Consider the following 57,671-nt stretch of genomic DNA (forward strand, 5'->3'; position numbering starts at 1 on the left):
AATTGCTTGGATTTGGCTACTATAAGGATTCCAAGGGTATCGAGTTGCGTATTAGCAAGAATAGTCTGCGCAGATTTCGTGGGAAGCTACGTGGTTTCACCCGCCGCTTCACTCGTGAATCAGTCATAGATCGTACCGTAAACATCAGCTCTCTTTCAAGAGGCTGGTTATGGTACTTTGCTTTGGCTAAGGGTCGTGGTCATATGCAATCCTTGGATAAGTGGCTACGTCGTCGTCTTCGTCAAGCAATCTGGTGTCACTGGAAGCAAGTCCGAGTCCGAATCCGAAGTCTTGAACGTCTAGGAGCATCCACTGATTTAGCTTACCAATGGGGTAATAGTCGTAGAGGAAGCTGGACTATTAGTAAAAGCCCAGTATTACATCGTACCATCACTAATAAAAGACTAGAGAAACGTGGATATGAATCTCTCTTAGAGATGTATAACTCCATACACGAAAACTTATCGAACCGCCGTGATACGCGAACCGTATGTCCGGTGGTGTGAGAGGGATAAAGTAGGGTAGAATGATTTCCTACTTTACCCTACTCGATATTTGACATAAATTTAAAAATCATATCTGAATGCCTAAAAGCGTGACATCGTCCCTTTGAGGCGTACCTTGTTGATACTCTTTGAGTTGAGCTTGCATAAACTCTCTGTGTTGGAGCATACTAAATTGGGTGCCTTTTTGTAGCAAACTTTCAAATTTGCGTAACCCTAAACTTTTACGTTGAGGGTTGGCTATATCTTTGAATCCATCGGTAGATAAAAACAACTTATCCCCTGGCGAAAGTACAATACTTTGACTCGTAAATGGTTGATTTTGGTTTTCGCCTCCCACTCTTCTTCTATCACCGTCTAATTTATGCAATAGTCCATCTTGTAGATAATACAAAGGGCGTTTAGCGCCAGTATAAGTTACCATTGTTTTGTCAGAAGCACAAGCTTCAATCTTACAAAGACAAATATCCATCCCATCTTTATTTTGCCCCTGAGATTGTTTTAACCTTGAACGCACGCCTACATGCATCATTTTGAGTATTTGAGCTGGATCAGTTAAGCCTTTTCTGTTCACTATTTCATTAAGCAATGTATTGCCTATAATGCTCATAAATGCCCCTGGCACACCGTGTCCAGTACAATCTACTACTGCGGCAAACGTTATTTTTTTTGCCTTTGCCTGCTGAGCCCCCCGATGTATAACTTGAGTTAACCAGTAAAAATCACCCGAAACAATGTCTTTTGGCTGGTAAATCAGGAAGTGATCTGAAAACACTTTCTCAAAACTGGAAGCATTAGGCAAAATAGCCGATTGTATATTACTGGCATAATTAATACTTTCGGTAAGGTGGGTGTGTAGTTTGCGGAATTCTTCGGAGTCATCGAGTTGCTTATTTAAAGCATCATTTTTTTCCTGTATCTGTGCGTTTGCCAATAAGCACAAGTTGGTACCCATGTTAGAGGCTATACGCTGTAAAAACTCAAGACGTTGGGCTTTTATGGGTTGATAAAACAGTATTTCTAATACCCCCTGAATATTGTTTTGGTGTGTAATAGGAAAAGTAAGGATACTTTGTATAGGTATAGTCTGAGTAGCGCTTACTCCTGTAAAATTATCTTTTAATGTAGGGTTTACGATATGATTCATCTGCATTGTTTTAGCCACTAACCCTACAGTATTTTGTCCTATCTTTATTTGTGGAGCCACTTCATTAAAGTTGATGGCGTAACTGCCAATTAATTCAAGCGTTTCAGGGCAAGTTTTCATGTACAAAGTTGCCTGAAACCCCTTGACAAAAGGAATCAAGTGTTTTAGAAGGTTGTCTGCCCATTTTTGACAGTTTTGCCCAGGCTGAACCTGCATAATATCAGTGAAATTTGCCCAGTTTTTATAAAAAGACAGTTCATCTTCCTGAGATGAGGTAGGTTTCTGGGGAGTTTCTTGGTTAGAAGACATTGGGTATGTCTTGTATAAAGTAGTATTAGGAGGGACTTTCTTTATTGAAAACCTTTTCTTGTTGCTTATATTTTTAGGGAACATGTGTGCTTAATTTATTGATATTTTTAGTTCGTAAATGGTGTTTGCATAGAATAATTTATGGTTTGTACTTCAAGTGATAAGTTATCACTGCTGGTCGAACCAATATTGGCAGTTAACCTTTTTCTGAGAAGTGTTTTTTTTGTTGCTTGATCAAGTCTAAAGCTATTTCTTGTTCTTTGTTAAGCTTTTCAATAAGAGTTTTGACTTTTTTTGAGCTGTAAGAAGGTGAGGGGGCTTTTTCTAATATGTTTGATCCACTTCTTGCTTCTTTACCTTTAGATTTCACTTTCATTCCATTTAAGTTTTAAAATTGAATAACTGTTTGCACAAAAATGGTTGACATGTGTTTTGAAATAAGTATATTTTTTTGGCTGAGTATAAGTAGTAATACCTATATAACCTGGCTTCTGGTGTAAAAGTTTCATAAATACTGGATTATTAGTTGTGTTTTTCGATAAATGGAGGGTATTATGGGGGGAGAATACCTGAGTATAAATACCTGCTTTGTGAAAGAAGTGAAATACAGTGTTTGTAATAAGTTAAAAGTTATCTCATACGATTTAATTATGATAAAACTATATGAGATTACCAAAAACAAAAGGATTTTATATCTTAAGTAAATATACTTAGATATACAATATTCCAGAAATAACCTCTACACTTTATAAAAATGCCTTTAATTTGTAATTTGGAAGCAGGCAATGATTGATTAATTACCTGGCTTGTAAATCAACAAACTATATCTAAAAACAATAATGAAACAAAACTATTACTTGGCATTATTTGCCTTTTGCTTATTGATAGGCTTGCAGGCATGTGGGGGAGAAGATAAGGGTAGCAACACCCAACAAGGTACAGATACTACCACTGCAAAAAACGCTAAAGATTCTGCCCAAACTAAGGCAGTCACTAAGAAAACCACTAGTGTAAATCCTCAATTAACCGCCCATGCTTATTTGTTTGCAGGACTTACCCCTGAAAATAAAGGAGGAATGGATCAGGTTTTTGGGCAACAAGGAGCAAAACAACACCTGAAATTGTTTGGACAACAGTGGCAAAAACTGGAAAACACCCGGCTCAGGAACATGCGTAAATGGCGTGACACTGAATTAGCAAAAATAAACGGAGAAACACATAACTTATTTTACCCGTTTAGTGGACCCGATTTTATCAATGCTTATGAGTTTTTTCCCAATTGTGACAACTACCTGATGTTTGGTTTAGAAAAAGTAGGTAATCTTCCTGATTTTTCTAAAGAAAGTGCAGCTTTTGTCAGTGGCTACCTAAGCAATGTACGCAATGCTTTGGGCGAAATTTTTCAACGAAATTACTTTATTACCACATTCATGGGAAGCGAACTTAATACCAATGTACAAGGAGTTGCCCCCATACTGTTTACTTTTTTGGCACGTACCAATAACCAAATTGTAAAAGTGGAAAAAATTCAATTACAAAAAGATGGAACTCCCAAAGCGTTTCCTCTGGATGAAAAACTTGATCCTAAAAAAAGTGTGGTAGGTTTGATGATAGAGTTTTTAGGCAAAGGTAAAGCTAAACCACAACGCATCTATTATTTTGGCACCGATGTACGAGATGCGCAAATGCCTAAAAAGATGGAGTTGTCCAAGTTTATTAAGAGCTTTCCTCATAAAATATCATTTGTGAAATCTTGCCAGTACACACTGCATGAATCTCAGTTTAAAGTAATGCGTAACCTTATCTTAAACGATACCGAAGCTGTATTGCAGGATGATACTGGAGTACGTTATGAAGTACTCAAAGAAAATGGGTGGAAAGTGAAACTATATGGTAAATATGCCTGGCCTATTGCTGACTTTGGTAAATATACCTACCAACCCAAACTTAAGCAGGCTTTTGCCAAAGATTCAAGCGTAAAGCCTCTCAATTTTACTTATGGTTATCATTGGAACACTGACAATACCAGTGTAATTTTAGCATTTAAAAAATAACAGTTATTAATTGATTATTATTTAATGAAACTACTCAATAAATACATCACCTTGGCTTTGCTGATAAGCTTGCTAGGGTTGGGTGCTTGTGGTGGCAAAGGCGAAAACAAAGAAAATAATAATGCCACTGATACCTCTAAAACCGTTAAAAAAGATTCTGCGAAAACAGACACAAAACAACCTGAAGTAACTACCAACGTAAAGCCTGATGCAGCGCTTACGGCTAAGGCTCACTTGATGGCAGGCATAGAGCTAGACAATAAGGGGGGAATGGACGAATTATTTGCCACTGCAGAAGCGCAGGAACACTTCAAACTGCTCAACAAAAGCTGGCAACAGTTAGAAGACAATCGTTTGAGTAAAATACGCCCCTGGAGAGACAAAGAAATAGGGCATATCAATAAAGAAAAACATAACTTGTTTTATCCTTTCAGTGGGCCAGATTTTTTAAATGCCTTCTTGTATTTTCCCAACTGCGACAATTACATCATGTTTGGGTTAGAGCCTATTGGCGAGTTGCCTAAATTTGATATAAAAGATAAAAAATTCCTGAAAAACTACTTATACCGATCAAGAGAAGCATTGGCAGAGCTTTTAAAAAGGAATTATTTCATTACTAGTTTTATGAGTGGAGACTTAAACACTGCCACAATGAAAGGGGTGTTGCCACTCATGGCTATTTTCTTGTCACGCACCGGAAGCAAAATAGTGAAGATAGAGCGCATTGTTTTTGATACTAATGGCAACCGCAAAATAGTGCCTGTTACAGTGCCTACCGATAAAAACCGCACTTTACTTCATATAGAGTTTTTGGCCAAAGGCAAAGCTAACTCTCAGCATATTTACTATTTTGGGTCAGATATTCAAGAAAAGTATGTAAAACAGAAAAAACACTTCATTGATTTTATCAAAAGTTTCGATAATAAAGTTGCACTAACCAAGTCAGCTTCTTACTTACCTCATTACGAGATTTTTACTACTATTCGCAACATTATTCTTGACGAATGCTCGGCAGTATTGCAAGATGATACAGGAGTGCCTTATCGTTATTATAAAGAGCGTGGCTGGAATGTACAATTGTATGGCAAGTATGCCCGTCCTGTAGCCGATTTTAAGAGTGGTTATCAGCCTGCTTTACGCGATGCTTTTAAGACAGATAGTACAGTAAAAAAACTTGATTTTACTTATGGCTATCACTGGAAAACTGACAACACCAGTTTGTTGTTTTGCCAAAAGTCTAAGAAATAGAAATAAACCTATAATAAAAAACAAACCCCTAATGACTTAACAGTCATTAGGGGTTTGTTTTTTATCACCTTATGGTACAATCAAAGCCCCAATTTATTCAGTAAATCCCGAACATCTATAATTACTTTATCATTGGCATAACCCACTACATAAGGTTGATATTTTTCGCCTTCCCGGTTCATTATTTTAGCAAGATACTTTTGAAAATACAATGCTTCCCAGTAACTGGTAAAGTACCCCAAGCAGTAGCGATAGTAAGTTTTATTGTCTTTAGGGTTTTCGTAAGGGGTAATGACAAAACTTTTGTGCTTGTTGGCAAACTCGCTGAAGTTTTTGGTAGTATACGAACCAATAATTACTTTAAAGGTAGTATCAGAGGAGCTTACTGTAGTGCGTTGTGGTGTAGCGTTTACCTCTTTTTGGGTTTTATTCAGTGCTTTGATCTCATCGTGTAACGCTTGAACGGCAATTTTTTTGTCACGCAATTCCTTTTGTTTTTTATCTATCTCTGCTCGTTTGTTTGTGATTTCAACTGTCTTTTCCTTAATTTTTTTGTCCAGCTCGCCCTCTTGCAACAACATTTTGCGAAAACCTTCCAAATTGCGGTTAAGCCCTTTAATTTCTTTGCTGATTGCCCGTTTTTCGGCCTTAGAGAGTTCTTGAGCGTATGTAGCCACCCCAGTACTAAACAAAACAATTGCTGCCAGTACCAAAGAGCGGAATTTGTAAAGTGTCATAGTTTTTAAGTTTAAATTAGAGAAATAGAAGTACAGGTTAGTCAACCCTTTGACCATTTGTATAAGTGACTACTTTAGCCTCTTTTACAAAAAGTTCACTCAGTATTTTGACAAACTTATCTGCTTCTGCTTTGTCTTGAAAATAGCCCAAGGTATATTTTTTTAGGCCATCACTGTCCATATCGCCAGTAAAAACAGGCTTCTTTTCCCCTTTGACAAACTCTTTGTATAAATCTTCGTCAGTAATTTCTACTTGTACTTTATATACTGTTCCTTGAGCGTTTGTTTCTTTTTTTATAACAGTAGTTGTTTCTTTTTTTTCATTCTTGAGACGCTCTATTTCTGCCTTTAACTTTTGCTCTTCCTGGGTTTTTGCCGCAATCTCTTTCTCAATAGCCTCAGTATTTACTGGAGCTTGCAATTGTTTTTCTATATCTGCAAGGTTGCTCTTTTTTTCCTCAATATTTTGTTTAAACTTTTTATATGTTTCAGGATTTTTGTAAAAACTTTTAAGCTTTTTCCTTAATTCTCTCTTCGACATTTGAGCGGGGTCTTTTTGAGCTATCCCGTCGATAGATACCCCTGCCGAGAAAGCAAATAAGAGAAGTATTGATAATAGATGTTTCATTGGTATCAATTGTTTAAATAATGATCAATGCTTTCTATACCACAAATTGATGGTATAGAAAGACTTGTGATACAGTTACATAGTGGAAAATATTGAGGTAGGTTTACAGATTTTATTTACCCCCTCCGTTATTGTCATCTTTTACCGGAGTAGTGCCTCCAAGTGCCTCTTGTACACTAATTCTGTTACCATCTTTAAATGCCACTACCCAAGCGCCTTTAATGCCTAGTTGTGTCAAGTGCTCAGCAAACGATTTAGCGGCTTGATATTGACTAAAAGTACCTAGTACATGTTTGTTGTAACCATCCGCATTCTCTTTGGTGTAGTCTGTATTATTATTATGGTCAAAGTTTCTGTTTTTATAAGCTCCTACTTGTACTCTAAACACAATTCCCTTGGTAGAAGCTACCCCACTGATAGTAGTAGGATTAGTAGAGGTTACGGGCTTATTATTTTCGAGTTCTTTGATACGATCTTGCGCTCTTTTAAGGCGAGCACTTAAGCTATCAATTGTGCTAAGCATGACCGATTCACGCTGTTCAAAGTCGTGTTGGGTGGCTTTTAGCTTCAATATCTCTGTTTTGGTAGTGGCAAGTGCTTCATCGGCTTCCTTCTTACCATCTTTGAGTGCTTTTAGCTTAGTCACATCTTTATACATTGCCTTGGCTTCCTTCTTCAAAGCCCTTTTTTCAGTTTTGGTTAATTCCTGTGCCTGACTGCTGACTACTGTCAATCCTATCAAAACACCCATTACTATGCCTTTTATGATAAACTTCATGATGTTAATGCATTAGTTGTTTAAAATGTAAAAAATAATGCCTCTACAAAACGAGAAAGCATTAGATCAGCAATAAATAGCGAGGGAACTAAGCCCTCGCTTATAATGAGACAACGTTAAAAAAGTAATCAAATTTGGTTTGAACAGTGACACCGTCGTTTTTATCAAGGCTAATAAAAGTTGAACACTGCCAGTATCAAACTATTTTTTTATACTGCCAATCATATTTTGAGGTACTACCCACTCGTCAAACTGTTCGCTGGTGAGTAAACCAAGTGCTATAGCGGCTTCACGTAAAGTACTATTTTCATTGTATGCTTTTTTGGCAATCTTAGCCGCATTTTCGTAGCCTATGTGGGTATTAAGCGCCGTCACCAACATGAGAGAGTTTTCAAGGTTTTCTTTGATCATTTGGTGATTTGGCTCAATGCCTACAGCACAATTTCTGTCAAACGAGTCACAAGCATCGCCTAAAATACGTGCAGAGTGTAACAAGTTAAAAATCATCATAGGTTTGAAAACATTCAACTCAAACTGACCAGTAGCGCCACCTACCGACACTGCCACATCATTGCCCATTACCTGAGCACACACCATAGTCAAAGCCTCACACTGAGTAGGATTTACTTTGCCAGGCATAATAGATGAACCAGGCTCGTTTGCTGGAATAATGATTTCACCAATGCCACAACGAGGTCCAGAGCTAAGCATACGAATGTCATTACCTATCTTCATCAAACTTACTGCCAACTGCTTCAGTGCGCCAGAAGTCTCCACCATAGCGTCGTGTGCTGCTAAAGCCTCAAATTTATTAGGAGCAGTTTGAAAAGGCAGGTTAGTAAGTGCGGCAATTTTTTGAGCTACTTTTTCGGCATAACCTTCAGGAGTGTTCAAACCTGTACCTACTGCAGTACCACCCAAAGCCAGGTAGCTCATGTGGTCTAAGGTGTTTTTAATTGCCTTGATTGCAAAGTCAAGTTGAGCTACATACCCCGAAAACTCTTGCCCTAAGGTAAGTGGGGTAGCATCCATAAAGTGAGTACGGCCAATTTTCACCACATCTTTAAAAGCATTGGCTTTTTGTTGAAGGGTATTACGCAACTGCTGAATTTTAGGTAAAGTATGACGTTCTACCATCTTGTAAGCAGCAATGTGCATGGCTGTAGGAAAGGTATCATTAGATGACTGTGATTTGTTTACATCATCATTGGGATGAATAAACTTGTCGTTGTCACTAAGTTTCCCTCCTTTGAGCACGTGAGCGCGGTTTGCTACTACCTCGTTTACGTTCATGTTCGACTGGGTTCCAGAGCCAGTTTGCCATACAACCAATGGAAACTGGTCATCTAAATCTCCATTAGAAATTTCGTCACAAACTTTGGCTATGTATTGAGCTTTTTCTTCTGGCAATACTCCCAGCTCGGCATTAGTCAAAGCTGCCGCTTTTTTTAATACAGCAAAAGCCCTGATCACTTCCAAAGGCATTTGGTTGTCGCCAATGGCAAAGTTTTCACGAGAACGTTGGGTTTGAGCACCCCAGTATTTATCGGCAGGTACTTTTACCTCGCCCATTGTATCTTTTTCTATGCGATATTCCATGAACAAAAACTGTGTTGTAGTTTCTTTATCAATAATTTATTTTCTTGAACAAAATTAAAATATTTTAGAGTATAAGCATTGAAGGTAAAGGGGAAAGTTGTCGAAAGTTTGAAAAGAGCAGTACTTCTAGATTGATCAAGCCAAAAAATGGAGTTGATTGATTAATAATAACCAAGTGTAGGAGAGTAATAGTGGGGAAGAGGTAATAAAAAAAGGTTGGCTTGATAGCCAACCTTCGAATTTATATCTATGTCAAAACAGACACTATTTAAGTGTACGCTTGATTTCACGTTGTTCAAAGCTTTCAATAATATCTCCTACAAGAATATCATTAAAGTTTTTAACGCTCAAACCACACTCGTAGCCTGCTCTTACTTCTTGAACATCGTCTTTGAATCGTTTCAGAGAACCTAACTCACCTTCATATTTCACTATTTGGTCGCGAATCAGGCGAATCTTGTTATTTCTCTTCACATACCCATCCAATACATAACAACCAGCAATGGTACCCACTTTTGAGATTTTGAATGTTTCGCGTATTTCTACGTTACCTACAATCACTTCTTCAAACTTAGGTGCCAACATACCTACCATCGCGTCTTTTACATCATTGATGGCATTGTATATAATAGAGTAAAGTTTTATCTGAACTCCTTCTTGCTCAGCCAATCGTTTGGCAGTATTAAATGGTCTTACCTGGAATCCAATGATAATTGCCTCAGAAGCAATGGCAAGTTGTACATCTGCCTCTGAAATACCCCCTACTGCTTTGTGAATCACCCTTACAGCAATTTCTTCAGTAGATAGCTTCAACAATGAATCTGACAAGGCTTCTACCGAACCATCCACATCACCTTTTACAATGATCTTCAACTCCTGGAAGTTTCCAAGAGCAATTTCTCGTCCGATATCTTCCAGTGTTTTTCCACGAGTAGCCCTTACTTTTTGAGCACGTTGAATTTGCTCACGTTTGTTGGCTATTTCACGTGCTTCCCGCTCATTTTCCATTACTTTGAGCAAGTCACCCGACTGTGGTGCTCCATTTAATCCTAACACCTGTACAGGTGTAGAGGGACCTACTTTTTGTAGACGTCGTCCTAGATGATCCGTCATTGCTTTTACTCTACCGTGGTGAGATCCAGCCAAGATAACATCTCCAACTTCCATTGTTCCCGCTTGTACAAGTACCGTGGTCACATATCCTTTCCCTTTATCCAGAGAAGCTTCCACTACAGTACCAGAAGCATTCTTATCTGGGTTAGCCGTTAGTTCAAGTAGTTCAGCTTCCAGCAACACTTTTTCAAGTAATTCAGGAATGCCTGCACCTGTTTTTGCTGATATTTCCTGATCTTGGAATTTACCACCCCAAGATTCAACCAATACCCCTTGTGAAGACAATTCTTCACGAATTTTATCAGGGTTAGCTGTTTCTTTATCTACCTTGTTAATGGCAATTACAATAGGTACATCAGCGTTTTTGGCGTGATTGATTGCTTCCTTAGTTTGAGGCATCACCCGATCATCCGCTGCTACTACCAATATAACTACATCAGTCAGTTTGGCTCCCCTTGCTCTCATCGCTGTAAAAGCTTCGTGACCAGGAGTATCAAGGAAGGCAATGCGTTTGCCACCGTCAGTTACTACATCGTAAGCACCAATGTGTTGAGTAATACCTCCCGACTCAGAGTCGGTTACGTTACTGCTTCTGATATAGTCAAGCAAAGAGGTTTTACCGTGGTCTACGTGTCCCATAATGGTCACAATAGGTGCTCTTTCTGTGAGGTCTTCAACACGGTCAGGAGTTTCCTCCTCTTCCATCTTCACATCTTCCTCAGTACTGATGAAGTCTACATCATCATAATCAAACTCAAGAGCTATAAATTTAATAGCCTCTGCATCAAGACGTTGGTTAATAGATACAAACATCCCCAGATTCAAACAAGTAGAAATTACCTCATTTACAGATACATCCATCAAAGATGCCATATCATTGGCTGAGATAAACTCTGTTACCTTTAAGATTTTTGTTGTCTCTTCTTCTTGTCCTTCTGCTTCTTTACGTTTGGCTCGTTTTTGAGCTTTTATCTTACTTCGTGTACTACCACTTGATCCTGTACCAGACCCTTGCACTTGCGCCATTGTCGCTTTTAAGCGATCGCGTATTTGTTTTGCAGAAATTTCTGTTTTTTGAGGGTCATTGTTTCCTTTACCCTTATTTCTTCTGTCTTTTCTATTTCGGGACTGATTGTTCGAGTTTCGGTTACCACCACCTTGGTTGCGGTTTTGGTTTTGGTTGCCACCACCTTGGTTACGGTTTTGGTTATTACCACCCTGACGATTGCCACCACCTTGATTACGGTTTTGGTTATTGCCACCCTGACGATTACCACCACCTTGGTTGTTGTTTGTGCCTCCTTGTTTGTTACCGTCAGAAGAGTTTTGCCCAACCTTTCGGTTTCTGACAAGTTTTTTCTTTTTCTTCTTTCTTTTCTCGTCAGAAGATGCAACAGGCTTACCTTTTTTCTTTGGTTTTTCTACCGGAAGCTCAATCTTACCTTTAATAGTAAGTCCCGAAAGTTGTTCAGCTTTTGCTTTAATTACCTCAACTTCAGGTTTCTTTTCTGTATCAGCTTTACCACTGGTGGTTGCCGATGACTCTTTTGCCTGGGTATTTTTTGCCGCAGGCTTTTCAACTTTTTCTTTGCTCTTATCCTTGTTTTTGTCCACAGGAGTTTTTTGAACGTTTGTAGAGGGTCTTTCCACTGCTTTTTCAGTTTGTGCCCTTGGTTTTTCTTCCTTGGGTTTGATGGGGTCTTTGGATTTCTGAATATTAGATGACACTGTTTTTTCTTCTGGGGCAGGTTTACCATCATTAGTAGCTTTTGCCTTATCAGAAGTATTTTTCTTATTAACTTCTTTGTTCGAAGTACCAGAGTTTTTTGGTTTATTTTTCTGGTTTGCTTTTCCTTTCTGCTGAGCGTTACTTTCTAAGTCTATTTTTCCTTTTACAGTAAGTCCTGGAAGTTTAGACGGTGACTGTTTGTTGTCAGCGGTATTCGAGTTTTTTGTTTCTACAGTTTTTGGCGGAGTATTGGTTTTAGTTTTCCCTTCGTTGGGATTTGTTTCAACTTTTGTTTTCTTGTTTTCAGCACTAGCAGCGGTATCCGGGTTTTTAACTTTTTCCTTTTTGTTTTCTTGCTTGGCAGCTACATTTTCTTTTTTGCTAGATGTAGGTTTTTCCTCTATCAGGTTGTTGAGAGGCACATTAAACTCATTGGCCAAAATTTTCAATGCATCTACTGAAATTTTTGTACTTGGTTTAGGTTTAGTCTCTACCTTGACTCCTTTCGATATAAGAACCTCGGCAATGGTAGAAATGCCTACATTGAGTTTTTTTGCCGCCTGGCTTAGTTTTATGGTGTTTTTATCTGCCATCTAATACTTTTTTGTGTCTAATGCGTCTGTCTGTGTTAAACTTGGACCCTTCTGATAAATATTTACTCTTGTTCTTCTTCTTCTTCAAACTCTCGTTTTAGAAGAGCAAGCAAATAATCTACAGTTTCTTCTTCTAGTTCGCTTCTGTTAATCAGGAGTTCTCTACCAACATTTAGGACACTTTTGGCGGTTTCCATACCCAAACGACGAAGTTCATCTCTTATCCAAGGTTCTATTTCTTCATCGTCAAATTCAGAAAGCTCTATGTCTTCCTCAATTTCATACTCGTCCATATCACGGTATACATCAATCTCCATTCCTACCAGTTTACTGGCAAGTTTGATGTTATGCCCTCCTTTTCCAATGGCAAGTGATACTTGGTCTGGTTTTAAAAACACAGATACTCTGCCATCATCTTCCATTTTAATGCTAGTGATTTTTGCGGGACTCAACGCACGAGTGATGTACAAATCTAAATTGTCGGTATAGTTTATTACATCAATGTTTTCGTTGTTTAGTTCACGAACAATACTATGGATTCGCGAACCTTTCATTCCAACACAAGCACCTACAGGATCTATGCGATCATCATAAGACTCTACTGCAACTTTTGCTCTTTCACCTGGTTGTCTTACTACTTTTTTAATAGTAATCAAGCCATCATACACTTCTGGTATTTCGCTTTCAAAAAGCCTTTCCAGGAAAATTGGAGATGTACGGGATAGGATAATCTTTGGGTTACCATTGATCATATCTACCCTATGTACTACAGCTTTTGACATTTCGCCCTTACGGTATCTGTCTTTAGGTATCAGCTCGTTCTTAGGAAGCGAAAGCTCATTACCCTCAGAGTCAAGCAGTAATAATTCTCTGCTCAAAATCTGATGTACCTCAGTTACCACAATCTCATCCGTCATGTCTTTATATTTCAGATATAGATTCTCTTTTTCTACATCTTTGATTTTCTGAATGAGCGTTTGCCTTGCTGTCAAAATTGCGCGTCGGCCAAAATCGCTTAGATAAACCGTCTGAGGAAATTCATCCCCAATGTCTTCTTCCGCAATTTCAGGGTCTATTTTTTTTGCTTCTGACAGGGTTACTTTGTCTAGTTCGTGGGCTTCTGGAGAATCATCTTCTACAATAATTCGGTTTCGATACATTTCCAAATCACCATCTTCTATGTTAACTATCACATCGAAGTTTTCATCAGAGGTGTATTTTTTCCGAATCATTGTTCTGAACACTTCTTCCAGAACTTGTTCCATCAAGACCTTGTCAATGTTTTTTGCCCGAGCGAATTCTGCAAACGAACTAATGATTTCTTGCTTGTCCAATTTGTATATCTTTTAATAAAAGTCTAATCTGTAAAATAAACTCAATCAATCAACCAAACGAAATCATCACTTTGGTTTTCACTATCTGATCAAAAGGAATTTCTTCCTTTTCAGGAATTATTTTACCCTTTTTTTCAGGTTGTATTACAATGAGTTTGTCTTCAACTTTTTCTAAAACTCCTGTTTTATTGCCACTTTCATTTAGCGATACTTTCACTTTTCGCCCAATGTTTTTTATATATTGCCTTTGGTTTTTTAGAGGCAAGTCTACTCCTGGAGATGAAACCTCCAGTGTATATGCACCTTCTATCAGGTTTTCTTCTTCTATGTATTTACCAAGCCATCGGCTTAGTGTGGCACACCTGTCTATAGAAACGCCTTGATCACCATCAATCAATACTGTGAGTTTGGCTTTGGGCTTTTGATTTTTTAATATCACATCAATTAAAAAATACTCAGGCTCAAGGTGTTCTTTAATAAGTGTTGTTAGTTTTTCTTCTTGATTCATTTAGTTATTGTGAACTCAAAAACTTTGAAAACCCTTAAAATGAAAAAAAGGGCATGAAGCCCTTTTTTTATATTTTGAGTAAGATTGCAAACCTAAAAGTTAAAAACTTTATTTGCAAACTTTGTTATGTACAAAATAATATATTACAAGGACTTCTTCATAATATCACTTCAGTAATTGAGAGTATAAGCTTTTAAAAACTTTTCTTTGAGTCACAAAAATAGAGTATTTTAGGTTGCCATACAAATTTAATTTTTACTTTATTTAAATTAAGTCTTGAATTAGAGCCCATTAAACTATTTTGTAGCCCCAAAAGCAAGATGCCTGTTTGCTATGACCATAGACAAAAGGGCAATGATGAAGGTCTGATTATTATTTACTTTGATGACTTTTGGAATAACTTTTTATTAACATTGCAAAAATTGAATTATTTCTAAATTTGTTGCCCAATGTTTTATTCACAAATCAAAAAATATCATTGGGTTTTGAGTCACAAAAAAGGTGTCAAAATAATTAGTCAAATCATAACATTGTATATAACACTATTGGTATGAGTAGAGATAACCAGAAACAAGCATTTATTCCACCATTAAAAATTCAGAATACACTTACTAACACCAAAGAGGTTTTCGAGCCTTTAAATCCTCCCTTTGTAGGAATGTATGTTTGTGGTCCTACTGTATATAATAATCCACACATAGGCAACGCCCGCCCCGCAGTGTTTTTTGATGTGTTATCCCGTTATCTTACGTATCTTGGCTATAAAGTGCGTTATGTACGCAACATTACTGATGTAGGGCATTTGACAGGTAGCGAAAACGATGGAGAAGATAGAATCTCAAAGCAAGCCAAGCTTGAGCAGCTTGAGCCTATGGAGATAGTAAACATATATACCAACAAATACCTGGAGTTGATGGATGCCCTTAATGTAAAGCGCCCTAGTATTTCTCCAACAGCTACCGGACATATTGTAGAACAAATAGATACTGTGCAAAAAATACTGGATGCAGGGCTGGCTTATGAGTCTGAGGGTTCAGTATATTTTGATGTGAAAAAATACAATGAGCATCATAATTATGGAGAACTTTCGGGCAGGGTAATAGATGAGTTGTTGGTAAATACGAGAGAAAACCTAGAGGGGCAAAGTGAGAAAAAGAACCCAATGGATTTTGCTATCTGGAAAAAAGCTTCTCCTGAACATTTGATGCGTTGGAACTCGCCTTGGGGCGAAGGTTTTCCTGGGTGGCATCTAGAGTGCAGTGTAATGAGCACAAAGTATCTGGGCGAACAGTTTGACATTCATGGGGGAGGAATGGATTTGATGTTTCCTCATCATGAATGTGAAATAGCTCAGGCAAAAGCCGCTAATGGTGGCAAAACTCCTGTAAAGTACTGGATGCATAATAATATGTTAACTATTGATGGAGTAAAAATGAGTAAGTCGCCCAGAGTGAAGTGGAGCGAAGAAGCATTGACTAACTTAAAGACTGGGGGGCTTCCTGATGATTTAGTAGCCAAGATAAAGGACTTGAACCAACCTCAAAAAGATGAGTTTGATGAAAAACCTGAGAAGTATTTAGGGAAGGAGGCAAAATCGCATTTTAGACAAATACAAGAGCAGGCGCAAGAGTTTGTAAACTTCATTACAATAGAAGAGGTCTTTACTGGAGAGCACGAAATTTTGGCTCAGGCGTATTCTCCGATGACTATTCGCTTATTTATTTTACAGGCGCACTACCGTAGTACCATTGACTTTTCGAACAAAGCCTTGTTGGATGCTCAAAAAGCCTATAAGAAGTTAATGAATAGTTTGCGAGTTCTTAAGTTGATGGAGTATCCTACAGAAGCAGGAACTCTTAATACAAAACTGGATCAGCAAATCAACGGATTTTGTGACAATGTATTGCGTAGTATGAATGACGACATGAACACTGCAAAAGCATTGGCTCAAATATTTAATATCAATAAAAAAATCAACCATTTTTATACTAACCCACAAGACATAGCCACTATAGAGAAAGTAACATTTGACCGAATGAAGTCTTTCTTTATTACTTTTATTGTAGATGTGTTTGGGTTGTTAGAAGAGAAAACGAATAAACAAGAAGTGTTAATTCAGGGAATGCTGGACTTGTATAAAGATGCTAAAGAAAATAAAGACTATGATAAAGTAGATCAGATTAGGGCCACCTTCAAAGAAAGTGGCTTGCTGATCAAAGACCTCAAAACTGGGGTGGATTGGGCTTATGAGGAATAAATATTGAATCAGCATTTTTTGCTACTCATTTCTTTTAAAATACAAACATCAAAAAAAGTCAGGTGCATCCACCTGACTTTTTTTGTGGGTAAATCTCCTTTATTGTAGGTGTTGTATCATTTCAAAGCCTCTTACGTTACACTTACAGAGTATCGTTTACCTCTTTGTGATTTTAAGTATAAAACAATAAGATGTTTAAGAATTTATTACTGCTATTTATTACTACTTTATTTTTTAATAAAACGTATAGTCAAAGTTCCGCCAGTAGTGCAGGCGGTGTTACTGCTCCCAAGTTTAGCAATGAGTTTATGAATATAGGAGTAGGCGCACGTGCACTGGGTATGGCAAATACTCAGGTGTCTATTGTCCAAGATGTAACCGCAGGTTATTGGAATCCAGCAGGTTTGCTGGATATAAAAAGTGATTATGATGTGGCGCTAATGCACTCTGAGTATTTTGGAGGCATTATTCAATATGATTACGCAGGTTTTGCGGTTCCGATAGACTCTATGAGCCATCTAGGTATCTCTGTTATAAGACTAGGCGCAGACGATATTCCTGATACCCGGTTTTTATACGATGCTGATGGACGCCTAAATTATGACAATATCCGGTTTTTTGGAGTGGCAGATTATGGTTTTCTAGTATCCTATGCTCGCCACTTGCCCTGGATCAAAGGGCTGAAGGGGGGCGCCAATTTTAAAATTATCTATAGAAACGTAGGTAATTTTGCCAACGCCTGGGGTTTTGGTTTAGATGCTGGCTTAAAACTAGACCTTAAGAATGGTTGGCACTTTGGCGCAATGGCAAGAGACATTACAGGAACCTTTAATGCCTGGGCACACAATACTGCTTTAGTAGCAGAAGTTTTTGCCCAAACTGGCAATGCTATTCCAAGAAACTCTATAGAAATCACCTTGCCTCGCTTGATATTGAGTGCTTCTAAAGAGTTTGTGATTCATAAAAAGTTTGGGGCACTCATTGCGGTTGATCTGAATACTACTTTTGATGGACGTAGAAATGTGCCCATTCAAACCGAAAGAGTTTCTATTGATCCTGGAATGGGAGTGGAACTTAACTACTTGAAAAAAGTGTTTTTAAGAGGTGGAGTACACAATATTCAGCAAATTAAAGATACTAAAGGGGGAACGTTTACCTCTTTTCAACCCACTTTTGGTGTAGGTATAAATATCAGTCGTTTTACTATCGACTATGCTTTTACTGATGTAGGCAATCAGTCTGAGGCATTATACTCCAATGTTTTTTCATTGAAAGTAGCCATCAATAAATAAAACATCCCTGCTAAAAGCTCAGTTTACGATAAAATCAATTCTCTCATGAAATTTAATCATACAAAATACTACTACTTGTTCTTGCTTGCCCTGATGATCTTAGGGGTGGGAAATGTCCAAGCTCAAACTTATGGCAATGAATGGATTAACTATAGCCAACAATACTACAAAATTCCTGTGGTAAAGAAAGGAGTGTATAAGATAAGTTATGCACAACTTCAGAGTGCAGGCATTCCAATAGCATCAGTAAAACCCAAAAACCTACAAATATTTCATCGAGGCAAAGAACAAGCAATTGTAGTAAATAGTGCAAGTAATGAGGTGTTTTCTAGCAGTGACTATGTCTTGTTTTATGGAGAAAAGAATGATGGAACTCAAGATGCTTTGATGTATAAAGATCCTACTTGGTTGGTAAACAAATACTATAATTTATACTCAGATACTACCGCTTATTTTCTTACCTGGACAGTAGATGGTTCTTTAGGGAAACGAATGATTGAAACCAATGAGTCTAATATTGGCGGCCTTACAGCAGAGAGTTATCATTGGAAAGAGGAGCTGTTAGTTTTTAATAATCAATATGCCCTGGGACGAAAATACCCCATAGGCACTACAAATAATATATATATCAGCGATTTTGATATTGCTGAGGGGTGGGTAGGTTCACCTATAGGAGCGGCTGGAGCCAATTTTAATTTCAATGTTAACAATATTAACAGTGGGAGTGGAGTAAAACCAAAGATTGAGATAAGGTATATAGGACGAAATCCCGTAAAGGTAAACAACACTAAAATATATGTAGGCAATTCTACAGGAAGCCTTCGTTTGTTAGATGATGTGCAAACTGTTTTTCAAGTAAATTATACTTATACTAAAGAAATAGAGTTGAGTGACATTTCGGGCACTGGTCAGGTAGTTGTCCGGTTAGAAGAACCAACGGGTAGTGTAAGTGTAGCTTATGTCAAACTTACCTATCCACAAACAGTGGACATGCAGTCTCAGGCAAGTTACGACTTTAGGTTGAGAGCAAACGGGGGAGGTAAGTCTTACCTGGAAATAAGTAACCCAGTAGCAAATGCTCAGGTGTTTGATATTACAGATAAAGATAACGTAGGGAAGGTAATCACTGGCACTAATGCTGGCAACCTTACTGCCATTGTAAATAGCACTACAATTGAGCGCCAATTGTATGTGAGGAATAATACATTGTTTGACAATGTGATTGGAATTGAGAAGACTCCCTTTATAAATATAGATGCTACCAAACATAATTATTTAATTGTTACCCATGCATCTTTACGGCAACCTACAGGAGGGGTAAGTGACCCTGTACAGGCTTATGCGGCTTACCGGGCATCTACCGAAGGGGGAGGCTTTGACACCTTGACAGTCAATGTAAAACTACTCTACAATCAGTTCAATTATGGCGAATATAGCCCGCTTGCGATTAAAAACTTCGCCCATTACATATATGATAAAGGGAATCCAAAATTTTTGTTTTTAATAGGTAAAGGATTGTCAATTGACCAGTCTGCAACAAGCTTAAATCCGAGAATTATCCCTGCTCACCGCGGACAAGATTTAATCCCTCCTTTTGGTTATCCTCCTTCTGATGTCATGTATACTGCTGGGTTTAACCCTGCAAGCCCTCAAACCCCCATGATACCTACTGGTCGACTTAGTACCCGTTTTCCGAGCCATGTACTCAATTATTTAAACAAAGTCAAAGAACACGAAGTACTCAAAGGCGAAGCCATTTGGATGAAGAATTTTATTCATTTAAGCGGAGGAAATAATGCCAGTGAGCAAAAACTATTAAGGGCTTATGTAGATTTTTATGCACAATTAGCCTCTGGAGGACTACTTACACCCGTTTTTACGACCTTGTCTAAAAATACTTCTCAACTTGTAGAAGTAATTAATGTGTCAGAGTTGGTAAACCAGGGAGTAGGGGTCATGACCTTCTTTGGACACTCTGCCGTAGGTGTTACTGACTTAGAAATAGGTTTTGTGACAGATGATATAGAGGGGTACAGAAACAAGGGAAAGTATCCGATGATTATAGCCAATGGTTGCCAATTGGCTAGTATATTCAATGGTGATTTTCGCTCACTTTCAGAAGACTGGATCAATACAGCAGACCGGGGCTCTATAGGGTTTCTGGCTCATACTTATATAGGATATACAGTACCACTGTGGCGTTATTCGCAAAGGTTTTATGCAGTAGCTTTCAATAGTACCCAGTTTGTGGGTAGGCCAGTAGGCGAAATCATTCAAGAAGTAATAAGAACTCAGCCAAGAACCAATGAACAAGCAGAAGTAACGGTTGATCAGCAAATGTTATTACAAGGAGACCCTGCCATACGTCTAAGCAGAGGTAATAAGCCAGACTATTACACTTCCAGTGAGTTTATCACGCTTAAATCTTTTGATGGTAATCCTTTGTCGGCAGTTTCAGATTCGTTTCAGGTAAATGTAGTAGTCGCAAATGTAGGCATTAAAGATAATCAACCTTTTAGAATGTCGGTAGAGCGAACTTATGCCGATGGAACAAGCACCATTTATACCAATAATGTAGACTACTCTCCTATCAACCTGCAAGATACTGTGTCGTTTACAGTCAAACGTGATCCAGCTAAAAACGGGAGTGGGTTGAACAAAATAAAAGTACACATTGACTACTTGAATAATATTGATGAAGTAAGTGAAACTAATAATATTGCCGAAATAGAATATCTGTTTCAGGCTCAGGGAGCTGTTCCTTTGAGCCCGTATGATTTTAGTATAGCTAACAAAAGCCCCATTGATTTTACTGCTTTTTCAGGGTCACTTACGAACGAAAACAGACAGTTTGTATGTGAAATAGATACGCTTAGCTCTTTTGATAGTCCAGGCAAAAAAACAGTTTTTATACAGCCAAGCTTATTGCTCAACTGGAGCTCTGAGATATTTGCGGGTGATACAGGGCAAGATAGTACTGTGTATTACTGGCGGATCAATTATGCTGATCAGATAGGTAACCCTAATCCTACTTCTTTGTGGGCAGACCGTTCTTTTACTTATATTCCTGGAAGCCCAGAGGGATGGTCACAAAGCGAGTTCTCCCAATTTGAAAAAGACATCATTACAGGAAACCTGCAGCTAGACAAAGCAAGTAATCAGTGGAAGTTTAAAAGTGTTGATACAAAACTGGCAGTGAATACTTCCGGCTCTAATGCACCCAGTCCACTTACCCAAGTAATGTATAACGGCATCCCTTTGATTACTCAATCAGATTGTGCGGGTGACCAAGTCATAGTGATGGCGTTTAAAAAAGAAACTTTTCAGCCTTACTTATTATTTACTCCTTCTACTACAAACCCTACCTGTGGGCGCAACGGCAACAGTAGTGGCAATGGTTTGTCTGCCAATGTTTATAGCAATGCTATGACTACTAATTTGAAAAACTACCTGGATGCAATACCTAGTGGCGACTATGTCTTATTATTAAGTAAAGGGAATGTAACATTTAGTAGTTGGGATGCTACTATCAAAACTGCTTTACAAAATGTAGGGGCAAGTTCAGGAGCTTTGAACACCTTGCAAAACGGACATCCATATATATTATTGGGGCAAAAAGGGGGCAGTGCTTTACAAGAGGTGATTTCTACCAGTTTATCAGGGCAAACCTCAGAAAGTATTGTCATGAACTACAATTATACCGAAAGCTTTTCTTCTGGTGAGGTCACAACATTACCTATAGGACCTGCCAAAGAATGGGGTAAACTCTATGGTAAAATGGTTACAAATGCCAATGATGTAATAACCTATCAGATCATAGGTATTAACACTCAAGGTCAAGAGTCGGTAGTATTTTCTCAGCAGGCAGCTTTGCCCTCAGAGTTTGATCTGAAGAATATACTAAATGCTGGAACCTATCCATTTATTAGGCTAAAATTAGTATTAAAAGATGAGGTCGATTTTACTCCAGCTCAGCTTAAGCGCTGGATGGTCACCTATGAAGCTTTGCCAATACCAGAAGGGCTGATAGATATAGAGACTATTGGTAAAGAGAAGTATGTAATTGCAGACAAACAAGAAGGGGAAAGTGTGAATGTTGAATTTGCTTTTAGAAATATTACTGATGTAGCGTTTTCATCCGATTCGCTATGGGTACGTTATGTGCTCACTACCAACAATAAAGAGGTGCTGAGAGATTCAGTGAAAATACTTGCCCCTCAACCCAAAAGTGTGGTGAGGTTTAGTCGACAAATAGAAACTTTGGGTAGGGTAGGAGCCAACGTGCTCACTGTATATGTAAACCCACGGATAGCGGCAGAGTTGTATTATGATAATAATTTGTATCAGGTGAATTTTAATGTGCTTAAAGATAATGCCAACCCTATACTGGAGGTCTCGTTTGATGGAAGGCAAATTATGGACGGTGAAATTGTCTCACCCAGCCCAGTCATTAATATTCGTTTGAGGGACGAAAATTCATTTAAAGTGTTGACTGACACCAGCAACTTAAATGTTTTATTGAGAAAATGTGAAACTTGTGATTTTGAAACAATCGTATTCAGCGATCCTAACGTGAAATGGACAAGTGGTCCTAGTTTGACTGAGGTAGAGTTTCATCCTAAAAACCTGGAAAATGGTAAATATGCCCTAAAGGTGCAAGGGCGTGATGCTTCGGATAATAAAGCTGGGGTAAACCCTTATACTATTAATTTTGAGGTAGTGAACGAGTCTACTGTAACTCATGTGTTTCCTTATCCTAACCCCTTTTCTACCAAAACTCAATTTGTTTTTACGCTTACTGGGGGAGCAATACCTGATGAGATGAAAATTCAGATAATGACTGTTACCGGAAAAGTGGTGCGGGAGATTACCAAGGAAGAACTTGGTCCAATAGTAATAGGGAATAATCGGTCTCAGTATGCTTGGGATGGCAGAGATGAGTACGGCGATTTGCTTGCCAATGGATTGTACCTTTATCGTGTGGTGATGAAGATAAACGGACAACCAATAGAACAGCGAAAAACCAGTGCTGACAAAGCATTTAAAAATGGTTTTGGTAAACTATACATCTTGAGGTAGTGGTATTTAGTATAATCTTTGAGAAGAGAAATCTCTTTTAATGATTGAAACTTTACATAACACTTAATAAGCAAATGCAAAGTTTCAGTTATTATTAATTAAGTAGTCAGGGTTGTGAATGTTCAAATGGTGATGGGGTGCTACATAACAAAAAATGTGACCAAACAACAATTGAATGATGCAGCAATGGTGAATACTTATTCTGTTACTTACTTAAATTAATCGTAGTTTATTACCTAATAGAAAGCCATTATGTCATATAAAAGCCAAGTTGAAGAAATGATTCAAGAGTATGTTGAGTCGGTTGGTTTGACCAAAAAAGACACTTATAATTCTGAGACTGATTCGTGGAATTGGAAGAGAGGGTCAGCATCTATAGAAGTATTTATTGCAGATGGAAAAAACAATAGAGAGTACTTGTGTATTTACTCTCCTTTGATGAAGGTTCCAGCAAAAGAAGAATTTAGCTTTTACCGCCATTTGTTGGAACTCAACTACTCAAAACTGGGTTTAAAATTAGCTATCCGTTCTAGTAGTGAGTTTGTATACGCAGTGTCAGAACGAGATATTAATGGGATGGATTACAACGAGTTAAGTGTGTGTATCAAAGACCTAGAGTGGTGGGCTGACAAGTTAGATGACGAGTTACAAGAACTTTTCCCTCATTGATAATTCAATATGAGACCAAAATAAAAGCGGAGATTGTACAACAGTCTCCGCTTTTATTTTTTAAAGCCTATCATACGGTCATTCTTACCAAAAAACTCGTTAGTGCACAGTTCTCTTAGCTCGGCTATGTTAGGTAAGTTGTCTTTAAGTATATTCTCAAGAGTATATTTTCTTACCACATTGGCTATTTGCCCACCAGTAAGTAAAAAATCCCTCGCTAGTTTTTTTGCATCTTTGTCGCTTATATCAGCAATTTTTGATTGCCATATTAATTGGCGGGTTTTGGTATCAGGCTTGTGAAACTTTACTTTATACAAAAAACGTCTTTCAAAGGCGTTGTCCAGGTTCATGTTCATGTTAGAGGTAGCAATCAAAATGCCTTCAAAATCTTCTAGCTCTTGTAGTAAGATATTTTGCATGCTGTTATTCATCTGATCTACACTTGATGAAACTTCATAGCGTTTACTTATCAGGGCATCCGATTCGTTGAAAAACAAAATAGGGCATTGATCATAATAATCTTTAGCTTGTTTATAGGTTTTAAACACCTGCTTTATTCTCTTTTCTGACTCTCCTACATACTTATCACGAATAGATGAAATATCTACCAATAACAACGGTCGGTTGGTGGTATGTGCCAAGTTATAGGCTATTTGGGTTTTTCCGGTGCCAGGGTCTCCATAAAGCAAAAAAGTAAGCCCAGATGCATACCCCATTTTTTCAAACTTGGTAATGGTTTTCTTAAAATTATTCTCTTCCAGCAATTCAAAAAACAAATCAAGTTGTTTCTTTTCTTCTTGGTTGAAAAAAAGCGATACTGGTTTTATCTTTTCTGGAGCAATGAATATGCAATGTTTAGGGTTAAAGGGTTTGCTTTTTTCCAAAGCCCCCAAATCTTCAGAAAATAATAAATCTATAGCTTTGTCAGTAAGAGCCAGCTCTTTACCTCCATAAAAACTATCATCAACAAAGCAGGCAAGGTCTTGTTCAATCAACTGCGATTGCCCTGAAAACAGATTTTTCTTTGCCCTGATTTTACTTCCCATAGAGTCGTATACATAATATATATAACGTTCTATGTCTGCCTCGTTTGAGTCGTTGGCAAAGGCATGGCAAAGGTGTACCAGCAACAGCGTATCATCTTCATAAAGATTGAAGTCCAAGATGCTTTGTACAAGTTTAAAACGTTTGGCCTCACGCTTTAACAAATCCAGCCCCTCAGTAAAAAGTTCGTCGGTAGGAATGTTGTTTTTCTCCCGTTCGCAAATCATTTCATTGACTCGCTCTATTACTTCATACACATCTTCAAAATGATCGTTTTTTGGAATAGATTTATTAAGGGAAATAGCATTGAACACATAGTTTGATACGTGAAAACGGGTAGCAATGACTTTCATATCATACCCAGTATTTTTGATGAGCAAACGTTTACTTACCAAGCTTTCTAACACAGGAGAAAGGCTTACAATAAAGAAGGGGTTGCAAGACAGGTATTGAGTAAGACTATCCAAATCGGTATCTTTTCCGCTAATACTCATTGCAAACATTACAGAGAAGAGCCAAGCTTCGTCATCGCTGCAGTGAAGAAAATCTTTTACAACTTTGGTTTCTTCACGCAAAGAGTGCAAAATTTTGGTTTTGTTTTGATCGGTTAGTTCAGATTCTTTAAAAGCCATTGATAGCTTTTCTATGCTTTTAAGAACTAAATTAGGCTCAATGTTTTGAATATTTTTCATGGAGATTGTATAATATATACTATACCTTGGGATTGTAAGATACCATCTTTAAAAATAACGAATAATGTAGATGAATGTTAGTAGTTAGGGGTAATGAAACTATCAGAAACATTACAATGTCTAAAAAAACAAAATAAAAATCACTTCAAGTTTCTATATAAGTAATGTAATAGGATATTGCTATTTTGAGAAAAAATAAAAAAATAAGGCAGTTAATATATACTTTACGTAAAAACTACATTAACTGCCTGTTTGTTTTAAGTAAGCATTCCGCCATCCACCTGTAGTACTTGTCCAGTCATATAACTTGACATGTCAGAACCTAAGAATGCCACACAATCGGCCACCTCATTGGTCGCTCCTGCTCTTTTCAATGGTATACCTTGTTTCCATTCATCAACTACTTTTTGGTCAAGCTCGCCTGTCATTTCAGTTTCTATAAAACCGGGAGCCACGGCATTAGAGCGCACATTTCTTGAGCCTAGTTCTAATGCTACCGACTTGGTAAAACCAATGATTCCCGCTTTTGACGCAGAATAATTGGCTTGCCCAGCATTACCTCTTATGCCTACTACCGAAGTAATATTCACAATAGACCCACTTTTTTGCTTCATCATTTGACGCATACTGGCCTTGGTCAGGTTAAAAACTGACTTAAGGTTTACTTCTATTACACGATCCCACTGCTCTTCAGACATCCGCATGAGCAACCCATCTTTTGTAATACCTGCATTATTTACCAAAACATCTAACCTGCCAAAATCTTGGATAACATTATTTACAAGCTCTATAGCTGCCTCATGGTTTGACGCATCAGAACGATACCCCTTTACTTTACCACCCGCCTGCTGCAACTCTTGCTCAAGTGCTTGGCCTTTCTCTACACTAGACAAATAAGTAAAAGCTACCTGGGCGCCTTGTTCAGCGTATTTCTGTGCAATGGCTTTTCCGATTCCTTTTGAAGCACCAGTAATCAGGGCTACTTTTCCTTCTAATAATTTCATTAGTAATGGGTTTAACGATATAAAAATGAACGCTATCAATAAGCAAAAACCTTATGATCTTTATCAAATCATAAGGTTTTAATATTTAAGGGTGTAAAAAACGAAAATTATTCAAATAAAAACAAAAAAGAGGTTTTAAGCAGGAGTTGATTGTAGCTCTACTTGCCCCAATTGTTTCAATGTTTTTAGATGAGATTTTATTGCGCTACGAAATGTAGGCATTTCATTGTAAGGTAGGTTAAACTGTTGTGCAGTGTTTTTTACAATGTCAGAAATAGCTTTATAGTGCACATGGCAAATGTTAGGGAACAAGTGGTGCTCTATTTGAAAGTTAAGCCCTCCTACATACCATGACAATAACCTGTTGTTACGGGCAAAATCAGCAGTGGTGTGTAGTTGGTGGGCTGCCCAGGTATTTTCCAGGTTATCTTCATTATCCAATACTTGGTGGTGTTCAGTATTTTCTACTACGTGAGCCAGTTGAAAAACTACACTCAGAATAATACCCGTAGTAAAATGCGCTACACAAAATCCAATGGCAAGTTGCCATACAGTAATGTCAAGCAATAGATAAGGCAACAAGAGTACACAGCCTAAATAGGCAAGCTTAGTAAGTATAAGAATGGTTACCTCTTTGAATTGGGTAGTTTTTGCCTTGAACTGAAAGTTTTTGCTGGTATAGCTTATTACCTGAGTAAAGTCCTTGACTAAAACAGCCAGGGTAAGAAAGCAATAGAGAGGCAAAGCATAAATGTGTTGGTATTTATGAAACTTTTTTAGCTCAGCGTAAGGCGACAAACGAATGATAAATTTACTGTCAATATCTTCGTCCATATCGTAGATATTGGTATAAGTATGGTGCAGTACATTGTGCTGTATTTTCCAGGCAAAGGTGCTGGCTCCTAGCAGGTACATGGTATTGCCCAAAATTTTGTTGATGGTTTTGGAAGGGTAAGCTGAACCGTGGTTCGCATCATGCATCACACACATTCCGATACCAGCTTTGCCAATACCAATAAGAAATGTGAAAAATAACATTACCCAGATTGAAAAATATCCAGTCAAAATCAGTACAAATGGTATAATGTACAAACCAAGCATTGCTGCTGTTTTAATGGCAAAATGATGATTGCCATATTTAGAAATTTCGTTTTCTTTAAAATAATTATCTACATTTTTTCGCAGTGTAGAAAAAAAGTCAGCCTTGCTTGTTGGGTAAAATCGCAACTTGGCGGCTTGGGGGTCGTTTTTGCGACTCATAATGAATAATAGTATTTTAAGATTGTGTGTGATTGATTGACTAGCCCTCAACATTCCTAAAACCAAAGTATGATACTTTATATAAACGGTATTATAAAGAAGAATTAAAAGCTATATATTGTACCCTATGATAGTATGGGTATAATTGTCACTTAAACTTTAAGTAAAACATCAGCACTTTATCTCTCAGACAAAGTGCTGATGTTTTTTGCAGGCAACACAGTTTTAGGCATGGGTAGGCTGTAACTCATTGCTTCCCAAAGCCTTCAAGGTTTTTAGGTGAGAAACTATAGCACTGCGAAACGTAGGCATTTCATTGTAAGGCAGGTTAAATTCTAGTGCAGTGTTTTTCACAATGTCAGAAAGAGCTTTGTAATGCACATGGCATATATGAGGGAATAAGTGGTGCTCTATTTGGAAGTTAAGCCCTCCTATGTACCACGATAATAGCTTATTATTTCGGGCAAAGTCGGCAGTAGTGTGTAGCTGGTGTACAGCCCAGGTGTTTTCCAGGTTTTGTCCGTTTTCTGGTACATGATGATGCTCCGTATCTTCTACTACGTGTGCCATCTGAAAAATTACACTCAAAATAAACCCAGTAGTGAAGTGAGCTACACAGAAGCCAATAAGCAATTGCCACCAGGTAATGTCAACCAATAGTAGAGGCAAACCAATAGCTACCAACAGATAAAGGATTTTGGTAGAAAAAAGAATAAGAACTTCTTTTGCCTGGTTGGTATTTTTCTTTTTAAACTGAGAGTTTTTACTGGTATAGCGAAACACCTTGACAAAGTCTTTAAAAAGCATTGAGAAGGTCATCAGACTGTAGAGAGCAAATGCATAAATGTGTTGGTATTTATGTATTTTCTTTAGTTCAGCATAAGGCGATAAACGGATGATGAATTTTGTTTCTATATCTTCGTCTACTTCAAATACATTGGTGTAGGTATGGTGCAACACATTGTGTTGAATACGCCAGTTAAATGCACTGGCACCTAGCAGGTACATAGTACTTCCCAGTAGTTTATTGACTGTTTTCGATGGAGAAGTTGCTCCGTGGTTAGCATCGTGCATGATACACATACCTATACCAGCTTTGCCTACTCCAATCAAGAATGCGAAAAACAGCATTGCCCAGGCCGAAAAAAAGTTGGTAAGAATCAATACAAATGGTATTACATATAGACTTAGCATTGCAATAGTTTTGAATGCAAAGTGATTGTTAGCATACTTTGAAATTTGATTTTCTTTGAAATAATTGTCTACATTCTTACGAAGTGTAGAAAAGAAGTCTGCCTTGCTTGTTGGAGAGAAGCGTAAATTGGCAGTTTGAGTAGCATTTTTATGACTCATAATGAATACTAAGTGAAATTAAAATTTTATTGTTATTTTGTACATTCAAGTCCGAGTTGTGGAAAGGTTCTGTAACAGGAGAGAAGTTTAGGGAAAACTGAGTTGTTTAATTAAGAATGATTTTAAATTACGTTTTCAAATATAAACTTACACCTGTTTTAATCAAAAAATGATAAACTTATACAAAAATGTATCTATTAAGGTTTACGATAAGTCTATAATATATGTCAATAATATAGTATAAAGCCGTGTGATGCAATGTTTTGTTTGAAAATATCAAAAATAAAAGATTTTATTTAGGGTAAAACGCTGATAGTGAAGATATTATTTTTTGACCACCTTGCCTATACCAGTGCCCTCTACCTGAATGTTTTCAGGTTCATTGTAGTAAAATACATTTCCCTTGTTTTGCGAGTTAAAAGTTACATTTAGTGATTTAATAGGAAATACATGCATGTTGTTAAGATTTTCATGCAGTACATCTAGTTTCTCCACGCGAAGTTTTTCTGCAAATATTTCTCCCATTCCATTGGTATGTAAAAATGCAGTATTGGAGCTCCCTTCAAGGTGGATATAAGACGTACTGGAGGTAAACAGGTTGATGCTGTTTGCCTGAATTTTTAGGTCAATATCACCTGAGTTTTTACAAAGAATACTCAAGTCGTTTACTTCAAGTGTTTCTGTAGTATGTAACTTACTAAAACCAAAATGTTCGATGTTTTGGACAAATTTAGCACCTATACTCACTTTTACAGGAGTGTTATAACTTCTTGCCCAATTGCAGGTATTTTCATTGGTTACTTTCAGAATGCTGCCTTCTACTTCTGTTTTGACAGACGACATAAGGTTTTTACCTGCTTCTATAGTAATTGTTCTAATCGTATCGTTACGTAATATCACTTCTATATTGTCACTAATCAAAATAGAAGTAAAGTCGCTTACTGCCCGTTCTTCTTTAACAATTTCGCCTGTACGCTTCAAACACTCTGCAGGATTACAAGCAGGGTTCATTAACAAAACAAATAAGCTCAATGTATATAAAAAAATCTTTTTCATTGTCATTCAAATATGTTGAGAAATGTGGCCAAGGGTTGAGTATTTATCTTTAGAAATAATAACCTAAAGACCATTCTATGGCTTCGGCTACCCCCAAATAAGTTTTAAAAGTATACTGCCCAAAAAAGTGTTTATGAAAGTAATATTTCATCCCATAGCGTTGATAAATAGGCATATCCACCGGGGTATTATCAGGTTCTTTGTTAAAAGGGCGATACACATAGTAACCCAGTTGTGTAACAAGTGCCAAACGACCAGCCAATAGCTCATGACCGGCTACAATGGCTACTCTACGAAAATCTGGTACAGGTTGTTGGGCATTGGTGTATAATCGTTGTGCATATTTTTCCAATGCAGTGTTATGTGAATACTCTACACCAAAATTCAAGGCGCTTTTACGGCTTACCCGTTTGCTTGCCAATGCTGTAACGCCTACTACATGGTTTTTACGAGCTTGATTGGCGTCTAACTCTATAATACTGCCTGAAACTAGAGCATGAAAACTCCATTTTTTTTCATAATTGGCTAAAGAGTCTTTAAGAACCACGTGTTCGGTGTGTGGGGTATAGGTGACTCCTAAACTTAAAGAAGGAATATTAATACTGGCATTGGGTAGGCTGTAGGCAGCGTTGGAGTAATGGCTCAAGTCAAGCCCTGTATGTAACTTTATACGTGAATTGATCCGATAATTATACTCTAGCCCCATGTACATTACGTTATTGAATGTGCTGCTGAACATCAGATTTTTGGGGTTAGAGTGTATAGTCCAAGGGTTATTGGTATAGACGATTCCCGGACCAAGTTTAAACTCCAGCCTGGAGCGACGATTTTCACTTAGACGCCATTTCATGAATGGCACCAATGCCCAAGCCTCACCTAAAATGGGGTTTCTGAAATCAAAGTAAAAAAGAGAAAGTCCTATCTGAGGGAAACCATAGGCCGCTTCCCAGCCGTGTTTTCCGGTAGTAAGCCAGGAAGCGGTGACTTCGAACCCTGCTGGGTGTGAGCTTGACAAGTGACTTACGAGCTCTCCGTTGTTAATAATAGAGCCATAGTGAGCAGAAACACTAAACTCCTTGGGTACAAAACGGGAAGATTTGTTGGTTTTTGTGAGTGGCTGAGCCTGTAGGTATGTAATTGAAAACAACCCTAATAAAAGTATTGATAAAAGTAAGTTTTTCATTATAACTTGGGGTATCAAATAAAAGAGTTTTAACTTAGTAATGGTTGAAAATAAAGTATCCATTTGGAGATAGAGATTTGCTACTGAGGCGAGGCATTTTTTGCGCTCGTAGTAACGCTACGGGCAATAAAAATAACGAAGCATCAGGAGTAAAGGTCATTTCCTAAATCGAAAGGTTATTTTTTGTCCATTACTTAGGTTATTAAAAATCGATACAATGCAAAGATATATATTTCTTGGATTATGCCTTCTAATAACAGCAAGTAAACTCAAGGCGCAAGAAGCAAAAGCAATCGTTTTTTTGCAAAAAGCAAAGAAAGCTTATCAGAATAAAAAGCTGGGAGAAACCCAAAAGTATCTGGATAGTGCTTTGCAGACAGATAACACTTATGCAAAGGCGTATGCCAGGAGAGGTTTGTTGAAGTATGAATTGTCTGAGATGGACCATGCTTTGAACGATTATGGCAAAGCCATTGCCCTGGTTGAGCGCCAAGCGCGTAAAGATTACTTATTTTTGGCAAAACTATATTACAGAAGAGGGGCTACTTATCACCAAAAATTATTGAATAAAAAAGCCTTGAAAGATTTTAATAAAGCCCTTAAGTTTAATCCTCGATATACCCAGGCTTATGTGGCAAGAGGTGTTTTGAGGGAAAATAAAAATAACCTGAAGGGTGCCCTCAAAGATTATAGTAAGGCAATTAGTATCGATACTTCCTTTGCTATGGCGTATTACAACCGTGGATTGGCCTATTACAACCTAGATAAAACAACTAAAGCATTGAGAGATTGGACCAAGGCGTTGAGCATCAATAAAAAATATGTAGATGTATACCTTGCCCGTGCTTTTGCCTATCAAGCCAGAGAAGATTATACCATGGCACTACAAGATTATGAACAAGCAATTAAACACAATATTTATAGTGCAGAGGCTTACTTGAACCGAGGGATAGTGTATCAACAACTGGGGAAGAAAAACGAAGCCTGTGCTGACTGGAAACAATCGATAAAAGTAGGAGGAGTAGAGGCACAAAAATACCTTGACAAATACTGTAAGTAAGAGCTTGTTTAAACTTTTGTGTATAGAGTAGTTTCCGATGAGTTTTAAACAAGCCCTAATATGAGTGAGTTCCTCAAAAATAAATGTTAGACTCTTTCTAAAACCGTCTCAATCATTCGTTCTATTACTTTTTGAGGATTAGCCGAAAACTGATGGTTGATACGACTGGCAATAATAGCATTGATTGAAAGTATTTTGTGTCCTAGAAGCTTGGCCATTGCATAGTATCCAGAAGTTTCCATTTCAAAGTTGGTAAGTTTGAAGTTGTTATGGTTAAAGTTTACAAGTTTCTCTATGTATTCACTGTTTTTAGGCGAAAGCCGTAACTTGCGCCCTTGTGGGGCATAAAACCCTGGACAAGTCAATGTATTGCCTGGCAGCATGTCAAAAGCAAATTGGTTTTTGAGGTTGGTATCACAAGCTACTGCATAAGGAGTAAAAGGAAGCTCAAGGTTTTGTTGTAATTTTTGTCCAATGGCTGCTTCATTTTCTGTTTGAGGCAAGTTATAAAAACACATCAATGTATCGAGCCCTATGCCGTATTCAGAGACCAGTAGACTGTCTAGGGGAATATCTTGCTGTAAAGCCCCTGAGGTTCCCAATCTGATAATAGACAAAGAGCGAGTGCTGGGTTTAGGGGTTCGGGTTTTTAAATCTATATTGACTAAAGCATCCAACTCTGTCATTAAAATCTCAATATTATCTGTACCCATCCCTGAAGATATAACAGTTACCCTTTTACCGTTTAGTAAGCCCGTATGAGTGACAAATTCACGCTTTTGGATACGCAATTCTATTTTGTCAAAATAGCGGGACACCATTTCTACCCGATTAGGATCACCTACGGTCAAAATTGTGTCAGCAATTTGTTCAGGCAACAAATGTAAATGATAAATACTACCATTGGGACTTAAAATGAGTTCAGAAGATGGTATAGGCTGCATATTAGTATGATAGTTAAAACCTTTGAAAATAATTTTAAATCAATCTGCCAATTACTACAAAAAATGCGAAAAACGCCTACATTTGATATTAAATTTTATATTTGTGTGTCAAGTAATTCTGTTTCCTAAAACTTTCATTACTTTTAAACATACAAACACCATTTACTAACTGATCTAACTCCCCATGTTTAAATTACATTTCGTGGATAAGCTCAGGTCATTGTGGAAAAGCATATACGCTAATTTGGATATTCTGCATGACTCTGCTCCTTTAGCAACAGTAAGAGAAATCGATGCCAATATTGAGATCAAAGGATACAATATCTGGATATTGGTTTGCTCGGCCTTGCTGGCGTCTATAGGCTTAGATACGAATTCTACTGCAGTGATTATTGGTGCGATGCTTATATCGCCTCTGATGTCGCCAATATTGGGGGTGGGGCTAGGCTTTGGCATCAACAACCGCCAAATGCTGGAGCGTTCAGGTAGAAACCTGTTAATTGCTACGATTGCCAGTTTGCTGGCAAGTTGGTTGTATTTTGCATTTACGCCTTTGGGCGAGATTACCCCAGAGATTTCGGGTAGAACTAAACCTACTTTGCTTGATGTATTGGTGGCTTTTTTTGGTGGAGTAGCAGGAGTAGTTTCGGGTTCACGCAAAGAAAAAACCAACGCCATTCCGGGGGTGGCCATTGCTACTGCTTTGATGCCTCCGCTGTGTTCGGCAGGCTTTGGGTTGGCAAAAATGGAGTGGACCGTATTTTTGGGAGCTTTTTACTTGTTTTTTATCAACGCCGTATTCATTAGCCTTTCTACATATTTAATAGTACGATACCTTAAGTTTAATGAAATAATTAAAGCTGAGCGCAAAGCCAGGGTCAAGGTATTGAGCGAAAAAGCTGAAACCAAAAAAGGGTTAAGTGTTGATGAGCAGTCAGAGTTGGCGCAGGTAAAAATGGAACAGGCACAAGAGCTAAAAGACCATCAAAAAAGGTTTTTTGCCCGATTAATCCCTTATTTCTTAGTAGCTGTAATAGCTCCAAGTATCTACTTTTTATTAACCTTTATTCAGGAACAACGCACCAAAAACCGAATAGAAGAAGTAGTAAATGAGCAGTTGAAGCGAAAAGCAGGCTTTGATATTATTCGTTCGGAGGTAATTGATAAAAGCGATAAAAAAGAGATTAAACTGTATATATCGGCTCAAAAAGAAATTACGCAGGTAGAAAAAAGAAATCTGAACGATGAATTGAACCGAAATGGTTTGGGAGATTATACAATGAATATTTCCAGAATTAACATTACCAAAGATGAAATAGATGAACTTAACTCGAAGATTGTCGCCAACTTCTTTGACCTGAAGAATAACTTTACTACGCTCGAAACTAAGTTCGACTCTTTGCAAAGAGCACAACTAAAAATTCAACAACAGCGAACCAATGTTGACTTTATGGTGCATATATCTAATGAGTTAAAAATATTTTATCCTTTAATAGATAGTGTTACAGTGAAACCCTTGCCTAATTTTTTGGTCATTGATAACTCCAAAAATATGTCTAATCGTAGCACTCGTAGTTCAGTGGAAATAAGAGACCTTAAACACTTTAAACTAGATTGGGACGGAGTGTTTCCCGATATTACCCGATTAGACTCGGTAGAGTTGCTGAACTTACGTAAGGGAGTCCAAAAAAACAAACACCCACATTTTAAACTTTCCTGGACGTCATTTTTTCCTAAAATAGAACAGATAAAGAAAGAAAAAGTAGCGACAAACCAAAAGACGAATCAAAAAGATAAAAACAAGGAGCAAAAGAAATCTAACGCTTTGAGTATAAGTAAAGAACAACGGAGTATTACCACGGTTACCTTGTTTTGGCAACAAGACTCTAGCAGAAGTCTGCCAATTAATGTTCCAATGGAACAGGAAAGGATTGAACGTTACTTTATGACTAACCTGAAACTTGACAGTGCAAAAAGTGAGTTGAAGATTCAGCATTTTGTTATGCAGACACCCCAAGACAAAGACGAAACCCAAGAGAATGAACCACCAAATAAGTAATTAAAAAACTGGTGTTGACTGAACTAAAATGAAAGTAATACAAATAGATACTGCTACCCCCAACCCTCCTGAACAGGCAATTTTAATTATTTATACTGGAGGAACCATAGGAATGGTAAAAGATCCAAAAATAGGAGGGGGGTTTGTGCCTTTTGATTTTGAACAAATTTTGGAGAAAATTCCTGAGCTGCATCATTTCGACATGCAGCTTACGTTGTATTCGCTTGAGCCTTTGATAGACTCTTCAGATATTACTCCTGAGTATTGGTTGCGTATATCACAAGTAATACAAGAAAACTATGCCCAATATGATGGCTTTGTAATACTACATGGTACAGACACTATGGCGTATAGTGCTTCTGCGCTTAGTTTTTTGCTAGAAGGACTCAACAAGCCAGTCATTCTCACCGGAGCTCAATTGCCCATAGGTACAGTACGCAACGATGCCCGCACTAATTTATTGACCTCAATAGAAATAGCGGCTGCCAAAAAAGATGGGAAGCCACTTGTGCCAGAGGTTTGTATTTGTTTTCATGACCTGTTGTTGAGGGGCAACCGTGCCAAAAAGCTTGAAAGTGCCCACTTTGATGCTTTTCAATCCGAAAATTATCCTGCATTGGCCACTATAGGCACCCATATCGAGTACAACTTTTCGGCAATATTACCTTACGAATCAGCCCGTCAATTACAGCTACAGCCTGTTATGGAGTCTAATGTGGCAATATTGAAGATGTTTCCGGGGATTTCGGCAAAGGTGGTAAAAAACCTGTTAAGTACCGAAGGTTTAAAAGGAGTAGTCCTTGAAACCTATGGTTCGGGCAATGCCCCCACTGTACCTTGGTTTATCGAACTTTTAAAAGAAGCCATTCAGAAAGGTATCCATATTTTGAACATATCGCAGTGTATAGGTGGGCAGGTAAGGCAAGGAAGGTATGCCACAAGTTCTTTACTTTTAGACGTAGGGGTTTTGGGCGGCAGTGATCTCACACTAGAGGCTGGCATCACAAAAATGATGTACTTACTAGGTAAAAAAACACCTGCCTCAGCATTCAAAAAACGCCTTGTAGAGCCTCTATGCGGGGAACTTACACCCATATAAAAAGATGAAAACAAAGCTTGTATAATTAAAACTAATATTTAACTTTGCGTCGTACAGTACATTATTCGTTGATTTTCAGGAATTCCGTACTTTACAAAAAGAGAGGTGACCGAGCGGTCGAAGGTGCTCGCCTGGAAAGCGTGTATGCCCCAAAAGGGCATCGAGGGTTCGAATCCCTTCCTCTCTGCAGTTTTATCTTCAAACTACATCTTATATAAAACCCAAATACAAAACTTTAAAATTAGAACTTGTAAAAATTAGACTATGAAAAAGTTATTCGCTTTATTGATGGTTGTGGGAGCTTTAATGTTCGGGCTATCTTCTTCGGCTATATCTCAAAGTAAAGAAGATTCTCTTAAAGCAGCCAAAGCTACTGCTGATTCTTTAGAAAAAGTAAAAGCTCAACAAGAGCAAGAAAAAATACCTGCTGAGGAGAAAAAAGTAGAAAAAGAAAAACAACCTTTTCACCAAGTGGTTAAAACTAAATTTATTGAAGGTGGATGGGACTTTATGAGTACTGTTCTTATCTGTTTAATTCTTGGTTTGGCTGTAGCTCTTGAAAAAATAATTAGCTTAAGCTTGGCTACTACTAACACCAAAAAACTGGTTAAAAAAGTGGAAGACGCTTTGAACAGTGGTGGCGTAGAAAAAGCTAAAGAAGTAACCCGCAATACCCGTGGTCCTGTAGCTTCTATCTTTACCCAAGGTTTGATGCGTATCAGTGAAGGCATCGACATGGTAGAAAAATCTGTCATCTCTTATGGATCTGTTGAAATGGGTAAATTAGAAAAAGGGATCAGCTGGATCTCTCTATTTATCGCGTTGGCTCCTATGTTAGGGTTTATGGGAACTGTAATTGGTATGATTGATGCCTTTGACCAAATTCAGGCAGCGGGTGATGTATCTCCTCAAATTGTGGCTGGTGGTATCAAAGTAGCATTGATTACTACTGTATCTGGTTTGATTGTGGCGATTATTCTCCAAATCTTCTATAACTACATCGTTAGTAAAGTGGATTCAATTGTGAACCAAATGGAAGAAGCTTCTATTGCTCTGATTGACGTATTGGTTCAGCACAAAGTAAGAAGCGAACAATAATCAATCAAACTTTAAAAGACTTTATTACATGAATTCTTCAGTAACAAAAATATTATCATATGGTATCATCGCAATTGTAGTTGTGGTGATGCTGGTTGGTTTGATTAATAGAAATCTGGACTTACTGTTTTACATGGTATACGGATTAGCTATTTTAGGTGTGGCAGGGGTGATTTTTGGATTTGTTTTCAATTCAATCACTAACCCTCAGTCATTGATTAAGTCAGGAGGGTCTATACTAGTATTAGGAGTCTTGTTTGCTATTGCATATTATGGAATGGCCACCAATGAAACTTATGCAAAACCATTTCCTGTAGTTGGAGCAAGTTTATCTCAGTTTATCGGAGGTATGCTATTCTTAACCTTTTTGTTATTTATTGCCGCTTTCTTGTCAATAATAGCAGCTTGGATAATAAGACTTATTCGTTAATAATTTTTATTCCAATTAAAAAGATAGCGATATGGCAAAACGAGGAGTACCAGAGGTAAACGCAGGCTCAATGGCTGATATTGCTTTCTTGTTGCTAATCTTCTTCCTTGTAACGACGAAGATTCCTAACGAGAAGGGCTTGCCTATTATATTGCCTCCTAAAAAAGACGAAAACTCATTGCAAAAAATTGAATTGCATGATAGAAACGTACTCACTGTATTGGTAAACTCAAGAAACCAACTATTGGTTGAACGTGAGCCTTTGAATATCAAAGATTTAACGGAGAAAACAATTGAGTTTATAGACAACAGGAAAAAAGACAAACATTTGTCTGACAGTCCAAAAGATGCAGTAGTATCCCTGAAAACAGACCGGGGGACAAGTTATAAACGATACATACAGGTAATGAACTCTGTACAGGCGGCTTACAATACCTTACGTGCCAGACACATGGGGATCAGCCTTACAGAATATTTAGCCTATGATGCGAAAAAAGCCACTGAAAAACTTCGAAAGAGGTATAAAGCGGCTAAAAAAGAGTATCCGTTAAATATCTCAGAAGCAGAACAAACATCAGTAGGAGGATAAACAATGTCAAAATTTGGTAAAAAAGAAAAAGCACAGCCGGCAATATCAACGGCATCATTACCTGACATTGTATTTATGTTGTTATTCTTCTTCATGGTAACAACTGTGATGAGAGAAACCGATGTACTGGTAGAGCAGAGCTTGCCTCAAGCTACCCAATTAACCAAACTAGAAGATGCTTCTTTGGTAAGCTACATTTATGTAGGTAAGCCTAAAGACTTCCGAAAGTATGGTAAGCAACCATTGGTTCAGGTAAACGATGTATTTGTGATTGCCACCACAAAAAAGCAATTTCAAAGAACAATTGTAAAATTTGTGGAACAGGAACGATCAAAACTTAAAGAATACCAACGTAACAAAATGACGGTATCTCTTAAAGTAGACCGTAAAGCCAAAATGGGAATTATTAGCGACGTAAAACTAAGTTTGCGTGAAGCTGATGCCCGAAAGGTAAACTATGCGGCAAGTATGGGAGTAGAGTAACCCCCTATTTGAAATATATTAAAAACAAAAAAGCCTTCCTTAGGGAAGGTTTTTTTGTTTTATATCTATCCCACACTTGTATTTTCTTAAGCACTTATTTAGTTTAGCTATGCCTGCTAAATTATGCCGCCTTTTATTAATTTAAGTACTTGACAGTGGCCTCATGATAGCAGAAATTTGCAACTTGGTGTTGCAGCTGGTTTTAATAAATTATGGAAAAAGCACTAGACCAACTTCGTGAACAAATTGATTCGGTAGATAATCAGTTGTTAGCCTTGCTCAACCAGAGAATGTCTGTGGTACAAAAGGTAGGAGAATTAAAGAAAAGTAATAACGCAATCATTTATCGACCGGAGCGGGAAAAGTCAATCATAGACCGCCTCGAAGGTTTAAATGATGGTTTATTGACCAGAGGTATGATTGAAGCAGTTTTTTTGGAAATATTTGCGGCAAGCCGCAATTTTGAGTTACCCGAACGAGTAGGCTACTTAGGACCTCCGGGTAGTTTTACCCACCAGGCCGCTGAGGGGCGTTTTGGCGTAACCAGCGAGTACATTCCTTTGAGTAATATTCAATCGGTATTTGAAAGTGTAGATACTGAAAGGGTAAGGTTTGGGGTGATTCCTATCGAAAACAATCGCCAGGGGTTTGTAGGCGAATCGGTAGACATGTTTTATGACTTGGATGTAAAAATTGTGGCTGAGATAGTATTACCTATTCATCATACTTTTGCCAGTCGTTGCGATCAGTTGAGCGATATTAAATACATTTACTCCAAAGATGTAGCTTTTAAGCAGTGTCGTAAGTTTTTGCGTGAGTATTTTGGTAATACAGATGTAGAAATTGTACCTGTAGATTCTACTTCGAAAGCTGCTCAAATGGCTATGGAAGTGGATAATAGTGCTGCGATATGCTCTGATGTAGCTGCTAAGATAAACAATGCGCCTATATTGTTTCACAACATAGAAGATACTTCTGATAATCAAACGCGTTTTTTGATTATCAGTAAAAATTTTACCAACAAAAAAAGTGGGGCAGACAAAACTACGGTTATTTTAAAGTTGCCTGACGTAGTAGGTAGCTTGGCCACTTTTTTACAGGATTTCAGAGATCACGGTATTAACCTGATTAAAATTGAAAATCGCCCCGAAAGAACTGATACTAACTTCAAAGCCTGGTTTTACCTTGATTTAGACGGGCATATCGAGGATGAGCATATAGCAAAAGTATTGGATAAACACGGCGATAAAATTAAGTGGCTGGGAAGCTACGTAAAGTTGATTTAGATAGATTTTCAATCATTATAAAATGAATAAGAAAGATTTTTCGGGTAAACCGGGAAATCTTTTTTTATTTTAAGTTATGCATAAACCATTTATTATCAGTAGGTTGTTTTAATAAATAGGGTGTTTTGTAAATAAAACTATTGAATTAGTTTTTAAACTAAAAAAATAGTTGTAAGTTTGTTTTATATAAGATGTAGTAAGAGATAAAACAATATTTAACACTAACACTATGGCAAGAAGAACCCCAGTAGAGGTAAATGCCGGCTCTATGGCTGACATTGCTTTTTTATTGCTGATTTTCTTTTTGGTAACCACTAAAATCCCTAATGAAAAAGGATTGCCTATTTTGTTACCACCAAAGAATACTCACCAGGAGAATGTAAAGGTAAAACAAAAAAACATTCTAACGGTATTGGTAAACTCTAACAATCAATTGTTAGTAGAAAAAGAGCCTTTGAATATCAAAGACTTGCGTAAAACTACCATTGATTTTTTGGAGAATAGAGGAAGCAACCCTCAATCTTCGGATAGCCCGCAAAAGGCAGTTGTATCTATCAAAACAGACAGAGGTACAAATTATAATACCTATATGAAAGTGATGAATGAGGTGCAAGCGGCTTATAATACTTTGCGGGCAAAACGAATGGGTATTTCATTGCAAAACTACCTGGCACTAGACAAAGAGAAAGCAACTAAAAAAATGCTTGACAAGTACAAGGAAGCCAAAAATGAGTACCCTTTACGGATTTCAGAAGCAGAACAATCAGCGGCAGGGCAATGATTTTTTGTTGAAAAAAATGGTTAAACCTGAGTAATACCATTGCCATAGTGCTTCATTGATTGAAAATGTAAGTGTTGATGACGAAGGTATTACTTGTAAACTTAGAAAATATGCTAACGAAATTTAGACCTAACGACGGAAAAGAAACCCCTGCCATTTCTACGGCGTCGTTGCCCGATATTGTATTTATGTTGTTGTTCTTTTTTATGGTAACCACAGTGATGCGTGACACTGATTTGTTGGTAGAACAAAGATTGCCTCAAACTAATCAACTGACCAAGCTTGAAGAGGCTTCTTTGGTAAGTCACATTTATGTGGGCAAACCCAAAGATTTCCGAAAATATGGAAATACAGAGCTTATTCAGGCAAATGATGTATTTGTCACTCTCGAACGTCTATCGCATTTTATTGAGCAGGAAAAAGGAAACATACCCGAATATAAGCGTAATAAAATGACGGTATCTTTGAAAGTAGATCGTAAAGCCAAAATGGGAATTGTAAGTGATATAAAGCTAAAGTTGCGCGAAGCCAATGCTCGTAAGTTGAATTATTCGTCATTGCAGGAGCGAGAGTAAATACAAAAGTCCAACATTACGGAGTATTTACCTCTGTAGTGTTGGACTTTAACCCTATTTGGCGAACGCTGTTTTTATTCAAGATAAAAACCTTGAAGCCTTTTGGTAAATTTTTGATTATTAAAAAGCATTTCACCTTTGTTTTGCAGTGTTTCGGCACCCATATCGCCCAAAATAATACGGCTTTCGTTTTGATTTTGTACCTTAAACGCCACCCTGGAAGGTAAGTTAGTACGCAACAAGCCCTCAAGTATTTTAGCGTCGGGTCGTTGGGTAGCCAAAATTAGGTGAATGTGTGCTTCACGTCCTTTTTGAGCCAACCGAATAAGCAAAGCTTCTAAACCTTTGTTTTGCCCTAGCAAATCGGCCAATTCATCTACTACCACCACTATAGGCATCTCCAAATCAAGCTTTTTCTTTTGGTAACGTTCCTCCATTTCTTCCACCAAATCGCTAATGATAGCATCAGCATCTTTGGCATTTTTTACCAACATACAACGCTCTTTGTCTTCATAGTCACCAAAAGTAGTTCCTCCTTTCGGATCAACTAGTACTAAATTCAAGTATTTTTTGCTAAGTTGATAGACCAGGCTTTTCAAAAATACACTTTTGCCACTACCAGTAGTTCCACCTATCAGCAAGTGAGGCAGTGATTCTAGTTGGGTAGTAAATACTCGATCTTCATCGTCTAGTCCAATCATCAAAGAGTAATCTCGCTCATTGGTTTCAAACAAGTACTCTTCTACATACAAAGGAGGTATTTCATCTTTGATCACATTAACGCTAAATGTACGTTCACGTGACGAGTTGGCAAGGTAAAGTTTATTATGTAGTCCAGTTTGTAGCTCCAGGTTGCTTTTCGTTATTTCGTCTACAATTTCGCGGTTATGGTTCAAATCCCTTACCTCAAAATAGTATTTCGAAATTCGCTGGAAGTCTCTATAGCCTAAATATTTTACTGCAATCTTGGTTTCTATAAACGCCTCATGTAGTTTTTCTGAAAGTTTATCTTTCATTTTTACCATCAACTCTTCCAGGTTGTCCAAATCCTCAGCGGGTGCATCAGTTGCTATGTTGGGTACTTCGTTTAGAAAAAAGTTGACCACATCTACCTCAGTACCTGCAAATTTTTCTTCTAAAATTTTGAAACCTTGACGGCAGTGCTTTTCTACGAGGCGCATTGGTTCCTCGCTATTGATATCAATCTTGCGTTGATGTACAATAGACAACAGATTAATGATTAAGTACTTTTCGGTGCTATTAAATAAACTAGCATAATCGGTGATTACTCGAATGCTTTTGTCAATCTTTTCGTCTTCTTCAAATTGGGTATTTTTTGATTTAATGGAAACAAAAAAAGCCAATTTCCAGATTACGACGTCATACAAAGAGGTCATTCCTAGTTGTTCTTTAACATATAAGCTCACTTTTCGGAGCGTTTTTCTGGCATTTGCTTGTATTAGTAGAGCCATATTTTGAAATTATTTTTCTTCTACATAGCCTTCTTTAAAATAAGAAGAGCGATTTTCATAACTGTTTAAAATAGTGTATTCTTTTGCCAAATGTGGCTTCAAGTATTGGTACTCATCACTTTTTGGTGCAATTTCCGAGTCAGTGGCAAGTATAATCACTTGATTGGCAGCCTGTGGGTAATAGTGTTTAATGATACGCTCTCGATTGAGCTTGTCAATCCGTGCTAACGGAGTATCTACACATACAAACGCATCTACCTTGGCTACTTTACTAATGGCTTGCATCAGCGAAGTAGCTACAATTTGTTTTTGTCCCGAAGACAGCGATCCAATGGCTTGCTCCTTATTAGATTTGTTATAAATCTTAATATTAAAGCGATTGTCAATTTTTACTTTATAGATGCGGTCGTCAGGTAGTAGCTTTCTGAGGGTTTGGCTAAACTCTTTTTGTAAGGCATTTACTTTAGACTTGAGCAGTTCATCTATAAACTCATTAAAAAAATCGATGGTTCTTTCGGTTAAATCAAGCGCCTGCTTTACAGGTTTGGCAATGGCAAACTGGTTTTTGAGGTCAATGATTTGGTTTTCTAAATCAGTTTTGCGTTTAGCTCCTTCAGCGTGTTGTCGGCGGGTGCTTCCTATAGTTTGTTCCAATTGACTCCGCTCTGCTTCAGCCGTTGCCAACTCTTTTTTAAACCCATCTAACTTCTGTTGTTTTTCGTCGTCATCCCCTTGCGAAGTTTCCACCTGGTCTTTCAAAGCCTCTACATCTTTGGTCAGTGTTTTTAAAGTTTGGAGCTCTTTGCGGGTAAACGCCTCTTGTTGGAAAATATCCTGAAGCAGTTTTTTATCATCTTCATAAAAGTAGATGACTTGTTGCTCCATTTGGCGTTTATCATCTTTGGTAAACTTTTTATAAACCTTGTCTATGCGTTCTTGATAAAATTCTTGGGTATGAAAGCCCAACCTATGCTCAGGAGGTACGCCTTCTTCGTCAAAATCTTCCTCAAAAATGCTGTTCTTGATTTTATTCAAAAGCTTTTTAAAGCGAATGAGCTGTTCGTCAAGCTGATAGTTTACATTGTCATCATTGAGTTTGTCAAGGTATTCTTTGGCAAGGTCATGTGCCATCATGATAAACAAGCTATTATTCTTTACCTTGTCATTCAGTGACTTACGTATTTGAGTAAGTTCTTTATTTTTCCTTTCTAAGTCTTTTTTGAGTACTTGAAGGTTGGGTGCGTCGGTAGATTTTAGCCCAAAAACTTTGTCACGAACTCGCTCAATTTCATTGTTTTTTTGTTTGATTTGTTTCTGAAGAGTGTTTATCTCTGCCTGTAAATACTCTAGATTGGCTTGGATGCTCAATATTTCAGCATCTATTTTCTTTATTTGTTCGGCAGTAGGGGCGTCTTGTACATCCGCGTTGAAATCACGCTTGATACGGGCTATATTGCTTCCATCAATCAACCGCTCGTAAGCCTTGATATTCAGCAGGGTTTTGAGTGAATCTTCAACATTGATGTTTTTGGTATTAATGAGCGATTCTATTTTTTCACCATCAAAAAAGAAGAATTGAGCGAAGTTTTTGGGTAAAATATTCTCCAAAAAATCTTCATTACGTTCTTGCCCATCATAGCTTATAATGGCTTGTTCTTGGAAACCACCTCCGTCTTTTACAAAACGACGGTGAATACGCAGCTCTTTACCTTCTAGCTCAAGCACTCCATCCACAGTAGCAGAGTTTTGACCTTTGTCCAGCGCATCCGCATTAAATATGCCTCTCCACTGGGTTGACTTGCCTACTACATATTCTCGCTCACTGAGCCCTTCTTCGAGAATATCCTTGTTATTCCGAATACCATGAATGAGAATACGGACAATTCTTAAAAATGATGTTTTGCCCCTCCCATTTCTGGCTAATATTAAAATGATATTTTGCTTTTTACCCAACTCAAAGTCTAACTCGTGTTGGTCACGATAAGCAAAAAGATTCTTTATGGTTAACTTCTTGAGAATCATATACTACATATTTTCTTTATTGGCATATTGGATAATAATTTCCCTCAATTCTTCTTTGAAACCTGTGTATACACGCTCTTTATAACGTATTTCAAGGGCTCGGTCAAGTAGTTGAAAAATCATCGATTCTTCGAGGTTGTGTTTCACACACAACTCCTTTACTAGCTTTTTCTCTTCTTTTTGTAGCATCTGTAAATCATTAAGAAAAATATTGTGTTCAAATTTAAGAAAGGAATAGGAGTTTTAGAACCTTATGTCAAAAGGATTATGGAACAGGGTTAATAATAAAGTAAAATAGGGTGCCTTCGGGGTAACTTTAAAGGCATCCCAGGTTGGAGAAGGAGGTAATAGGCTAATCCAGTAAATCGGGCTGCTCTTTGATAATACGTTGCCAAAGTGGTTGGAACTGAAACCAGCCTGCTAGAGGCGAACCAAGCTCTGCTTGAGTTTTGTTTGCTACTTCATACGAAATCATCACAGGTTTGCCCGCCGATTCAGCCAAAAGTTGCGCCTGACAACTACGCTCCATTGTGATAAACCACCAGGTGGCAGCCTCTACGGTTCCCCCCACTGTAAGCAAGCCGTGGTTTTGCAAAATAACTGCCTTGTGTTGTCCCAAGGCAGCGGCAATACGTGTACCTTCCTCTAACTCATTTACTACGCCACTATAGTCATCAAAAAGCCCATGGTCTTTGTAAAAAGCACAAGCATCTTGCGTAATAGGGTCAAGTTTACGCCCTAGAGTAGACCAGGCTTTGCCATACATAGAGTGGGCATGGGCAGCGGCTACCACTTCGGGGCGTGCCTTGTGTATGCACGAGTGAATAGCAAAAGCAGCGCGATTGACTATAGGATGTTTGCCTTCTACTACTTCGCCTTTATCATTGCATAGCACCAAGTCAGAGGTTTTGATCAAGCCAAAGTCTAATCCAAAAGGATTTACCCAAAAATGATCTTTATGCTCAGGGTCGCGTGCGGTGATATGCCCTGCTACTCCTTCGTCGAAACCAAATTTGGCAAACAACCTGAAAGCAGCCGCCAATTGTTTTTTGAGGTAAACCCGTTGTTCGGTGGGGTTGTCATGTTGTGGTGGCTTGGGAACATTATCTGTTACCTTGTTTTGGGTTTTCGTAAGTGCTTCTTGAGTCATATTGTTGAATTGTTTTAGTAAGTCATAAGAGTTTTATCTTTCACCTTAAAAATAAGAAAAAGGGCATAATAAGAATAATCCCAAGCGACTAATTATTGGGTTACAATTTGACAAATAATAAAAAACACTGTGGGAGCAATCAGAAAAAAAAAGCATAAAAAAAGAGGTGCATCAAGCACCTCTTTGGTATAGAGTAGTTTATTTGATTTATTGACAAATTTTGTTGCTTTTGATAGCCAAGCACCAATTTTGTTTTATTGTTCAAATTTCTTGAATACACCAATAGCATTGTGACCCCCAAACCCAAATGTATTGCTCATGGCAATGTTTACATTCTTGGCTTTTGGTGTATTAGGCGTAAGCTGAAGGCGAGCATCTATGTTTTCATCTCGGTTATCTAGGTTAATTGTAGGAGGAATCATGTTATTCTTTATACTCAAGATACTTGCCACTGCCTCAATAGCACCAGCTGCCCCCAATAAGTGCCCCGTCATAGATTTGGTAGCACTTATATCAAGTTTATCCAAGTGGTCGGTAAACAATTCTGAGATAGCTTTCATCTCACCTACATCGCCCACTGGAGTAGACGTTGCGTGTGCATTGATATAGTCTATATCTGCCAAACCAATGTCAGCATCTGCCATGGCACGCTGCATAGCCAATTGAGCACCCAAACCTTCAGGGTGAGTCGCTGTAATGTGGTAAGCATCAGCTGCGGTTCCTCCTCCAATTACTTCAGCATAAATGGGGGCATTTCGCGCGAGCGCGTGCTCCAAATCTTCCAAAATAAGTGCGCCAGCACCTTCACCCAACACAAAGCCATCACGATTGGCGTCAAATGGACGTGAAGCTGATGTGGGATTTTCGTTGTTGTTAGACAAAGCTTTCATTGCACTAAATCCTCCTACCCCGGTAGCATTTACAGATGCTTCGGAGCCGCCTGTGACAATAATTTTGGCTTGTCCTAAACGGATAAAATTAAAAGCATCTATTAAGGCGTTAGTGCTCGATGCACACGCCGATACAGTGCAGTAGTTTACACCACGAAATCCATACTTGATAGAAATCATCCCTGCGGCAATATCAGCAATCATTTTAGGTACTAAAAATGGATTGAATTTAGGCTGACGATTACGGTCGGCAAAGCCTATGATTTCTTCTTGAAGTGTGTTCAAACCACCAATACCCGATGCCCAAATCACACCTACTTCATTGGTATCTATTGTATCAAGGTTTAGTTGGGAATTTTTGATAGCTTCTTCTACCGATACCATTGCAAACTGGGTAAACAAGTCCATCTTGCGGGCTTCTTTACGGTCAAAGTGATCATTAGGCTCAAATCCCTTTACTTCACAGGCAAATTGAGTTTTGAAATTAGAAGGGTCAAAGCGAGTGATTTTGTCAGCGCCACTCTTTCCATTCATTAATCCTTGCCAATAGTCTTCTATATTGTTACCAATTGGAGTGAGGGCACCCATACCAGTGACTACCACTCTTCTTAATTGTATTGTTTTGCTAAATATATTCATAACCAATTATTTGTAAACAACCGAAAGGGATGTTTTGTACTGCAAATTAATGATTTATGTCTAATGTATCGATTAAATGTTTTATATGAACCAAAGCATTTAAAATATACTTGGGGTCTTGGTGGGTTTTTGCCAGCATAATACTCCCTTCTATCAAAGAAATAGTTAATCCCGCAAAATGAAATGCATCAGTCTCAGGTTTAAAGTCTTTTTGCTGAATACCCAGTACGATAATATCTGTTAGCTTTGTTTCCCATTTTTTAAATGATAAAGCTACCTGTTGGTTGAGCATCGGGTGAGTGTCGTCAGAGTCTATAGCTACATTGAGCATAGGGCACCCCCCATAATCGAGCACTGTTTGATAATTTTGGCGATGAAACTCGCAAAAAGCCATCAGTTTTGCCCGCGCTGACGTTTGCTCGGCAACCATTGCCCATAAATCGGCAAAAAGCAAGTTTACATTATAAGAAAACACTGCCAGGGCAATTTCATCCTTATTATGAAAATTATTGCCATAAATGCTTCCCTTACTCATTCCAGTTACTTTAATAATATCTTGGATAGAGGTACCTGCATAGCCTTTTTGGTTAAACAAGCGTGCTGACTTTTCTATGATAGTTCTTTTGGTCTTTTCTGATTTTTTCATAAACCTTATTGCCGATAAGATGAAAAAACGAATACAAAAATATACCGATTGGTTTAAAAATGAAAAAAACTTGGGTAATAGTGTGAGAAAATTTAATGAATATAGTTAAGTAATTGACTATCGGTTAGTTAATATTCTGCTAGTCAATTTTTACTGTTTAGTGTGAAACGTGTAATAAATGAGCCTGTTTGTTTGAAAACAAAGGCTCATATCTCAATCCCATTTTCTTGCTTATATGCTATATTTGCAGCCTTTTTTTAACTGTTGTACTATAAAACTATTTTGTATTTTACCTTGATTAAGTTTGCTACTGCTTCACTTTTTATGTTTAAGCATAAATACCTACTAGCGTAGGTTTTTAGTGAAAATAGCCTTACAAGTCAAGATTAATGAGTAAGAAATTTTTATCGGTTAATTACGTTTTTTAGGGTAATGCAAAGGGTGTTTATATGAGCAAACGTGGCTAAAATACAATGAAAATACCCTGTTTATGTAATATATATAAACTATTTGCACATTTTATGCGTTCTTCCTATGAACTGCTTTGATTTCCTGGATTTATTTCAAATTATTTTTTAAAAGGAAGTCTTGTGAGGCATTATTGACTTATTTGAGCCAAGTGGCTATTGTAAAGGGGGTGCTGGTGATTTGAAAAGATAATTAAATTACCATAAATGTACTTTTACAAGAATACATTACCTCTGTGACTTTACTTTATAAATATAAAATTTAGCAAATTGTTCAGAAGGTGTAGTGTAAGTAAAATAAACCGTTTTTACTTACACATAACCTTACATGATTTTGCAGTTCAGTGTAATTCAACTTTTCAATCGTATTTAACCATCTAAAAAATGACAACCAAAACAACGTTACACCTTTCACAAGAAGATGTTTACTATGACTACATTTTAAGCCCAAACAATGCCTATTATAGTATAGGTGGCTATGTAACTTTGCATGACACTCCTGACATTAACGATTTCAAACAAGTTTTAACCACTCTTCCTGAAGTATTTGACGTTTTTCGCATACAGTTTGACTTTAGCCAAGACAAGCCTCTTGCGGGCTTCAAAGAGCAAGTCGTCTTCAATGTAACAGAAAAAGACTTTAGTGATAGTAAAGAGAAAGCTATCCAATGGATGCAGGCGCGTTTTCAAACAGTGTTGGATATCAATGGTTCACAGTTGTATGAGTGTTTTTTGATAAAAATAAGTGCCACTGAGTACTACTGGTTTTTTCGTTGCCACCACATCTTAATCGATTTACTAGGTTACGCCATCATTGTAAACTATGTGTTGAACCAATACCAGGCTTTACAAAGCAAAAAAGAGCTAGACACTACAATAGCCTATCCTGCTTATCAGAATCACATGGTGGATTCCTGGGAGTACATCAACTCTGATGATTATTTAAAAGACAAAGAGTACTGGGAACAAAAGTTTAAGGTGGCTCCTGAATTGCTGTTGAAAAAACACAAAAAAAGCAATGAAAAAGGAAGTGAAAGTTTTACAGTGGAATTGTCGGAGGAGCAGAGACAACAGTTAGCAAAAACTGCTCAGCAAGCAAACACCAGTGTGAATCAACTTACCCTGGCAGCTATGTCGATATATTTTGCCCAAATTCAAACTTTAGACGAAGTAGTATTAGGGATACCTATTCATGGCAGGTGGAACAGAGAACAAAAAAATACAGCAGGGATGTTTTCTAAATATGTATTGTTCCAGAGCTTGTTCCAGCCCGACCAGCTTTTGCAGGATTTTCTTAAGCAATGTAAGTCGACCCGTCGAAGAGATTATCCTCATCAAAAATACCCTATTATGCACCTTAACCGTCATTTTAATTTGTTGTTGCAAGAGCAACAGGTGCCAATAGACGTAATTGTAAATTATGCGCCTTTTAAAATGCCTGAAGGCAATCCTTATAAAATACGCATTGTGACCAGTCACGATGATCATACCCCCTTGCAATGGTTTTGGTTTGACTATGGTGACAAACAACCATTGGTACTGCATATAGATTTTCAAAAAGCCTATTTTACCAAAAAGGAGATAGACCTTTTTTCCAAACGCATTCTCTTTATTTTAGAACAGTTTCAGCATAGTCTCGACCAGCCCATAGGCTCCATTGAGGTAGTGCCGCCCGAAGAAAAACAACAGTTATTGGCTGCCCCACAGCGTATAGAGCCTCAATATAATAGTGAAACCGTTGTAAGCTTGTTTGAAACGCAAGTTGATCTAACCCCGGAGGCAGTGGCAGCCGTATTAGGCGACGATTGTTTGACCTATCAGGCGTTAAATGAAAAGTCTAATCAGATGGCACATTACCTAATAGAAAACGGGGTAAAGCCAGGAGACTATGTGGGGTTATATATGCATACTTCTTTTGAGTCATTAATTGGGTTGTGGGGAATCTTAAAAGCAGGAGCTGGCTACGTGTTCATTGATCCTGATTATCCACAAGAACGAGTACATTATATGCTGGCTGATGCTTCTGTAAAGCTACTGATTACCAACCTTTCCAGTGATCTTATTGAACACCTTACCGGGGTAAACGTGGTAAAAACGGACAAAGCTTTGACTGCCATTAATGAACAACCTGTTTCACAAGTAGCCGTCGAGCCTTCATCTACAGATTCGGCTTATGCCATTTATACTTCAGGCTCTACCGGAAAACCTAAAGGAATAGCGATTAGTCACGCATCGTTGCTTGACTATGTGCTTACCTTCCGGCAAATGTTTGGTATTACCTGGCAAGATCGGGTAATTCAGCAATCTTCGTGGGCATTTGATATTTTAGTAGAAGAAATTTATCCTGCTTTAACCAGTGGTGCCACTTTATTAATGGTAAAGGAAGGAAGCAAAGATGTATTGACAATTAAAGATTACATTGAAAACCACCAGGCTACCTTATTGACTACTACTCCTACAATAGTGGGGTGGCTAAACGAAGAACTTTCATCTACCCACCAGCTTCGTTGGTTGATTAGCGGGGGAGAGTTACTAAAACCTGAGCAGATTGATCACCTATTTGGTAAAGTAAATATTGCCAATGGTTATGGACCTTCTGAAACTACCGTGGCGGCTACCTTCAACGTCATTACCAATCAAACTCAAGCGTCTTTGATAGGCAAACCAGTAGCCAATAAGCCCATCTATATTGTAAACGAAAAAAATCAGTTGCAACCAGTGGGTGTAGTTGGTGAGATTTGTATTGGAGGAACCGGTTTGGCGCAAAAATATTTAAACCGCCCCAAACTAACCCGTGAAAATTTTCCGGAGAATCCTTTTGTCGAGGGGGAAAGAATGTATAAAACCGGAGATTTGGGCAGGTGGTTGCCTAATGGGAATATTGAGTTTTTGGGAAGAAAAGACGAGCAAGTTAAAATAAGGGGCTATCGTATAGAATTGAGCGAGATAGAAAATGTGCTGCGTCAATCAGGATTGATCAAAGATGGTGTAGTACTGGTGAAAAAACATAAGAACAATAAGCATTTGGTAGCTTATGTGGTACCCCAACAAGAACAGTTTGAACAAGAAGAGTTGCTTGCTTATGCAAAAGAATGGTTACCCCATTACATGATTCCTTCATTGGTGGTACCTATGGACGAATTGCCAATGAACACCCATGGTAAATTAGATAAAAAAGCATTACCCAAGGCCGACTTCCGTTCAAGCGACCGTCAAGCTTATGTAGCACCTACCACCCCTATCGAGCAAAACATTGCGGTCATTTGGCGTGAACTACTTGGTGTAGAGAAAATAGGCGTACACGATAACTTCTTTGAGCTGGGAGGACAATCTATTTTAGCCGTTCGGTTGATTGCCAAGATCAATGCTTCTTACCATACCCAGTTGCCTGTTTCTGTTATATTCAAGGCAGCTACTGTTGCACTACAGGCGGCTATGGTGAGTCAAAGAACATCGCTTGAAATTGCCCTTAAGATGAATGACCAACAAAAAGGTATCCCTATTTTTTGTGTACCAGGCGCAGGAGGCAACCCGTTGAGTTTTTTCGAAATGGCTAAGTCACTTGAACAAGATCACCCTGTATATGTGTTGCAAAACCCAGCTTTCGATGGGGTGACAGAGCCTTTATCTTTTGAAAAAATGGCAGAAGTATATGTTCAGGCTATTCAAAAATTGACTCAAGGTCCTTATATTTTAGCAGGATACTCAGCAGGAGGGCGTGTAGCCTATGAAATGGCAAGGCAATTGCAATTAAAAAATAATCCACCCCAAAAACTCATTGTTTTAGATGTCATAGCACCTATACATAGTTTTCGTGAGTTGATAGGGGAGTATGCTACCCCAGAAATGTACCTGTCATTGAGCACTACCATTTATGCCCGCTATTTTGGGCATCAGTTAGAGGTAAGTCCACAAGCACTTAGCAGAAAAAGCAAGGCTACTCAATTAGAGTACATACACCAACAACTAACAGATGATGGCATAGAAGTAAGTATGTCAGAGTTGAAACGTTTTTTAAAGGTGTGTATCAACGATGTCTCGTCGTCTTATTCGACACAAGATTTACTCAACATCCCTATCCTGCTTATATGCCCTGAAGAGAATAGAATAAGCGGCTATCTGGACAAGTTTTTTAGAGTAAATGTAAGTGACTGGAACGAATTTACAACAGCAGGCTTCGAACTATTGAATGTATCAGGCAATCACTTTACTATGTTGGGGCAACCCCATGTTCAATCGTTGTCTCAGCGAATTAAAGAAGCTATTCAGGAGCAAATAACTATTAAATAATCAATATCAATCAATATTTTTTTAATTAGCTTGTAATACAAGTGAAATCAACTCTCTATATGAATATTCTTAATAATAACGGTTTCAAGGGGCTTTTTACGTCCAAAAGTTACAAAAAAGGAGAAGTAGTCATGGTTTTAACAGGCGACATACTACCTTACCCTACACGTACTTCTATTCAAATAGGTGAATCGAAGCACATAGAAGATAAACTAGGGCAATATGTCAACCATGCTTGTCAACCCTCGGTAGAGGTAAAAGGCAACCACTTGGTGGCGCTACGAGACCTTAACGAGACAGAAGAAGTCACCTTTAACTACAATGTGTCAGAAACTGACATGAGTAGCCCGTTTACCTGCCACTGTTGTGGTAAGTTGATCAATGGTTATGCAAAGGCATCTCAGAGTATTACTGTATAATGTCTAAATTTGATTTGGGAAATCAAGAAATAGTTTGATTTCTTAAGGAATGGTTGAAAAATAAATTACTTATCTGGTGATAGGGATTTCTTTCTGAGATGAGGCACTTTTTGCAGGCATAGCCGTAGCTATGACGAAAAAAGCTCGTAGTCCCGGCGGAACTGTCGGGGTAACGAAATATCAGGAAGAAAGATCATCTCCGGAAGGAAAAGTTATTTTTTGTCCATTCCTAAATCATTTTTTTTAAAACCACCTCTCCGGCTGGTTCAATAGTACACAAACAAGCTTTGTACGCTGTACCCAAGTGCAACTCTTGCAAAAACCAACACGTTTTTGAGGCATCAGTCAGTTTTACTGGGTTTTGCAATGTGTCTATAGTGTCTAGTGACAAATACATTCCCCTACCATCTGCTTTCATAACACTTTCTTTTTTAGTCCATATTTCAAAAAAAGTGTGGAGCGTATTATCTTCCTTTATTTTTTGCCATTCCGGTTCCGTAAAATAACTTTCAAAATCATTCATTGTAATTGATCTCTGGTGTTCTACATCCAGCCCCAGTTTACTATCAAGCGTGGCTCCGCATGCGACCAGTTCGTGCGAGTGCGATATATTAAAGTAAAAAGGTTTGCCCGGAAGCACAGGTTTGCCATAAGTAGTCTTGGTGAGTTGAGAGAGCCTTTCGGGAGGAACACCAAAAAAAATCAATTGTTGCTGAAGCAAATATTTTCCTAGTGCGTGCACATACCTGTCTTTGTCAAACACATAGCGCATAATACCTTCGTGCAAGTTTTTGGGTAACTGTTGTAACAAATCTTCGAGCGAAAAACGAGCTTTTACCTGTGGAACATAAGCGTAGTATATATGTATGTAAGGTTTCATAACAATGGTAGATCTAATAAAACTTAGAAACTGCAATGAGAAGCTTTCCGACTAAAAACCTATCAACAGATTATCAAATACCGGATTTTACTGTTAACATCGCAGATTAATTGTATAAATAACCACAAAAGCTTTGTGAGATGCAATTAGGATTTGAAAGAAGTAGTATCATAAAGAGGAGAGAGTTATGCTAAGTTTTTGGGAACAACAATCATTTTTAGAATATGACTATATTATTGTAGGTAGTGGTATTGTAGGGTTATCAGCCGCTATTACACTCAAAGAAAATCACCCACAAGCCTCAGTGCTGGTGCTTGAGCAGGGCATCTTTCCTACAGGGGCAAGTACAAAAAACGCAGGTTTTGGTTGCTTTGGCAGTGTAACCGAGTTACTAGCTGATATTGAAGTGATGGGTGAACGCGAGGTGTTGAAGCTGGTAGAGCAACGTTGGAGCGGTTTACAAAAATTGCAAAATAGGTTAGGAGCAGACGCTATAGGGCGTAAAAACTTTGGGGGAGCCGAATTATTGCTTAAAGGCGAAAAATATGAAGCTTTAAATGCCAATGCCCTAGAGAAAATTGAATATATAAATGATTTATTGTGCCCTTTGTTTGGCAATGAAAAGGTTTTTGAGAAATTACCCGATAGCAAGATCACAGAATTAGGATTTGACACACACCAAGTAGCTCATCTTATATTTAATCCTTATGAATTTCAAATTCATACCGGAAACATGATGCGTTCATTATTGCAATGTGCCACCCAAAAAGGAGTAGAAATAGTCAATGGATGTAAGGTAACTGCCATAGAAGATACTGGAGGTCAGGTAGAAATCAATACTTCTGGACACTTGTCACAGCAGGAGGTCGTATTTACTGCCAGCAAAACTGCAGTATGTACCAACGCTTTTACTCAAAAGCTATTACCCGAGCTGGACATCAAACCGGGCAGAGGCATTGTATTAGTAACAGCACCTGTTGCTAATCTCAAGTTTAAGGGTACTTATCACTTTGACCAAGGCTATTATTACTTCCGTAACTTCGGAAATCGGGTAATCTTTGGGGGAGGACGTAACCTTGATTTTGAAGGTGAAGCCACTGCAAGCTTTGAACTGAACCAGCAGATAGCCAAGCATCTAAAAGAAAAATTAGGCAGTGTTATTTTACCACAACAAAACTTTGTAGTGGAGCATACCTGGGCAGGGATTATGGCTTTTGGGCAAAGTGGCAAGCGTCCCATTCTGAAAAATGTCTCAGAGAATATAGTTATAGGTACCCGTCTTAATGGCATGGGAGTAGCGTTGGGATCTACTATTGGGGGTGAGGTTGCCGCTAAACTAGAGCAATAAAAATACTAATATCAGGTAATTATTGGTTATCAGTAACTTAGTATACAGCGAGTGGGATTTTTTAGGAAAAAACGCAAACGTTTGTGAATAAAATAGTAGTTTTGCAACAGTTCATTTGTAGCTACTAACGGATTTTTTTTAATAATGAGCCAGCAAGTGAACACTCGACTCCTGAATTATGTTCGAAGTATATAGACTTATATACTTTCAAATATTTAATACAAAATACTATGACAGTTGTTTTAGCTATTGCTGTAATGATTTTATTTGCTGTGCTGATGAGTATTGGCTTGCTAATAAGAGGTAAAGAAATCAAAGGTACTTGTGCTTCACAAAACCCATTGTTGCTAAAAGATGGAGTAGAATGTGGCGTATGTGGAAAACCAGTGGGAGCTTGCGAAAATGAGACAAAAGATGATCAGATAGCTACTGCCTGATCAGCTAAATATAAGGAGTTTTATGCAAAGAAAATGCATAAAATTGCCAAAAGTTATGATACATTGAAATGCTATGGAAGAGGGTGATTTTGAACAAATTAAAACATGATAATTCTTCCACAGCTATATTTATAATTCTAATTTTGTTTAATGACACTCATCAAATCAATTTCTGGTATTAGGGGTACCCTTGGCGGAAAACCTGGAGACACTTTAAGCCCGGTAGATGTAGTAAAATTTGCTGCTGCTTATGGTATCTGGTTAAAAGAAAACTCTGAAAACCATAAAGTGGTAATTGGTCGTGACGCTCGCCCATCGGGTGAAATGATCACAAAATTGGCAGCTTCTACCCTTCAGTCGCTTGGAATAGATGTGGTTGACCTTGAATTGTCTACTACCCCCACCGTAGAAATGGCGGTAGTCATGGAAGAAGCCGGCGGAGGAATCGTTATTACTGCCAGCCATAACCCCATTCAATGGAACGCCCTCAAGTTGTTGAATCACAAAGGTGAGTTTATTTCGGCAGCTGATGGTGAAAAAATACTTGAAATTGCTGACGCAGAAGATTTTGAGTTTGTTGAAACTAAAAAGTTGGGAGACTACAGCGTAAACCGCGAATACATCCAAAAACATATTGAGGCGATACTGGAACTACCCCTTGTAGACAAAGCAGCCATTGAAGCTCGTAATTTTAGAATAGCTTTGGATTGTGTAAATTCTACTGGAGGTATAGCGGTGCCTATGTTGTTACACTCTTTGGGTGTAAAAGAAGTAAAAGGCTTGTATTGTGAGCCTAATGGCTTGTTTCCTCATAACCCTGAGCCTATTCCTGAAAACCTTAGGGATATTTCGAGAGAGGTAGAAAATGGTGATTATGACTTGGGTATTGTGGTAGACCCCGACGTAGACCGCTTGGCGCTCGTGTGTGAAGATGGCTCTATGTTTGGCGAAGAGTATACGCTGGTGGCCATTTCAGACTATATACTGTCGCATAATCCAGGGGCTACTGTCTCTAACCTTTCTTCTACCAAAGCCCTCAAAGAACTGACCGAGAAAGTAGGACAAGAGTACCATACATCGGCAGTAGGAGAGGTGAATGTAGTGACCAAAATGAAAGAAGTAGACGCAGTAATAGGGGGCGAAGGCAACGGAGGCATTATTTACCCTGATTTGCACCACGGACGTGATGCTTTGGTAGGCATTGCCTTATTTTTGACTCATCTGGCAAAAAGCGAAAAGCCAGTATCTATGTTGAGAGCCAAATACCCTAAATACCAGATCTCAAAGAACAAAATATCTTTGACCCCCGAAATAGACACCTCGGCAATACTCAACGATATTCAGGAAAAATACAAAGCCCACGATGTGATTACCATTGATGGAGTAAAAATAGAGTTTGAGTCGTCTTGGGTACATTTGCGTAAGTCCAATACCGAAC

General features: G+C 38.0%; 45 protein-coding genes and 1 tRNA gene (1 of these 46 running past the window's edge). 24 read left to right on the forward strand and 22 right to left on the reverse strand.

What is annotated here, in order from left to right; translation table 11 throughout:
* Positions 1–44 precede the first annotated feature (44 nt).
* The gene (locus Q0954_RS35040; RefSeq protein ID WP_366916708.1) at positions 45–506 is read left to right on the forward strand and encodes a group II intron maturase-specific domain-containing protein; all 462 of its coding nucleotides are present in this window, start codon (positions 45–47) and stop codon (positions 504–506) included.
* 67 nt (positions 507–573) lie between these two features.
* On the opposite strand, the gene Q0954_RS04415 is transcribed toward Q0954_RS35040, so the two are convergent.
* Positions 574–1,959 carry a SpoIIE family protein phosphatase gene (locus tag Q0954_RS04415; protein WP_299454156.1) on the reverse strand — a complete coding sequence of 462 codons (1,386 nt, stop codon included), beginning with the start codon at positions 1,957–1,959 and terminating at the stop codon, positions 574–576.
* Between the two features lie 196 nt (positions 1,960–2,155).
* Positions 2,156–2,329 (reverse strand): hypothetical protein, encoded by a 174-nt coding sequence (locus tag Q0954_RS04420; protein ID WP_299454159.1) that lies wholly within the window; start codon positions 2,327–2,329, stop codon positions 2,156–2,158.
* Positions 2,330–2,798: 469 nt separating this feature from the next.
* On the opposite strand from Q0954_RS04420, the gene Q0954_RS04425 reads away from it, so the two are divergent.
* A complete protein-coding gene (locus tag Q0954_RS04425; protein WP_299454162.1) occupies positions 2,799–4,013 on the forward strand; it encodes a hypothetical protein in 1,215 nt (404 codons plus the stop codon).
* 24 nt (positions 4,014–4,037) lie between these two features.
* Positions 4,038–5,261: a hypothetical protein gene (locus Q0954_RS04430; protein WP_299454164.1), complete on the forward strand. Its 1,224-nt coding sequence runs from the start codon at positions 4,038–4,040 to the stop codon at positions 5,259–5,261.
* Between the two features lie 80 nt (positions 5,262–5,341).
* Here the strand turns inward: Q0954_RS04430 and Q0954_RS04435 are convergent, their stop codons facing one another.
* The 7 genes from Q0954_RS04435 to rimP form a co-directional block, all read right to left on the reverse strand.
* Positions 5,342–5,998: a hypothetical protein gene (locus Q0954_RS04435; RefSeq protein WP_299454165.1), complete on the reverse strand. Its 657-nt coding sequence runs from the start codon at positions 5,996–5,998 to the stop codon at positions 5,342–5,344.
* A 37-nt stretch (positions 5,999–6,035) separates the two neighbouring features.
* On the reverse strand, positions 6,036–6,626 hold the full coding sequence (locus tag Q0954_RS04440) for a hypothetical protein (RefSeq protein WP_299454166.1): 591 nt from the start codon (positions 6,624–6,626) through the stop codon (positions 6,036–6,038).
* 112 nt (positions 6,627–6,738) lie between these two features.
* Entirely contained in the window at positions 6,739–7,404 is a 666-nt protein-coding gene (locus Q0954_RS04445; protein WP_299454168.1) for a hypothetical protein, read from the reverse strand.
* 201 nt (positions 7,405–7,605) lie between these two features.
* Positions 7,606–9,003 (reverse strand): class II fumarate hydratase, encoded by a 1,398-nt coding sequence (gene fumC / locus Q0954_RS04450; RefSeq protein ID WP_299454171.1) that lies wholly within the window; start codon positions 9,001–9,003, stop codon positions 7,606–7,608.
* A 264-nt stretch (positions 9,004–9,267) separates the two neighbouring features.
* Complete coding sequence (gene infB / locus Q0954_RS04455; RefSeq protein WP_299454174.1) at positions 9,268–12,438, reverse strand: translation initiation factor IF-2; 3,171 nt, start codon at positions 12,436–12,438, stop codon at positions 9,268–9,270.
* 62 nt (positions 12,439–12,500) lie between these two features.
* The gene (gene nusA, locus Q0954_RS04460) at positions 12,501–13,772 is read right to left on the reverse strand and encodes a transcription termination factor NusA (RefSeq protein WP_299454176.1); all 1,272 of its coding nucleotides are present in this window, start codon (positions 13,770–13,772) and stop codon (positions 12,501–12,503) included.
* Between the two features lie 49 nt (positions 13,773–13,821).
* Entirely contained in the window at positions 13,822–14,280 is a 459-nt protein-coding gene (gene rimP, locus Q0954_RS04465) for a ribosome maturation factor RimP (RefSeq protein WP_299454179.1), read from the reverse strand.
* Between the two features lie 550 nt (positions 14,281–14,830).
* On the opposite strand from rimP, the gene cysS reads away from it, so the two are divergent.
* From cysS to Q0954_RS04485, 4 genes are all read left to right on the forward strand, one after another.
* Entirely contained in the window at positions 14,831–16,537 is a 1,707-nt protein-coding gene (gene cysS, locus Q0954_RS04470; protein WP_299454183.1) for a cysteine--tRNA ligase, read from the forward strand.
* Between the two features lie 191 nt (positions 16,538–16,728).
* On the forward strand, positions 16,729–17,829 hold the full coding sequence (locus Q0954_RS04475; RefSeq protein WP_299454186.1) for a PorV/PorQ family protein: 1,101 nt from the start codon (positions 16,729–16,731) through the stop codon (positions 17,827–17,829).
* 45 nt (positions 17,830–17,874) lie between these two features.
* A complete protein-coding gene (locus Q0954_RS04480) occupies positions 17,875–22,908 on the forward strand; it encodes a C25 family cysteine peptidase (RefSeq protein WP_299454188.1) in 5,034 nt (1,677 codons plus the stop codon).
* 252 nt (positions 22,909–23,160) lie between these two features.
* Positions 23,161–23,577, forward strand: coding sequence for a YbjN domain-containing protein (locus Q0954_RS04485; RefSeq protein WP_299454191.1), 417 nt, complete (start codon positions 23,161–23,163; stop codon positions 23,575–23,577).
* A 53-nt stretch (positions 23,578–23,630) separates the two neighbouring features.
* On the opposite strand, the gene Q0954_RS04490 is transcribed toward Q0954_RS04485, so the two are convergent.
* From Q0954_RS04490 to Q0954_RS04515, 6 genes are all read right to left on the reverse strand, one after another.
* Entirely contained in the window at positions 23,631–25,313 is a 1,683-nt protein-coding gene (locus tag Q0954_RS04490; RefSeq protein ID WP_299454196.1) for an ATP-binding protein, read from the reverse strand.
* Between the two features lie 257 nt (positions 25,314–25,570).
* On the reverse strand, positions 25,571–26,317 hold the full coding sequence (gene fabG / locus Q0954_RS04495; protein WP_002694062.1) for a 3-oxoacyl-[acyl-carrier-protein] reductase: 747 nt from the start codon (positions 26,315–26,317) through the stop codon (positions 25,571–25,573).
* 135 nt (positions 26,318–26,452) lie between these two features.
* The gene (locus Q0954_RS04500; RefSeq protein WP_299454203.1) at positions 26,453–27,577 is read right to left on the reverse strand and encodes an acyl-CoA desaturase; all 1,125 of its coding nucleotides are present in this window, start codon (positions 27,575–27,577) and stop codon (positions 26,453–26,455) included.
* Positions 27,578–27,802: 225 nt separating this feature from the next.
* On the reverse strand, positions 27,803–28,930 hold the full coding sequence (locus tag Q0954_RS04505) for an acyl-CoA desaturase (RefSeq protein ID WP_299454205.1): 1,128 nt from the start codon (positions 28,928–28,930) through the stop codon (positions 27,803–27,805).
* Between the two features lie 324 nt (positions 28,931–29,254).
* Positions 29,255–29,986, reverse strand: coding sequence for a DUF2807 domain-containing protein (locus tag Q0954_RS04510; RefSeq protein ID WP_299454207.1), 732 nt, complete (start codon positions 29,984–29,986; stop codon positions 29,255–29,257).
* Between the two features lie 49 nt (positions 29,987–30,035).
* Entirely contained in the window at positions 30,036–31,169 is a 1,134-nt protein-coding gene (locus Q0954_RS04515) for an acyloxyacyl hydrolase (RefSeq protein WP_299454209.1), read from the reverse strand.
* 217 nt (positions 31,170–31,386) lie between these two features.
* On the opposite strand from Q0954_RS04515, the gene Q0954_RS04520 reads away from it, so the two are divergent.
* The gene (locus Q0954_RS04520) at positions 31,387–32,229 is read left to right on the forward strand and encodes a tetratricopeptide repeat protein (RefSeq protein WP_299454212.1); all 843 of its coding nucleotides are present in this window, start codon (positions 31,387–31,389) and stop codon (positions 32,227–32,229) included.
* 86 nt (positions 32,230–32,315) lie between these two features.
* Here the strand turns inward: Q0954_RS04520 and Q0954_RS04525 are convergent, their stop codons facing one another.
* A complete protein-coding gene (locus tag Q0954_RS04525) occupies positions 32,316–33,173 on the reverse strand; it encodes a nucleoside phosphorylase (RefSeq protein ID WP_299454215.1) in 858 nt (285 codons plus the stop codon).
* A gap of 244 nt (positions 33,174–33,417) precedes the next feature.
* Between Q0954_RS04525 and Q0954_RS04530 the strand changes: the two genes are divergently transcribed.
* From Q0954_RS04530 to Q0954_RS04575, 10 genes are all read left to right on the forward strand, one after another.
* A complete protein-coding gene (locus Q0954_RS04530) occupies positions 33,418–35,232 on the forward strand; it encodes a DUF389 domain-containing protein (protein ID WP_299454218.1) in 1,815 nt (604 codons plus the stop codon).
* Between the two features lie 28 nt (positions 35,233–35,260).
* Positions 35,261–36,331 carry an asparaginase gene (locus Q0954_RS04535; protein ID WP_299454221.1) on the forward strand — a complete coding sequence of 357 codons (1,071 nt, stop codon included), beginning with the start codon at positions 35,261–35,263 and terminating at the stop codon, positions 36,329–36,331.
* Between the two features lie 99 nt (positions 36,332–36,430).
* Positions 36,431–36,518, forward strand: a tRNA-Ser gene (locus Q0954_RS04540).
* 77 nt (positions 36,519–36,595) lie between these two features.
* Positions 36,596–37,429, forward strand: coding sequence for a MotA/TolQ/ExbB proton channel family protein (locus tag Q0954_RS04545; protein WP_299454224.1), 834 nt, complete (start codon positions 36,596–36,598; stop codon positions 37,427–37,429).
* 28 nt (positions 37,430–37,457) lie between these two features.
* The gene (locus Q0954_RS04550) at positions 37,458–37,859 is read left to right on the forward strand and encodes a hypothetical protein (RefSeq protein WP_299454227.1); all 402 of its coding nucleotides are present in this window, start codon (positions 37,458–37,460) and stop codon (positions 37,857–37,859) included.
* 31 nt (positions 37,860–37,890) lie between these two features.
* The gene (locus tag Q0954_RS04555; protein ID WP_299454230.1) at positions 37,891–38,448 is read left to right on the forward strand and encodes a biopolymer transporter ExbD; all 558 of its coding nucleotides are present in this window, start codon (positions 37,891–37,893) and stop codon (positions 38,446–38,448) included.
* Positions 38,449–38,451: 3 nt separating this feature from the next.
* On the forward strand, positions 38,452–38,931 hold the full coding sequence (locus tag Q0954_RS04560; RefSeq protein ID WP_299454233.1) for a biopolymer transporter ExbD: 480 nt from the start codon (positions 38,452–38,454) through the stop codon (positions 38,929–38,931).
* Positions 38,932–39,143: 212 nt separating this feature from the next.
* Positions 39,144–40,217 (forward strand): chorismate mutase, encoded by a 1,074-nt coding sequence (gene pheA / locus Q0954_RS04565; RefSeq protein ID WP_299454236.1) that lies wholly within the window; start codon positions 39,144–39,146, stop codon positions 40,215–40,217.
* 229 nt (positions 40,218–40,446) lie between these two features.
* Positions 40,447–40,998 (forward strand): biopolymer transporter ExbD, encoded by a 552-nt coding sequence (locus Q0954_RS04570; protein ID WP_299454239.1) that lies wholly within the window; start codon positions 40,447–40,449, stop codon positions 40,996–40,998.
* Positions 40,999–41,108: 110 nt separating this feature from the next.
* The gene (locus Q0954_RS04575) at positions 41,109–41,573 is read left to right on the forward strand and encodes a biopolymer transporter ExbD (protein ID WP_299454241.1); all 465 of its coding nucleotides are present in this window, start codon (positions 41,109–41,111) and stop codon (positions 41,571–41,573) included.
* A gap of 74 nt (positions 41,574–41,647) precedes the next feature.
* Here Q0954_RS04575 and Q0954_RS04580 read toward each other — a convergent pair whose 3' ends face one another.
* Positions 41,648–43,045 carry an FtsK/SpoIIIE domain-containing protein gene (locus Q0954_RS04580; protein WP_299454244.1) on the reverse strand — a complete coding sequence of 466 codons (1,398 nt, stop codon included), beginning with the start codon at positions 43,043–43,045 and terminating at the stop codon, positions 41,648–41,650.
* 969 nt (positions 43,046–44,014) lie between these two features.
* On the opposite strand from Q0954_RS04580, the gene Q0954_RS35045 reads away from it, so the two are divergent.
* The gene (locus Q0954_RS35045; RefSeq protein WP_366916709.1) at positions 44,015–44,218 is read left to right on the forward strand and encodes a DUF1563 domain-containing protein; all 204 of its coding nucleotides are present in this window, start codon (positions 44,015–44,017) and stop codon (positions 44,216–44,218) included.
* A gap of 852 nt (positions 44,219–45,070) precedes the next feature.
* Here Q0954_RS35045 and Q0954_RS04590 read toward each other — a convergent pair.
* The 4 genes from Q0954_RS04590 to Q0954_RS04605 form a co-directional block, all read right to left on the reverse strand.
* Positions 45,071–45,256 carry a hypothetical protein gene (locus tag Q0954_RS04590; protein ID WP_299454250.1) on the reverse strand — a complete coding sequence of 62 codons (186 nt, stop codon included), beginning with the start codon at positions 45,254–45,256 and terminating at the stop codon, positions 45,071–45,073.
* Between the two features lie 163 nt (positions 45,257–45,419).
* Positions 45,420–46,217: a class II aldolase/adducin family protein gene (locus Q0954_RS04595; protein WP_299454253.1), complete on the reverse strand. Its 798-nt coding sequence runs from the start codon at positions 46,215–46,217 to the stop codon at positions 45,420–45,422.
* A gap of 254 nt (positions 46,218–46,471) precedes the next feature.
* Positions 46,472–47,746 (reverse strand): beta-ketoacyl-ACP synthase II, encoded by a 1,275-nt coding sequence (gene fabF, locus Q0954_RS04600; RefSeq protein WP_299454256.1) that lies wholly within the window; start codon positions 47,744–47,746, stop codon positions 46,472–46,474.
* 46 nt (positions 47,747–47,792) lie between these two features.
* The gene (locus Q0954_RS04605; RefSeq protein WP_299454259.1) at positions 47,793–48,392 is read right to left on the reverse strand and encodes a TetR/AcrR family transcriptional regulator; all 600 of its coding nucleotides are present in this window, start codon (positions 48,390–48,392) and stop codon (positions 47,793–47,795) included.
* An 851-nt stretch (positions 48,393–49,243) separates the two neighbouring features.
* Between Q0954_RS04605 and Q0954_RS04610 the strand changes: the two genes are divergently transcribed.
* Together Q0954_RS04610 and Q0954_RS04615 are read left to right on the forward strand one after the other, a co-directional pair.
* On the forward strand, positions 49,244–53,149 hold the full coding sequence (locus Q0954_RS04610) for an amino acid adenylation domain-containing protein (protein ID WP_299454261.1): 3,906 nt from the start codon (positions 49,244–49,246) through the stop codon (positions 53,147–53,149).
* A gap of 59 nt (positions 53,150–53,208) precedes the next feature.
* On the forward strand, positions 53,209–53,568 hold the full coding sequence (locus Q0954_RS04615) for an SET domain-containing protein-lysine N-methyltransferase (RefSeq protein ID WP_299454264.1): 360 nt from the start codon (positions 53,209–53,211) through the stop codon (positions 53,566–53,568).
* A gap of 229 nt (positions 53,569–53,797) precedes the next feature.
* On the opposite strand, the gene Q0954_RS04620 is transcribed toward Q0954_RS04615, so the two are convergent.
* Positions 53,798–54,448: a 4'-phosphopantetheinyl transferase superfamily protein gene (locus tag Q0954_RS04620; RefSeq protein ID WP_299454267.1), complete on the reverse strand. Its 651-nt coding sequence runs from the start codon at positions 54,446–54,448 to the stop codon at positions 53,798–53,800.
* A 187-nt stretch (positions 54,449–54,635) separates the two neighbouring features.
* On the opposite strand from Q0954_RS04620, the gene Q0954_RS04625 reads away from it, so the two are divergent.
* From Q0954_RS04625 to glmM, 3 genes are all read left to right on the forward strand, one after another.
* Positions 54,636–55,796, forward strand: a complete 1,161-nt coding sequence (locus tag Q0954_RS04625; protein WP_299454270.1) for an FAD-binding oxidoreductase — start codon at positions 54,636–54,638, stop codon at positions 55,794–55,796.
* A 230-nt stretch (positions 55,797–56,026) separates the two neighbouring features.
* A complete protein-coding gene (locus Q0954_RS04630) occupies positions 56,027–56,233 on the forward strand; it encodes a hypothetical protein (protein ID WP_299454273.1) in 207 nt (68 codons plus the stop codon).
* A 150-nt stretch (positions 56,234–56,383) separates the two neighbouring features.
* On the forward strand, positions 56,384–57,671 hold the 5' portion of the coding sequence (gene glmM / locus Q0954_RS04635; protein WP_299454277.1) for a phosphoglucosamine mutase. Its footprint extends 110 nt past the window's final position; the window shows 1,288 of its 1,398 coding nt (coding positions 1–1,288); its start codon is at positions 56,384–56,386; its stop codon lies off the right edge, out of view.

The sequence above is a fragment of the uncultured Microscilla sp. genome (assembly GCF_947493425.1).
In the GTDB taxonomy this organism is placed as follows: domain Bacteria; phylum Bacteroidota; class Bacteroidia; order Cytophagales; family Microscillaceae; genus Microscilla.

Bases quoted from the DNA above. Each gene is read 5' to 3' on its own strand.
- Q0954_RS04415 (WP_299454156.1), bottom strand. From the start codon at position 1,959: ATGTCTTCTAACCAAGAAACTCCCCAGAAACCTACCTCATCTCAGGAA.
- Q0954_RS04425 (WP_299454162.1), top strand. From the start codon at position 2,799: ATGAAACAAAACTATTACTTGGCATTATTTGCCTTTTGCTTATTGATA.
- Q0954_RS04430 (WP_299454164.1), top strand. From the start codon at position 4,038: ATGAAACTACTCAATAAATACATCACCTTGGCTTTGCTGATAAGCTTG.
- Q0954_RS04435 (WP_299454165.1), bottom strand. From the start codon at position 5,998: ATGACACTTTACAAATTCCGCTCTTTGGTACTGGCAGCAATTGTTTTG.
- Q0954_RS04440 (WP_299454166.1), bottom strand. From the start codon at position 6,626: ATGAAACATCTATTATCAATACTTCTCTTATTTGCTTTCTCGGCAGGG.
- Q0954_RS04445 (WP_299454168.1), bottom strand. From the start codon at position 7,404: ATGAAGTTTATCATAAAAGGCATAGTAATGGGTGTTTTGATAGGATTG.
- fumC (WP_299454171.1), bottom strand. From the start codon at position 9,003: ATGGAATATCGCATAGAAAAAGATACAATGGGCGAGGTAAAAGTACCT.
- infB (WP_299454174.1), bottom strand. From the start codon at position 12,438: ATGGCAGATAAAAACACCATAAAACTAAGCCAGGCGGCAAAAAAACTC.
- rimP (WP_299454179.1), bottom strand. From the start codon at position 14,280: ATGAATCAAGAAGAAAAACTAACAACACTTATTAAAGAACACCTTGAG.
- cysS (WP_299454183.1), top strand. From the start codon at position 14,831: ATGAGTAGAGATAACCAGAAACAAGCATTTATTCCACCATTAAAAATT.
- Q0954_RS04475 (WP_299454186.1), top strand. From the start codon at position 16,729: ATGTTTAAGAATTTATTACTGCTATTTATTACTACTTTATTTTTTAAT.
- Q0954_RS04480 (WP_299454188.1), top strand. From the start codon at position 17,875: ATGAAATTTAATCATACAAAATACTACTACTTGTTCTTGCTTGCCCTG.
- Q0954_RS04485 (WP_299454191.1), top strand. From the start codon at position 23,161: ATGTCATATAAAAGCCAAGTTGAAGAAATGATTCAAGAGTATGTTGAG.
- Q0954_RS04490 (WP_299454196.1), bottom strand. From the start codon at position 25,313: ATGAAAAATATTCAAAACATTGAGCCTAATTTAGTTCTTAAAAGCATA.
- fabG (WP_002694062.1), bottom strand. From the start codon at position 26,317: ATGAAATTATTAGAAGGAAAAGTAGCCCTGATTACTGGTGCTTCAAAA.
- Q0954_RS04500 (WP_299454203.1), bottom strand. From the start codon at position 27,577: ATGAGTCGCAAAAACGACCCCCAAGCCGCCAAGTTGCGATTTTACCCA.
- Q0954_RS04505 (WP_299454205.1), bottom strand. From the start codon at position 28,930: ATGAGTCATAAAAATGCTACTCAAACTGCCAATTTACGCTTCTCTCCA.
- Q0954_RS04510 (WP_299454207.1), bottom strand. From the start codon at position 29,986: ATGAAAAAGATTTTTTTATATACATTGAGCTTATTTGTTTTGTTAATG.
- Q0954_RS04515 (WP_299454209.1), bottom strand. From the start codon at position 31,169: ATGAAAAACTTACTTTTATCAATACTTTTATTAGGGTTGTTTTCAATT.
- Q0954_RS04520 (WP_299454212.1), top strand. From the start codon at position 31,387: ATGCAAAGATATATATTTCTTGGATTATGCCTTCTAATAACAGCAAGT.
- Q0954_RS04525 (WP_299454215.1), bottom strand. From the start codon at position 33,173: ATGCAGCCTATACCATCTTCTGAACTCATTTTAAGTCCCAATGGTAGT.
- Q0954_RS04535 (WP_299454221.1), top strand. From the start codon at position 35,261: ATGAAAGTAATACAAATAGATACTGCTACCCCCAACCCTCCTGAACAG.
- Q0954_RS04545 (WP_299454224.1), top strand. From the start codon at position 36,596: ATGAAAAAGTTATTCGCTTTATTGATGGTTGTGGGAGCTTTAATGTTC.
- Q0954_RS04550 (WP_299454227.1), top strand. From the start codon at position 37,458: ATGAATTCTTCAGTAACAAAAATATTATCATATGGTATCATCGCAATT.
- Q0954_RS04555 (WP_299454230.1), top strand. From the start codon at position 37,891: ATGGCAAAACGAGGAGTACCAGAGGTAAACGCAGGCTCAATGGCTGAT.
- Q0954_RS04560 (WP_299454233.1), top strand. From the start codon at position 38,452: ATGTCAAAATTTGGTAAAAAAGAAAAAGCACAGCCGGCAATATCAACG.
- pheA (WP_299454236.1), top strand. From the start codon at position 39,144: ATGGAAAAAGCACTAGACCAACTTCGTGAACAAATTGATTCGGTAGAT.
- Q0954_RS04570 (WP_299454239.1), top strand. From the start codon at position 40,447: ATGGCAAGAAGAACCCCAGTAGAGGTAAATGCCGGCTCTATGGCTGAC.
- Q0954_RS04575 (WP_299454241.1), top strand. From the start codon at position 41,109: ATGCTAACGAAATTTAGACCTAACGACGGAAAAGAAACCCCTGCCATT.
- Q0954_RS04580 (WP_299454244.1), bottom strand. From the start codon at position 43,045: ATGGCTCTACTAATACAAGCAAATGCCAGAAAAACGCTCCGAAAAGTG.
- Q0954_RS35045 (WP_366916709.1), top strand. From the start codon at position 44,015: ATGCTCAGGAGGTACGCCTTCTTCGTCAAAATCTTCCTCAAAAATGCT.
- Q0954_RS04590 (WP_299454250.1), bottom strand. From the start codon at position 45,256: ATGCTACAAAAAGAAGAGAAAAAGCTAGTAAAGGAGTTGTGTGTGAAA.
- Q0954_RS04595 (WP_299454253.1), bottom strand. From the start codon at position 46,217: ATGACTCAAGAAGCACTTACGAAAACCCAAAACAAGGTAACAGATAAT.
- fabF (WP_299454256.1), bottom strand. From the start codon at position 47,746: ATGAATATATTTAGCAAAACAATACAATTAAGAAGAGTGGTAGTCACT.
- Q0954_RS04605 (WP_299454259.1), bottom strand. From the start codon at position 48,392: ATGAAAAAATCAGAAAAGACCAAAAGAACTATCATAGAAAAGTCAGCA.
- Q0954_RS04610 (WP_299454261.1), top strand. From the start codon at position 49,244: ATGACAACCAAAACAACGTTACACCTTTCACAAGAAGATGTTTACTAT.
- Q0954_RS04615 (WP_299454264.1), top strand. From the start codon at position 53,209: ATGAATATTCTTAATAATAACGGTTTCAAGGGGCTTTTTACGTCCAAA.
- Q0954_RS04620 (WP_299454267.1), bottom strand. From the start codon at position 54,448: ATGAAACCTTACATACATATATACTACGCTTATGTTCCACAGGTAAAA.
- Q0954_RS04625 (WP_299454270.1), top strand. From the start codon at position 54,636: ATGCTAAGTTTTTGGGAACAACAATCATTTTTAGAATATGACTATATT.
- Q0954_RS04630 (WP_299454273.1), top strand. From the start codon at position 56,027: ATGACAGTTGTTTTAGCTATTGCTGTAATGATTTTATTTGCTGTGCTG.